This window comes from Streptomyces sp. NPDC092369 (assembly GCF_044755245.1).
Lineage (GTDB): Bacteria > Actinomycetota > Actinomycetes > Streptomycetales > Streptomycetaceae > Streptomyces.
Window position 1 is genome coordinate 364,325 of record NZ_JBIVQP010000002.1, and the last position, 56,338, is coordinate 420,662.

The 56,338-nt window shown below is 70.8% G+C and carries 55 protein-coding genes (1 of these 55 only partly in view); 17 read left to right on the top strand and 38 right to left on the bottom strand.

Features of this window, described 5'->3' with window-relative positions; all coding sequences use genetic code 11:
- The 5 genes in view from ACIQI8_RS11285 to ACIQI8_RS11305 are tightly spaced (at most 26 nt apart) and all read left to right on the top strand, a layout consistent with a single transcriptional unit that may run on beyond the window.
- A protein-coding gene (locus tag ACIQI8_RS11285) for an ADP-ribosylglycohydrolase family protein (RefSeq protein WP_402347463.1) crosses the window boundary here: on the top strand, window positions 1-1,114 show its 3' portion. Its footprint begins 62 nt before the window's first position; 1,114 of the gene's 1,176 nt are visible here — the last part of the coding sequence; its start codon lies off the left edge, out of view; it ends in the stop codon at window positions 1,112-1,114.
- A complete protein-coding gene (locus ACIQI8_RS11290) occupies window positions 1,102-2,475 on the top strand; it encodes an ADP-ribosylglycohydrolase family protein (RefSeq protein WP_402347465.1) in 1,374 nt (457 codons plus the stop codon). Before ACIQI8_RS11285 ends, ACIQI8_RS11290 begins: the two co-directional genes overlap by 13 nt.
- The gene (gene rbsK, locus ACIQI8_RS11295) at window positions 2,472-3,377 is read left to right on the top strand and encodes a ribokinase (RefSeq protein ID WP_402347468.1); all 906 of its coding nucleotides are present in this window, start codon (window positions 2,472-2,474) and stop codon (window positions 3,375-3,377) included. Before ACIQI8_RS11290 ends, rbsK begins: the two co-directional genes overlap by 4 nt.
- On the top strand, window positions 3,374-4,618 hold the full coding sequence (locus ACIQI8_RS11300; protein ID WP_402347471.1) for a CaiB/BaiF CoA transferase family protein: 1,245 nt from the start codon (window positions 3,374-3,376) through the stop codon (window positions 4,616-4,618). Before rbsK ends, ACIQI8_RS11300 begins: the two co-directional genes overlap by 4 nt.
- A gap of 26 nt (window positions 4,619-4,644) precedes the next feature.
- Window positions 4,645-5,523, top strand: a complete 879-nt coding sequence (locus ACIQI8_RS11305; protein ID WP_402347474.1) for an HpcH/HpaI aldolase/citrate lyase family protein — start codon at window positions 4,645-4,647, stop codon at window positions 5,521-5,523.
- Window positions 5,524-5,528: 5 nt separating this feature from the next.
- Here ACIQI8_RS11305 and lgt read toward each other — a convergent pair whose 3' ends face one another.
- The 11 genes from lgt to hisI form a co-directional block, all read right to left on the bottom strand.
- Window positions 5,529-6,575, bottom strand: a complete 1,047-nt coding sequence (gene lgt, locus ACIQI8_RS11310) for a prolipoprotein diacylglyceryl transferase (protein ID WP_402347477.1) — start codon at window positions 6,573-6,575, stop codon at window positions 5,529-5,531.
- 142 nt (window positions 6,576-6,717) lie between these two features.
- Window positions 6,718-7,494 carry a DsbA family protein gene (locus ACIQI8_RS11315; RefSeq protein ID WP_402347480.1) on the bottom strand — a complete coding sequence of 259 codons (777 nt, stop codon included), beginning with the start codon at window positions 7,492-7,494 and terminating at the stop codon, window positions 6,718-6,720.
- Window positions 7,495-7,570: 76 nt separating this feature from the next.
- Window positions 7,571-8,389 carry a tryptophan synthase subunit alpha gene (trpA, locus tag ACIQI8_RS11320; protein ID WP_402347483.1) on the bottom strand — a complete coding sequence of 273 codons (819 nt, stop codon included), beginning with the start codon at window positions 8,387-8,389 and terminating at the stop codon, window positions 7,571-7,573.
- A complete protein-coding gene (gene trpB, locus ACIQI8_RS11325; RefSeq protein ID WP_402347486.1) occupies window positions 8,386-9,669 on the bottom strand; it encodes a tryptophan synthase subunit beta in 1,284 nt (427 codons plus the stop codon). The genes trpA and trpB overlap by 4 nt, the downstream gene beginning before the upstream one ends.
- 106 nt (window positions 9,670-9,775) lie before the next feature.
- Entirely contained in the window at window positions 9,776-9,940 is a 165-nt protein-coding gene (gene trpM, locus ACIQI8_RS11330; RefSeq protein WP_402347488.1) for a tryptophan biosynthesis modulator TrpM, read from the bottom strand.
- 22 nt (window positions 9,941-9,962) lie between these two features.
- Entirely contained in the window at window positions 9,963-10,772 is an 810-nt protein-coding gene (gene trpC, locus ACIQI8_RS11335) for an indole-3-glycerol phosphate synthase TrpC (protein WP_124004310.1), read from the bottom strand.
- Between the two features lie 145 nt (window positions 10,773-10,917).
- Window positions 10,918-11,364, bottom strand: coding sequence for a DUF2752 domain-containing protein (locus ACIQI8_RS11340; RefSeq protein ID WP_402347492.1), 447 nt, complete (start codon window positions 11,362-11,364; stop codon window positions 10,918-10,920).
- An 80-nt stretch (window positions 11,365-11,444) separates the two neighbouring features.
- Window positions 11,445-11,705 (bottom strand): HGxxPAAW family protein, encoded by a 261-nt coding sequence (locus ACIQI8_RS11345; RefSeq protein WP_402347495.1) that lies wholly within the window; start codon window positions 11,703-11,705, stop codon window positions 11,445-11,447.
- 103 nt (window positions 11,706-11,808) lie between these two features.
- Window positions 11,809-12,450 carry a TIGR02234 family membrane protein gene (locus ACIQI8_RS11350; RefSeq protein WP_402350366.1) on the bottom strand — a complete coding sequence of 214 codons (642 nt, stop codon included), beginning with the start codon at window positions 12,448-12,450 and terminating at the stop codon, window positions 11,809-11,811.
- Window positions 12,451-12,546: 96 nt separating this feature from the next.
- A complete protein-coding gene (locus ACIQI8_RS11355; protein WP_402347498.1) occupies window positions 12,547-14,025 on the bottom strand; it encodes an anthranilate synthase component I in 1,479 nt (492 codons plus the stop codon).
- 11 nt (window positions 14,026-14,036) lie between these two features.
- Window positions 14,037-14,456: a phosphoribosyl-AMP cyclohydrolase gene (gene hisI, locus ACIQI8_RS11360; RefSeq protein WP_402347501.1), complete on the bottom strand. Its 420-nt coding sequence runs from the start codon at window positions 14,454-14,456 to the stop codon at window positions 14,037-14,039.
- An 82-nt stretch (window positions 14,457-14,538) separates the two neighbouring features.
- Here hisI and ACIQI8_RS11365 point away from each other — a divergent pair, with 82 nt between their 5' ends.
- Window positions 14,539-15,174, top strand: coding sequence for a TIGR03085 family metal-binding protein (locus tag ACIQI8_RS11365; protein ID WP_402347504.1), 636 nt, complete (start codon window positions 14,539-14,541; stop codon window positions 15,172-15,174).
- Between the two features lie 115 nt (window positions 15,175-15,289).
- Here ACIQI8_RS11365 and hisF read toward each other — a convergent pair whose 3' ends face one another.
- Genes hisF through hisD form a run of 8 tightly spaced genes read right to left on the bottom strand, consistent with a single transcriptional unit; the run spans window position 15,290 to window position 20,998 of the window.
- Window positions 15,290-16,045 carry an imidazole glycerol phosphate synthase subunit HisF gene (hisF, locus tag ACIQI8_RS11370; RefSeq protein WP_402347507.1) on the bottom strand — a complete coding sequence of 252 codons (756 nt, stop codon included), beginning with the start codon at window positions 16,043-16,045 and terminating at the stop codon, window positions 15,290-15,292.
- A complete protein-coding gene (locus tag ACIQI8_RS11375) occupies window positions 16,042-16,455 on the bottom strand; it encodes a RidA family protein (RefSeq protein ID WP_402347510.1) in 414 nt (137 codons plus the stop codon). Before ACIQI8_RS11375 ends, hisF begins: the two co-directional genes overlap by 4 nt.
- Entirely contained in the window at window positions 16,452-17,177 is a 726-nt protein-coding gene (gene priA / locus ACIQI8_RS11380; RefSeq protein WP_402347513.1) for a bifunctional 1-(5-phosphoribosyl)-5-((5-phosphoribosylamino)methylideneamino)imidazole-4-carboxamide isomerase/phosphoribosylanthranilate isomerase PriA, read from the bottom strand. Before priA ends, ACIQI8_RS11375 begins: the two co-directional genes overlap by 4 nt.
- A 3-nt stretch (window positions 17,178-17,180) precedes the next feature.
- The gene (gene hisH / locus ACIQI8_RS11385; protein ID WP_402347517.1) at window positions 17,181-17,828 is read right to left on the bottom strand and encodes an imidazole glycerol phosphate synthase subunit HisH; all 648 of its coding nucleotides are present in this window, start codon (window positions 17,826-17,828) and stop codon (window positions 17,181-17,183) included.
- Window positions 17,819-17,983 carry a hypothetical protein gene (locus ACIQI8_RS11390; protein WP_280877318.1) on the bottom strand — a complete coding sequence of 55 codons (165 nt, stop codon included), beginning with the start codon at window positions 17,981-17,983 and terminating at the stop codon, window positions 17,819-17,821. Before ACIQI8_RS11390 ends, hisH begins: the two co-directional genes overlap by 10 nt.
- Window positions 17,980-18,573, bottom strand: a complete 594-nt coding sequence (gene hisB / locus ACIQI8_RS11395; protein WP_033284488.1) for an imidazoleglycerol-phosphate dehydratase HisB — start codon at window positions 18,571-18,573, stop codon at window positions 17,980-17,982. The genes ACIQI8_RS11390 and hisB overlap by 4 nt, the downstream gene beginning before the upstream one ends.
- Complete coding sequence (locus ACIQI8_RS11400; RefSeq protein WP_402347520.1) at window positions 18,570-19,679, bottom strand: histidinol-phosphate transaminase; 1,110 nt, start codon at window positions 19,677-19,679, stop codon at window positions 18,570-18,572. The genes hisB and ACIQI8_RS11400 overlap by 4 nt, the downstream gene beginning before the upstream one ends.
- Window positions 19,676-20,998 (bottom strand): histidinol dehydrogenase, encoded by a 1,323-nt coding sequence (hisD, locus tag ACIQI8_RS11405; RefSeq protein WP_402347523.1) that lies wholly within the window; start codon window positions 20,996-20,998, stop codon window positions 19,676-19,678. Before hisD ends, ACIQI8_RS11400 begins: the two co-directional genes overlap by 4 nt.
- A gap of 172 nt (window positions 20,999-21,170) precedes the next feature.
- On the opposite strand from hisD, the gene ACIQI8_RS11410 reads away from it, so the two are divergent.
- The 4 genes from ACIQI8_RS11410 to ybaK all read left to right on the top strand — a co-directional run bounded on the left by ACIQI8_RS11410 (window position 21,171) and on the right by ybaK (window position 25,238).
- Complete coding sequence (locus ACIQI8_RS11410) at window positions 21,171-22,748, top strand: oxidoreductase (RefSeq protein WP_402347526.1); 1,578 nt, start codon at window positions 21,171-21,173, stop codon at window positions 22,746-22,748.
- A 187-nt stretch (window positions 22,749-22,935) separates the two neighbouring features.
- Window positions 22,936-23,967 (top strand): hypothetical protein, encoded by a 1,032-nt coding sequence (locus tag ACIQI8_RS11415; RefSeq protein ID WP_402347529.1) that lies wholly within the window; start codon window positions 22,936-22,938, stop codon window positions 23,965-23,967.
- An 11-nt stretch (window positions 23,968-23,978) separates the two neighbouring features.
- Entirely contained in the window at window positions 23,979-24,719 is a 741-nt protein-coding gene (locus ACIQI8_RS11420) for an LON peptidase substrate-binding domain-containing protein (protein WP_402347532.1), read from the top strand.
- Between the two features lie 12 nt (window positions 24,720-24,731).
- Window positions 24,732-25,238, top strand: coding sequence for a Cys-tRNA(Pro) deacylase (gene ybaK, locus ACIQI8_RS11425; RefSeq protein WP_402347535.1), 507 nt, complete (start codon window positions 24,732-24,734; stop codon window positions 25,236-25,238).
- A gap of 281 nt (window positions 25,239-25,519) precedes the next feature.
- On the opposite strand, the gene ACIQI8_RS11430 is transcribed toward ybaK, so the two are convergent.
- The 4 genes from ACIQI8_RS11430 to ACIQI8_RS11445 all read right to left on the bottom strand — a co-directional run bounded on the left by ACIQI8_RS11430 (window position 25,520) and on the right by ACIQI8_RS11445 (window position 29,543).
- Window positions 25,520-26,248 (bottom strand): AAA family ATPase, encoded by a 729-nt coding sequence (locus ACIQI8_RS11430; protein ID WP_402347537.1) that lies wholly within the window; start codon window positions 26,246-26,248, stop codon window positions 25,520-25,522.
- A 34-nt stretch (window positions 26,249-26,282) separates the two neighbouring features.
- Window positions 26,283-27,107: an ABC transporter permease gene (locus tag ACIQI8_RS11435; RefSeq protein ID WP_402347540.1), complete on the bottom strand. Its 825-nt coding sequence runs from the start codon at window positions 27,105-27,107 to the stop codon at window positions 26,283-26,285.
- 124 nt (window positions 27,108-27,231) lie between these two features.
- Window positions 27,232-28,206 (bottom strand): ABC transporter ATP-binding protein, encoded by a 975-nt coding sequence (locus ACIQI8_RS11440; protein ID WP_402350369.1) that lies wholly within the window; start codon window positions 28,204-28,206, stop codon window positions 27,232-27,234.
- Between the two features lie 122 nt (window positions 28,207-28,328).
- Window positions 28,329-29,543 (bottom strand): NYN domain-containing protein, encoded by a 1,215-nt coding sequence (locus tag ACIQI8_RS11445; RefSeq protein ID WP_402347542.1) that lies wholly within the window; start codon window positions 29,541-29,543, stop codon window positions 28,329-28,331.
- 205 nt (window positions 29,544-29,748) lie between these two features.
- On the opposite strand from ACIQI8_RS11445, the gene ACIQI8_RS11450 reads away from it, so the two are divergent.
- Window positions 29,749-29,913, top strand: a complete 165-nt coding sequence (locus ACIQI8_RS11450; RefSeq protein WP_401727346.1) for a hypothetical protein — start codon at window positions 29,749-29,751, stop codon at window positions 29,911-29,913.
- Window positions 29,914-30,039: 126 nt separating this feature from the next.
- Here ACIQI8_RS11450 and dnaE read toward each other — a convergent pair whose 3' ends face one another.
- Window positions 30,040-33,573, bottom strand: coding sequence for a DNA polymerase III subunit alpha (gene dnaE, locus ACIQI8_RS11455; protein WP_402347545.1), 3,534 nt, complete (start codon window positions 33,571-33,573; stop codon window positions 30,040-30,042).
- A gap of 205 nt (window positions 33,574-33,778) precedes the next feature.
- Between dnaE and ACIQI8_RS11460 the strand changes: the two genes are divergently transcribed.
- The 4 genes from ACIQI8_RS11460 (at window position 33,779) to ACIQI8_RS11475 (ending at window position 38,555) form a co-directional block, all read left to right on the top strand.
- A complete protein-coding gene (locus ACIQI8_RS11460; protein ID WP_402347548.1) occupies window positions 33,779-35,104 on the top strand; it encodes a DUF2252 domain-containing protein in 1,326 nt (441 codons plus the stop codon).
- A 67-nt stretch (window positions 35,105-35,171) separates the two neighbouring features.
- Window positions 35,172-35,864, top strand: a complete 693-nt coding sequence (locus ACIQI8_RS11465; RefSeq protein WP_402347550.1) for a hypothetical protein — start codon at window positions 35,172-35,174, stop codon at window positions 35,862-35,864.
- A 105-nt stretch (window positions 35,865-35,969) separates the two neighbouring features.
- Window positions 35,970-36,785: a thioredoxin domain-containing protein gene (locus ACIQI8_RS11470; protein ID WP_402347552.1), complete on the top strand. Its 816-nt coding sequence runs from the start codon at window positions 35,970-35,972 to the stop codon at window positions 36,783-36,785.
- A gap of 87 nt (window positions 36,786-36,872) precedes the next feature.
- Window positions 36,873-38,555 (top strand): alkaline phosphatase D family protein, encoded by a 1,683-nt coding sequence (locus tag ACIQI8_RS11475; RefSeq protein WP_402347555.1) that lies wholly within the window; start codon window positions 36,873-36,875, stop codon window positions 38,553-38,555.
- Here the strand turns inward: ACIQI8_RS11475 and ACIQI8_RS11480 are convergent, their stop codons facing one another.
- A complete protein-coding gene (locus tag ACIQI8_RS11480) occupies window positions 38,556-39,125 on the bottom strand; it encodes a dienelactone hydrolase family protein (protein WP_124004285.1) in 570 nt (189 codons plus the stop codon).
- Between the two features lie 44 nt (window positions 39,126-39,169).
- Between ACIQI8_RS11480 and ACIQI8_RS11485 the strand changes: the two genes are divergently transcribed.
- Window positions 39,170-40,312 (top strand): mechanosensitive ion channel family protein, encoded by a 1,143-nt coding sequence (locus ACIQI8_RS11485; RefSeq protein WP_402347559.1) that lies wholly within the window; start codon window positions 39,170-39,172, stop codon window positions 40,310-40,312.
- Window positions 40,313-40,315: 3 nt separating this feature from the next.
- On the opposite strand, the gene ACIQI8_RS11490 is transcribed toward ACIQI8_RS11485, so the two are convergent.
- The 6 genes from ACIQI8_RS11490 to ACIQI8_RS11515 all read right to left on the bottom strand — a co-directional run bounded on the left by ACIQI8_RS11490 (window position 40,316) and on the right by ACIQI8_RS11515 (window position 46,116).
- Window positions 40,316-41,056, bottom strand: a complete 741-nt coding sequence (locus ACIQI8_RS11490; protein WP_402347562.1) for an SDR family NAD(P)-dependent oxidoreductase — start codon at window positions 41,054-41,056, stop codon at window positions 40,316-40,318.
- 117 nt (window positions 41,057-41,173) lie between these two features.
- Entirely contained in the window at window positions 41,174-42,760 is a 1,587-nt protein-coding gene (locus tag ACIQI8_RS11495) for a Na+/H+ antiporter (RefSeq protein ID WP_402347565.1), read from the bottom strand.
- A 98-nt stretch (window positions 42,761-42,858) separates the two neighbouring features.
- Window positions 42,859-43,329: a GNAT family N-acetyltransferase gene (locus ACIQI8_RS11500; protein ID WP_402347567.1), complete on the bottom strand. Its 471-nt coding sequence runs from the start codon at window positions 43,327-43,329 to the stop codon at window positions 42,859-42,861.
- Window positions 43,326-44,270 carry an RluA family pseudouridine synthase gene (locus tag ACIQI8_RS11505; RefSeq protein ID WP_402347569.1) on the bottom strand — a complete coding sequence of 315 codons (945 nt, stop codon included), beginning with the start codon at window positions 44,268-44,270 and terminating at the stop codon, window positions 43,326-43,328. The genes ACIQI8_RS11500 and ACIQI8_RS11505 overlap by 4 nt, the downstream gene beginning before the upstream one ends.
- A 73-nt stretch (window positions 44,271-44,343) precedes the next feature.
- Window positions 44,344-44,946, bottom strand: coding sequence for a signal peptidase II (gene lspA / locus ACIQI8_RS11510; protein ID WP_402347572.1), 603 nt, complete (start codon window positions 44,944-44,946; stop codon window positions 44,344-44,346).
- Between the two features lie 60 nt (window positions 44,947-45,006).
- A complete protein-coding gene (locus tag ACIQI8_RS11515) occupies window positions 45,007-46,116 on the bottom strand; it encodes a TraR/DksA C4-type zinc finger protein (protein WP_402347575.1) in 1,110 nt (369 codons plus the stop codon).
- Window positions 46,117-46,714: 598 nt separating this feature from the next.
- Between ACIQI8_RS11515 and ileS the strand changes: the two genes are divergently transcribed.
- Window positions 46,715-49,852 carry an isoleucine--tRNA ligase gene (ileS, locus tag ACIQI8_RS11520; protein ID WP_402347578.1) on the top strand — a complete coding sequence of 1,046 codons (3,138 nt, stop codon included), beginning with the start codon at window positions 46,715-46,717 and terminating at the stop codon, window positions 49,850-49,852.
- A 224-nt stretch (window positions 49,853-50,076) separates the two neighbouring features.
- Here ileS and ACIQI8_RS11525 read toward each other — a convergent pair whose 3' ends face one another.
- The 7 genes from ACIQI8_RS11525 to ACIQI8_RS11555 all read right to left on the bottom strand — a co-directional run bounded on the left by ACIQI8_RS11525 (window position 50,077) and on the right by ACIQI8_RS11555 (window position 56,239).
- Window positions 50,077-51,303, bottom strand: a complete 1,227-nt coding sequence (locus ACIQI8_RS11525) for a DivIVA domain-containing protein (protein ID WP_402347581.1) — start codon at window positions 51,301-51,303, stop codon at window positions 50,077-50,079.
- Window positions 51,304-51,356: 53 nt separating this feature from the next.
- The gene (locus tag ACIQI8_RS11530) at window positions 51,357-51,641 is read right to left on the bottom strand and encodes a YggT family protein (protein WP_007448661.1); all 285 of its coding nucleotides are present in this window, start codon (window positions 51,639-51,641) and stop codon (window positions 51,357-51,359) included.
- 69 nt (window positions 51,642-51,710) lie between these two features.
- Window positions 51,711-52,352, bottom strand: coding sequence for a cell division protein SepF (locus ACIQI8_RS11535; RefSeq protein WP_402347584.1), 642 nt, complete (start codon window positions 52,350-52,352; stop codon window positions 51,711-51,713).
- Between the two features lie 129 nt (window positions 52,353-52,481).
- Window positions 52,482-53,201 carry a YggS family pyridoxal phosphate-dependent enzyme gene (locus ACIQI8_RS11540; RefSeq protein ID WP_402347587.1) on the bottom strand — a complete coding sequence of 240 codons (720 nt, stop codon included), beginning with the start codon at window positions 53,199-53,201 and terminating at the stop codon, window positions 52,482-52,484.
- 6 nt (window positions 53,202-53,207) lie between these two features.
- Window positions 53,208-53,945, bottom strand: coding sequence for a peptidoglycan editing factor PgeF (gene pgeF, locus ACIQI8_RS11545; protein WP_402350372.1), 738 nt, complete (start codon window positions 53,943-53,945; stop codon window positions 53,208-53,210).
- 13 nt (window positions 53,946-53,958) lie between these two features.
- A complete protein-coding gene (ftsZ, locus tag ACIQI8_RS11550) occupies window positions 53,959-55,164 on the bottom strand; it encodes a cell division protein FtsZ (RefSeq protein ID WP_401727363.1) in 1,206 nt (401 codons plus the stop codon).
- A gap of 277 nt (window positions 55,165-55,441) precedes the next feature.
- On the bottom strand, window positions 55,442-56,239 hold the full coding sequence (locus ACIQI8_RS11555) for a cell division protein FtsQ/DivIB (protein ID WP_402347590.1): 798 nt from the start codon (window positions 56,237-56,239) through the stop codon (window positions 55,442-55,444).
- Window positions 56,240-56,338 lie beyond the last annotated feature (99 nt).

Sequence of the window (56,338 nt, forward strand, 5' to 3'; positions counted from 1 at the left end):
GGTCGGCGCGGCGGTGGGCGACGCCCTCGGCGGCCCCGTCGAGGGCTACTCCCCCGACCAGATCCTCGAACGCCACGGCGGCCGCGTCCACGGCATCGTCGGCCCCTGGAACGGCGACGACTGGCGCACGGCCCGCCCGATCGCCCCGTACCACAAGGGCGACGGCCACGTCACCGACGACACCTTGATGACGCACGCGCTGATCCGCGTCTACGCGACGGTCCGCGACCACCTGGACGCGTACGCGATCGCCGACCACCTGGTCCCCGACCTGATGACGAACCCGCGCTGGATCCCGGAGTTGGAGGCCGAGGCGCTCCCCCTGCACCGCGTCTTCCTGGCGGAGAAGTGGCTGGTGACCCGCCTCCACTACGGCCACGTGGACCCACGCGAGGCAGGCATCGGCAACATCGTCAACTGCGGTGCCGCGATGTACATGGCCCCGGTCGGCCTGGTCAACGCGGCCGACCCGAGGGGTGCTTACACCGAAGCCCTGGACATCGCGGCGGCCCACCAATCCTCGTACGGCCGTGAGGCGGCGGCCGTCTTCGCGGCGGCGGTGGCCGCGGCCTGCGTGCCGGGCGCGACCCCCGACTCGGTGGTGGCCGCCTGCCTCACCTTGGCGAAGGACGGCACCCGCACCGCCATCGAGCAGGTCTGCGAAGTGGCCTCCCGCTACTCGGACTTCGAGTCGGCGCTGACTCCCCTACGGGAGGCGGTGGCGCCCTATGACACGGTGGGCCCCGACTACCGCGCCCCCTCCCTGGACGCCCGTCGCCCCTCCCGCACCCGGGCGATCGAGGAACTCCCCATCGCCCTGGGCATGTTGGTCGTCTCCGGCGGCGACTTCCGCCACGCGGTGCTGGGTTCGGTGAACTACGGCCGGGACTGCGACTCGATCGCGACGATGGCAGGCGCGATGGCCGGCGCCCTCGGCTCACCGGTCCCCCAGGACTGGTCGAAGACGGTAGCGGAGGCCAGCCGTCTGGACCTCTGGGAACCGGCGGCCACCCTCACCGCCGTAACCCGCGAACTCTTCGAACGAGACGTCCGCCGACGCCGAGCCCACGAGGCCGCGTTCACGCAGATCGCAGGCCCCAGATGCTCCGACTGACCTGGGTCCAACCAGAAGACCTGATCGGCCACGAACTCCACCAGGCAACCCTGGACGGCCGCGAACCATCGACGATCGCCGCCCGCTGGCGAGCGGCGGGTGGCCAGGAGGCCCCCCTGAGAGCGGGCGCGTCCCCGAATCCGGCATCCCGCTACCTACGCCAGCTGGCAGAGGACTTGCTGGACGAACTGGCAGACCTGCCCAGCAGGTTGACCGAGGACGAGCCCACCGACCTGGCGAAGATCAGGGCCAGTTGCCCCGACTGGCCCTCCTCAGCCCACATCCCACCCCCGGCGCCAACCCCCACCCCGCTCAGCCTGGAAGCAGCCTGGCTGGGCAGAGCCATCGGCTGTCTCCTGGGCAAACCAGTGGAGAAACTCCCCCTCGAAGCCATCCGCCGGCTAGCCAGATCCACCAACAACTGGCCCCTGAACACCTACTTCACCGCCAAGGGCGTCCCCACCGAACTCCTCTCCGCCCACCCCTGGAACCGCCGCTCCGCCCCCACCTCCCTGGCCGAGAACATCGACGGCATGCCGGAGGACGACGACCTCAACTACCCCCTCCTGAACCTCCTGTTGCTACAACGCCACGGCAGACACTTCACCCCCACCGACCTGGCCACCCTCTGGCTGAACGAACTCCCGGCCGGCCGTACCTTCACCGCGGAACGCATCGCCTACCGCAACCTCCTCACCGGCATCGAACCCCCACAGACCGCCCGCCACCGCAACCCCTTCCGAGAATGGATCGGCGCCCTCATCCGCGCCGACGTCCACGGCTGGACCAACCCCGCCGCCCCCGCCGCCGCGGCCGAACAGGCGCACCGAGACGCCACCCTCACCCACACCGCCAACGGCGTCTACGCGGCGATGTTCATCGCGGCCACCATCGCCCAGGCCACCCCCGGCACCCACGACATCCACACCTGTCTCCGCATCGGCCTCACGGTGATCCCACCCCGGTCCCGCCTGGCCAAAGCCATCCACCACGCGATCCAACTCGCCCAGGAACACGACGACTTCGACACGGTCGTCGACGAACTCCACGCCACCTACGCCCCCACCCACCACTGGGTCCACGCCATCCCCAACACCGCCCTGATCACCGCCGCCCTCACCCACGCGAACGGCGACTTCACCGGCTCCATCTCCCGTGCGGTGGGCGGCGGTTGGGACACCGACTCCAACGGCGCCACCGCGGGCAGCATCGCCGGACTCCTCGCCGGTACCCCCGCCGCCCTCCCCGACCACTGGACGACCCCGCTGAAGAACCGACTCGCCACCTCCGTCGGCGACTTCGACGGCACCGGCTTCGACACCCTGGCCCACCTCACCCACCGGGAGGCTTCCCGCCCATGACCCACATCGTCGTGCTGGGCAGCACGAACATGGACCTGGTCGCCTACGTCGACAAGGCACCCGCGCGCGGAGAGACCGTCACGGGACGGGAGTTCCGTACGATCCCCGGCGGCAAGGGCGCCAACCAGGCGATCGCCGCCGCCCGCGCCGGCGCCGGCGCCGGCGCCGGCGTGACGATGATCGGCGCCGTCGGCAACGACGTGTACGGCCCTCAACTCCGCGCCGCCCTGGAACACTCCGGCGTCGACACCGACCTCCTGCGCACGATCGACACCCCTTCCGGCACCGCCCACATCGTCGTGGACGACGAGGGCGGCAACGCGATCGTGGTGATCCCCGGCGCCAACGGCACCGTCGACCACCTCGCCCCCGGCGACGAGGCCCTCATCGCCTCCGCCGACGTCCTGCTGCTGCAGCTGGAGATCCCGCTCGCGGCGGTGGTCGCGGGCGCGCGGGCGGCCCGCGCCCACGGCGTCCGCACGATCCTCACCCCCGCCCCCGCCCAGCCCCTTCCACCCGAACTCCTCGCCGCCGTCGACCTGTTGGTCCCCAACGAGCACGAGGCGACCACCCTCACCGGCCTCGCCGACCCGATCGCCGCGGCCACCGCCCTGCTCGACAGCGTGCCGGCGGCCGTCGTCACGCTCGGGCCGGCCGGCTGCCTCTATGTCAGCCGCGGCGCCGAACCCCTCGCCGTCCCCGCACCCGAAGTGGCCGCCGTCGACTCGACCGGCGCCGGCGACACCTTCGTAGGCGCCCTGGCGGTGGCCCTCGCCGAGGAGCGGCCGATCCGGGAGGCGCTCAAGTGGGCAGCGGCTGCAGCCGCGTTGTCGGTCCAGCGGCCGGGCGCATCGGCGTCGATGCCGTACCGCTCCGAGATCGAGACGGAGTACGCCTCATGAACACCGAGCCCACCAAGGCCACCCCCGCCGCCACGACCACGCCCCCCGGCCCGACCTCTTCCCCGCTGACCGGCCTGCGCGTCCTCGACCTCGCCACCCTCTTCGCCGGCCCGCTCGCCGCCACCCTGCTCGGCGACTTCGGTGCCGAGGTCGTCAAGATCGAGCACCCCACGAAACCCGACCCCTCCCGTGGCCACGGCCCCTCCAAGGACGGCGTCGGCCTGTGGTGGAAGCTGCTGGGCCGCAACAAACGCACGATCACCCTGGACCTGTCCAAGCCCGGCGGCCGGGACACCCTCCTGCGCCTCGCCGCCACCGCCGACGTGATCATCGAGAACTTCCGCCCCGGCACCCTGGAGAAATGGGACCTCGGCTGGGCCGAACTCTGCGCCGTCAACCCCGGGTTGGTTCTCGCCCGGGTCACCGGTTTCGGACAGTTCGGCCCGTACGCGCACCGCCCCGGCTTCGGCACCCTCGCCGAGGCGCTCAGCGGCTTCGCCGCGATCACCGGCGAACCGGACGCGCCCCCGACCCTTCCGCCGTTCGGCCTCGCCGACTCGATCGCGGGCCTGGCGACGGCGTACGCCGTGATGACCGCGCTCGCCGCCCGCGACCGCACCGGCGAGGGCCAGGTCGTCGACATGGCGATCATCGAACCGATCCTCACCGTGCTCGGCCCGCAGCCCCTCTGGTACGACCAGCTCGGCCACGTCCAGCCCCGCACCGGCAACCGGTCCGTCAACAACGCCCCACGCGGCACCTACCGCACCGCCGACGGCAGTTGGGTCGCCGTCTCCACGTCCGCCCAGTCGATCGCCGAGCGGGTGCTGCGCCTGGTGGGACGCCCGGAGCTGATCGACGAACCGTGGTTCGCGACGGGCGAGGGACGGGCCCGCCACGCCGGCCTGCTCGACGAGGCCGTCGGCGGCTGGATCGCCCAGCGCCCCCGCGACGAGGTGCTCGCGGCCTTCGACAAGGCGGAGGCGGCGGTCGCCCCGATCCAGGACGTACGGGATGTGATGGAGGACCCGCAGTACGCGGCCCTCGACACGATCACCACCGTCGACGACCCCGAACTGGGCCCCCTGCGCATGCAGAACGTCCTCTTCCGCCTCTCCGCCACCCCCGGCGCGATCCGCTGGGCGGGCCGCCCGCACGGCGCGGACACCGACGAGGTCCTCACCGACCTGGGCCTGACCCCGGCCGAACTGACCGCCCTGCGCGCGGCGGGCGCCGTATGAACACCACCCCGATGAACACAACCCCGATGAACACAGCCGCGACGAGCGCGACCCCCCTGCCTATGACCCCGCTGACCTGGCTCTACGCCCCCGGCGACCGTCCGCACGTGGTGGCCAAGGCGCTCGCGTCCGGCGCCGATGTGGTGGTGGTCGACCTGGAGGACGCGGTCGCCCCGGACCGCAAGGAGTACGCCCGCGCGGCCACCGCCGAACTCCTCACCGCACCCCAGCCCGTCCCGGTCCACGTCCGCGTGAACGCCCTCGACGGCCCGTTGGCGACCCGGGACTTGGCGGCGCTCGCCGCCCTCCCCGGCCTCTCCGGTCTCCGCCTCCCGAAGGTGACGTCCGCGGCACAGGTGATCGCCATCGCGGAGGCGACGGCCCCCGTCGAGGCCACGGCCACTGCCGAGACAGCCGCGCCCCCGCTCCACGCCCTCCTGGAATCGGCCCTCGGCATCGAACACGCCCACGCCATCGCCACCGCCCACCCCGCGCTGCGCGGAATCGCGCTGGGAGAGGCGGATCTACGGGCCGACCTGGGCGTACGCGAGGACGCGGGCCTCGACTGGTGCCGGTCCCGCGTGGTGGTGGCCGCACGGGCGGCGGCCCTGCCCCCGCCGCCCCAGTCGGTCCACCCGGACATCCGTGACCTGGAGGGCCTGGCCGCGTCCTGCGCGCACGGCCGCACCCTGGGTTTCCTGGGCCGGACCGCCATCCATCCCCGTCAGCTCCCGATCATCGAACGGGCCTATCTCCCCACGGAACGGGAGATCGAGGAGGCGGAGACCGTCGTGAAGGCGGCGACGAGAGAACGGGGCGCCCAAGCACTGGCGGACGGGAGGTTCATCGACGCGGCGGTGGTGACAGCGGCGCACCGCACCCTGTCACTCGCCCGCCGCCGCTGACCCGGTCAGCCCTTCTTGGCCGACTCGGCCCCGGCCTCGTCCTTCACGTCCTCGTCGCCCGAGTTCTCGTCGGCCGCGCTCTTCTCACCGGTGGTGTCGTCCTCGGCGGCTTCCTTCGCCTCCGAGGACGCCTCCTTGTCACCGGCGTCCGCCTTGGCCGAGACGTCGGTCTTGGCGGAGACGTCAGTCTTCTTCTCGTCCCCGTCCCCGTCCCCGTCGGCCTCGCCGTCCTCCGCGGCACCCGGCTCCACGACCTCCTCGCGCCCGGGCCGCTTCTTCGCCGAGATCACGAAGTACACGACCGCGAGCAGGAACACGACCATCGCGGTCCAGTCGTTCAGCCGCAGGCCCAGGATGTGGTGGGCGTCGTCGACGCGCAGGTACTCGATCCACGCCCGGCCCACGCAGTACGAGGCGACGTACAGCGCGAACGCGCGCCCGTGTCCGAGCTTGAAGCGCCGGTCGGCCCAGATGACCAGGAAGGCGACGCCGACGCACCACAGGGACTCGTAGAGGAAGGTCGGCTGGTAGGTGCCGGGCACCCGCCCGTCCGTCGAGGACGTGATCTTCACGGCCCAGGGCAGATCCGTCGCCTTGCCGTAGAGCTCCTGGTTGAACCAGTTGCCCCAGCGGCCGATCGCCTGCGCGAGGGCGATACCGGGCGCGAGGGCGTCGGCCCACGCCGGCAGCGGGATGCCCCGGCGCCGGCAGCCGATCCAGGCGCCCACCGCACCGAGGGCGATCGCGCCCCAGATGCCGAGGCCGCCCTGCCACACCTTGAAGGCGTCCACCCAGTCACGGCCCTCGCTGAAGTACAGCTCGTAGTCCGTGATCACGTGGTAGAGGCGGCCGCCGACCAGGCCGAACGGCACGGCCCAGACCGCGATGTCGGCCACCGTGCCGGCCCGGCCGCCGCGGGCGATCCAGCGTTTGTTGCCGAGCCAGACCGCGACGAAGACGCCGATGATGATGCAGAACGCGTAGCCGCGCAGCGGAATGTGGAAGAGGTGCACCACACTGCGCGACGGGCTGGGAATGTAGGCAAGTTCCATGGCAGGGTCGACGCTACCGTGCCGGACCGGGCGCACGAGGGGCGGCCCGGCTACGGGTCCATAACAGGGTTGTGAGAATCGCTTACCTCTTGATCGCCTGTCCCTTGAGCGCTTGTCCCTTGAGCGCTTGTCCCTTGAGCGCTTATCCCTTGTTCGCCTCCTGCACCTGCTGCTTCAGCTTCGCCGGGGTCATCGACTGGTCCGCGTAGATGTTCTTGCCGTTCAGCAGGACGGTCGGCGTGCCCGTGAAGCCGCCGCTGGAGAAGGCCTGCGCGGACTTCGCGACCCAGCTGTTGTGCGTACCGTCCTCGACACACGTGCGGAACGTGGCCGTGTCGAGTCCGTCGACCTTGCCCGCCAGCTCGATCAGCTTGCTGTTCTTGGCGTAGGCGTCGTCGGTCTCCGTCGGCTGGTTCTGGTACAGCGTGTCGTGGTAGTCGCGGAACTTTCCGGCGTCCTGGGCGCAGGCCGCCGCGTTGGCCGCGTTGCGCGAACCGGTGCCGCCCAGATTGCCGTCGATGATCGTGACCAGGTGGTACTCGACCCGCAGCTCGCCGGAGTCGGTCAGCTCGTGGAGGGTCGAGCGGTACGCCGACTCGAAGGCCTTGCAGGCCGGGCAGCGGAAGTCCTCCCAGACCGTGAGCGTCGTCTTCGCCCCGTCCTTGCCGACCGGGATCGCGAGGCTGTCCTTGCCCTGCGCTCCGGAGGGGGCCACGACCGGGCCTGCGGACTTGCTGCCGTCGTCCTTGCCGGAGTTGGCGGCGACCACGCCGATCACCGCCGCCAGACCCAGGACGCAGACCACGCTCGCGCCCACGATCAGCGTCCGCCGTCGCCTCTCCCCGGCCTTCTGCTTCTCACGCTCGACCGCCAGCCGCTCGCGAGCGGTGCGCTTTCCGTCACGGTTCTTCTCACTCACACCCCCAGAACGAACCGGGGAGGCGCAGCGCGCCTCCCCGGTCCCAGCTCCACCCATACGAGGGACGGATGTTCTGTTACGCCTGTCCGCGCACGCCCTTCGCGAGCTCACCCGCGAGGGCGCGGACCGCCTCGACGCCGGCCGCGTCGTCCGGCGCGTCCAGCATGCGCTTGACGAAGGCCGAGCCGACGATCACACCGTCGGCGAAGCCGGCCACCTCGGCGGCCTGCTTGGCGTCGGAGACCCCGAGCCCGACGCAGACGGGCAGGTCGGTCCCCGTGGCGCGGGTGCGCTCCACCAGGTCCTGGGCCTGCGCGCCCACGGAGGCGCGGGTGCCGGTGACGCCCATCAGCGAGGCCGCGTAGACGAAGCCGCTGCCCGCCGCGGTGATCCGGGCGAGCCGCTCGTCCTTGCTGCTGGGCGCGACCACGAAGACCGTGGCGAGCCCGTGCTTCTCGGCGTGCTCCCTCCACAGCCCCGCCTCCTGCACCGGCAGGTCAGGCAGGATGCAGCCCGCCCCGCCGGCCTCGGCGAGCTCAGCGGTGAAGCGCTCCACGCCGTAGCGGTCGATGGGGTTCCAGTACGTCATCACGAGTACGGGCTTCCCGCTGGCCGCGTGCGCCTCGCGGACCGTACGCATGACGTCCGCGATCTTGACTCCGCCGCGCAGGGCGATGTCGTCGGCGGTCTGGATGACGGGACCGTCGAGGACCGGGTCGCTGTGCGGCAGCCCCACCTCGACGACGTCCGCGCCACCCTCGAACGCGGCCTTGACCGCCTCGATGCCGCCGTCCACGGTCGGGAACCCGGCCGGGAGGTAGGCGATGAGCGCGGAGCGCCCCTCGGCCCTGGCGCCGGCGAGGGTGTCGGACAGCAGCTGAATGTTCCCGCTCACTTGGCGTCCCCCTCGATCTCGGCGGTGTCGGCGGCGTCTGCCGCGACCTCGGCGTCGGTGTCGTACAGGCCGAAGTAGCGCGCGGCCGTGTCCATGTCCTTGTCGCCGCGGCCGGACAGGTTGATGACGATCAGCCCGTCCTTGCCCAGCTCCTTGCCGACCTCCAGGGCGCCGGCCAGTGCGTGGGCGCTCTCGATGGCCGGGATGATCCCCTCGGTGCGCGAGAGCAGGCGCAGGGCCTGCATCGCCGCGTCGTCGGTGACCGCGCGGTACTCGCCGCGGCCGCTGTCCTTGAGGTAGGAGTGCTCGGGGCCGATGCCCGGGTAGTCCAGACCGGCCGAGATGGAGTAGGGCTCGGTGATCTGGCCCTCCTCGTCCTGGAGGACGTAGGAGCGGGAGCCGTGCAGGATGCCGGGCTCGCCCGCGGTGAGGGTCGCCGCGTGCTCGCCGGTCTCCACGCCGTGCCCCGCGGGCTCGCAGCCGATGAGGCGTACGCCGGCGTCCGGGATGAAGGCGTGGAACAGGCCGATGGCGTTCGAACCGCCGCCGACACAGGCGACGGCCGCGTCGGGCAGGCGTCCGGCGCGCTCCAGGATCTGCCGGCGGGTCTCGACGCCGATCACACGGTGGAAGTCGCGGACCATGGCCGGGAAGGGGTGCGGGCCCGCGACCGTGCCGAACAGGTAGTGCGTGTGGTCGACGTTGGCGACCCAGTCGCGGAAGGCCTCGTTGATCGCGTCCTTCAGCGTGCGGCTGCCGGACTTCACGGCGACGACCTCGGCGCCGAGCATGCGCATGCGGGCCACGTTCAGGGCCTGGCGCTCGGTGTCGATCTCGCCCATGTAGATGGTGCATTCGAGGCCGAACAGCGCGCAGGCGGTGGCGGTGGCGACGCCGTGCTGCCCTGCTCCGGTCTCCGCGATCACCCGGGTCTTGCCCATGCGCTTGGTGAGCAGGGCCTGGCCGAGGACGTTGTTGATCTTGTGCGAGCCGGTGTGGTTGAGGTCCTCGCGCTTGAGGAACACCCGCGCGCCACCGGCGTGTTCGGCGAACCTGGGTACCTCGGTCAGCGCGCTGGGCCTGCCGGTGTAGTTGACGAGGAGGTCGTCCAGTTCGCGGGCGAACTCCTCGTCGTGCTTGGCCTTCTCGTACTCGACGGCGACCTCGTCCACGGCGGCGACGAGGGCCTCCGGGATGAACTTGCCGCCGAACGCGCCGAAGTAGCCTTCGGCGCTGGGGATGTGACCCTCGGGGTCGGGGATGAAGAACTCGCTGGGCATGCGGAAACCTCACGGTGAGTGCGGAAAAGACACTGATCGCCGTGGGGCGGGGGGTTGTTGGTCGGCTGCGGGCCCGTGGGGGCTTGTCGCGCAGTTCCCCGCGCCCCTAAGGGGCGCGCTGCCATCGGCGGCCGTTTACCTGCCCGGGCTCGTCTCCGATGACGTAACGGACCCTGCGGCCGTGCACACGGCGGGCCGGCGCCCGGCAACCCCGAGGGCGGCAGCCGCGCGCGAGGCGGGCGTGCCGGTCGGGGGTCAGGGTCAGCGTCATCGGAGGTAACTCTAGCGGCCGATCAGCCGCGGCCGTGGCGGAGTGCGGGGTGTTCGCCCGCGGCCACCAGGTCCGCGACGGCGGTCTTCGGGTCCTTGCCCGTCACCAGGGACTCGCCGACCAGGACCGCGTCGGCGCCGGCGTTGGCGTAGGCGATGAGGTCGTGCGGGCCGCGGACGCCGGACTCGGCGATCTTGACGAGGCCGGCGGGGATCTCGGGCGCGACGCGGTCGAAGGTGCCGCGGTCGACCTCGAGGGTCTTGAGGTTGCGCGCGTTGACGCCGATGACCTTGGCGCCGGCGTCCACCGCCCGCTCGACCTCGTCCTCGTCGTGCACCTCGACCAGCGGGGTCAGTCCGATGGAGACGGCACGCTCGATCAGCGACTCCAGGGCCGGCTGCTCCAGGGCGGCCACGATCAGCAGCGCGAGGTCGGCGCCGTACGCGCGGGCCTCCCACAGCTGGTACGACGTGACGATGAAGTCCTTGCGCAGGACCGGGATGTCCACGCGGGCGCGGACGGCCTCCAGGTCGGCCAGCGAGCCGCCGAAGCGGCGCTGCTCGGTCAGCACGGAGATGACGGCCGCGCCGCCCGCCTCGTAGTCCGCGGCGAGTCCGGCCGGGTCGGCGATCGCGGCCAGCGCGCCCTTGGAGGGGCTGGAGCGCTTGACCTCACAGATGACCTTGACGCCGTCGCCCTTGAGGGCGGCCAGTCCGTCCTTGGCCGCGGGAGCCTTCGCCGCGCGCTCCTTGAGCTCGTCGAGGCTGACGCGCGCCTGCCGCTCCGCGAGGTCGGCACGGACTCCGTCGATGATCTCGTCGAGCACACTCACGCGAGCGGCCCCCTTCCAGACGGTTGACTGTTGAAGCGGTTGCCCCGGGGATAAAACCGGTGGTCACGTCGATGGTATCCGGAGCGGGGCGTAGGCCTCGCATCCGGTTGACGCCGGTCCCACTACCTGGACATTCGGCAATTGATCAAGGGTGCAGCCAGCCACCGAGGGGCAGGTTCCGGACAACCGTGAAGACCAGCAGCAATGTCCCCAGCGACCACAGGTGCACCGGACCGAGATCGATCCGCAGCGGGCGTCCGCGCGCCGCGCGCACCACCCATACGGTCCACACCACGGCGAAGCCCAGATAGGCGACCACGGCCAGCGCGTTGTCCTGGAGCGCCGCCGGGAAGTCCCCGTGGGCGAAGGCGTGCGCACTGCGCAGGCCGCCGCAGCCGGGACAGTAGATGCCGGTGAGGCTGTACAGGGGGCAGGCGGGGTAGTGGCCGGGTTCGTTCGGGTCCACCGTGCCCACGTAGGCGAAGGCCCCGACGACCGCCGCGAGGATCCCCGCGGGGACCGCGATCCGGCTGAGTGCCGACCCGGACTCGGACGGCGTCACCCTCTGGCTGTCGGCATTCACGACTCGCATTCTGCCCCCTCGCACACGAATGAGACACGACTGAGGGGCGACCCGGCACCGGATCGCCCCTCACAGAAGCTGTACGCGCGTCAGCTCTTGACGCCCGCAGGGCTGCTCGCCGCAGCGGCGGCGGCCCGCGCCTCCGCGTGCGCGTCCTCCTTCGACTGGCCGAGGCCCATCGCCCGCATGATGAGGCCGACGACCCCACCGAGGACCACGACGACCATGCCGGCCCAGAAGCCCACGGGCTCAGCCATCACCATAAAGACACCCGAAACGCAGAACCCGATGAAGGCGATCGTGACACCGGTCCAGGCGGCCGGGGTGTGACCGTGGCTGCTGCCCGCCATGACTTGCTCCTCGTTGCTGTGTGTAAGTCTCCGAGCCGGAACGCTCAGATCCCATTCTTCCGCATACGCCGGTGCAACCTATCCCGGGGTCGCACCGGAACGGCTAAGCGCCTGTCGGATCCTCGCCCCTGTCGAGCGCCTTCCAGATCTCCTCCGGCCGATCCGGATCCACCGGCGCGGCCCGCCGACGAACCCTCGGCGCCCCATTGCGCTCGTACCGACCGGACATCGCGGGCCACAACCGCCCGTAGCGAATGGCGAGAAGACCGGCCAGCAGGAGCAGGGCCCCGCCCACCGCCGCAACGTAGGGCCAGGCGGTGTGCGAGAGCGCGTCAACGGTCGCCGACGTATCGCCCGCCGCCTTCGCCGCCTGCTCGTCCAACGCAGAGCTGTCGGACACGCCGAGCAGCGCAGCGGCGACGGTCCCCGCGCCCGAGAGCGCGAGCAGCACCGAGACCAGCAACCGGCCGGCCTTTCGGACGGCGAACACGGCGACGAGCGCGGCAAGGCCGACTATCGCCAGCGCCGCGGGCACCCCCGTGACGTCGCTTCCCCTGGCGGTCAGCGGGAACGCCCCACCGGCCACCGTCGCCGTGCCCTCCGACCAGCGTTGTCGGGTCGACAGCAGCGCCACGGCCGCGCCGAGCGCGCCGGACGTCAGGGCCACGGCAAGACTCCGGCGGGCGGCCCTGGCGGGTCCCGCGGCTTCGGATCGGGGGTGAGGAACAGCAGTCACGTACCCCACTATCGCCTGAACCACGGGCGAACCGTCACCCGGGGCTCACGTGATACGCGCCCCACTGCCCGGAAAGGGTCCGGTTTGCGGCCTTAACGACCCGCCTCAGCCGCCCAGCCGGTTCGCCGTGTGGACCGCGCGCAGCACCGCCGCCGCCTTGTTGCGGCACTCCTCGTCCTCGGCGACCGGGTCGGAGTCGGCGACGATGCCGGCGCCCGCCTGGACGTACGCCGTGCCGTCGCGCAGCAGGGCCGTGCGGATGGCGATGGCGGTGTCGGAGTCACCCGCGAAGTCGAGGTAGCCGACGCAGCCGCCGTACAACCCCCGCCTGGACGGCTCCAGTTCGTCGATGATCTGCATCGCCCGGGGCTTGGGCGCGCCGGAGAGGGTGCCGGCCGGGAAGCAGGCCGTCAGGACGTCGTAGGCGGTACGGCCCGGGGCCACCCGGCCCGTCACCGTGGAGACGATGTGCATCACGTGCGAGTAGCGCTCGATGGACATGAAGTCGACGACCTCGACCGAGCCCGGCTCGCAGACCCGCCCCAGATCGTTACGTCCGAGGTCGACCAGCATGAGGTGCTCGGCGCGCTCCTTGGGGTCGGCGAGCAGTTCGTCGGCGAGGGCCTGGTCCTCCTGCGGGGTGGCCCCGCGCGGGCGGGTGCCGGCGATGGGGTGGACCATGGCCCGCCCGTCCTCGACCTTCACCAGCGCCTCCGGGCTGGAGCCGACCACGTCGAAGCCCTCGAAGCGGAAGAGGTACATGTACGGCGACGGGTTGGTCGCCCGCAGGACCCGGTAGACGTCCAACGCGCTTGCCGTGCACGGCGTTTCGAAGCGCTGGGAGGGCACGACCTGGAAGGCCTCGCCGGCCCGGATGCGCTCCTTGACGTCCTCGACGGCGGCCCGGAAGTCGGGGCCGCCCCACAGCGCGGTGTACTCGGGCAGTTCGGACGGCGGGAGTATGGCCGGCGGCTGGGCGACCGCGCGGGAGAGGTCCGCCTCCATGGCGTCGAGGCGGGCGACCGCGTCCGCGTGCGCCTCGTCGACGCCCGTGTCGAGGTCGTTGTGGTTGATCGCGTTGGCGATCAGCAGGACCGAGCCCTCCCAGTGGTCCATCACGGCGAGGTCGCTGGTCAGGAGCATGGTCAGCTCGGGGAGCTTGAGGTCGTCCCGCTCGCCGGGGCCGATCTTCTCCAGGCGGCGCACGATGTCGTAGCCCAGATAGCCGACCATGCCGCCGGTGAAGGGCGGCAGGTCCTCCTGGTGCGGGGTGTGCAGGGCCTCGATGGTGGCGCGCAGGGCGGCCAGCGGGTCGCCGTCGACCGGGACGCCGACGGGCGGGGTGCCCATCCAGTGCGCCTGGCCGTCGCGGGCCGTGAGCGTGGCGGCGCTGCGGACTCCCACGAAGGAGTACCGGGACCAGGAGCGGCCGTTCTCCGCGGACTCCAGCAGGAAGGTGCCGGGGCGCTCGGCGGCGAGCTTGCGGTAGAGCGCGACCGGGGTGTCGCCGTCGGCGAGGAGCTTGCGGGTGACCGGGATGACCCGACGGTCGGTGGCCAGCTTGCGGAAGGTCTCGAGGTCCATGGCGGCTGACCCTACTGATTCGGGGCGGCGGTGCCGGAATCGGCGCCGTCCTTGAGGAGCGCTTCGGCGCCGTCCTTGAGGAGCACGTCCGCGTCGAAGCAGGTGCGCGCGCCGGTGTGGCAGGCGGCGCCGACCTGGTCGACCTTCACGAGGACCGTGTCCGCGTCGCAGTCCAGGGCGACGGACCTGACGTGCTGGACGTGCCCCGAGGTGTCGCCCTTGACCCAGTACTCCCGGCGGCTGCGCGACCAGTACGTGCAGCGGCCGGTGGTCAGGGTGCGGTGCAGCGCCTCGTCGTCCATCCAGCCCAGCATCAGCACCTCTCCGGTGTCGTACTGCTGGGCGATGGCGGGCACGAGCCCGTCGGGGCTGCGCTTGAGGCGGGCGGCGATCTCGGGGTCGAGACCGCTGGACTGGGGCTTGCTGGTCATGCGTGCCATTGTGCCGCGCCGCACTGACAGTCCCGGTCGGCGTCCACTGTGCGGACCCTCCCCGCGGTCGTAGGCTGACGGTATGTCGACCTTCGCCAAGCGTGAACGACTCCTCCTCGCCGATCTCCTGGAGACCGCGGGCCCGGACGCCCCGACCCTCTGCGAGGGCTGGCGGGCCCGGGACCTCGCCGCACACGTGGTGGTGCGCGAGCGCCGCGCCGACGCGGCCGGCGGCATCATGATCAAGCAGCTCGCGCCGCGCCTGGACCGGGTGATGGCCGAGTTCGCGGCGAAGCCGTACGAGGAGCTGATCCAGCTCATCCGGACGGGCCCGCCGCGCTTCTCGCCGTTCCAGCTCAAGCAGCTGGACGAGGCGTCCAACACGGTCGAGTTCTACGTCCACACCGAGGACGTACGCCGTGCGCAGCCGGAGTGGACACCCCGCGAACTGGACCCGGTGTTCCAGGACGCCCTGTGGTCCCGCCTGGAGCGCATGGCCCGTCTGATGGGCCGTAGCGCGCCCACCGGCCTGGTGCTGCGCCGCCCCGACGGCCAGACCGCGGTCGCCCACAAGGGCGCACCGGTCGTGACGGTGACGGGTGAGCCCTCGGAGCTGCTGCTGTTCGTCCACGGCCGGCAGAACGTGGCCAAGGTGGAGCTGGACGGCGACGAGAACGCGATCGCCAAGCTGCAGGAGGCCAAGCAGCTGGGGCTCTGAGGCATCCGAGAAGGCGCCCGACGGCATCCGAGAAGGCGCCCGACCTGTCGGAAAAGGCGCTCACGGCTTCTCCGGAAGGGCGCCCTCGGTTTCTCCCCAAGGGCGCCCCGGTTGCCTAGCGAACGGGATGTCCCGCTTCCCTGAGCGCCCGCTTCACTTCCCCGATCCGCAGATCCCCGAAGTGGAAGACGGACGCGGCGAGCACGGCGTCCGCGCCCGCGCCGACGGCCGGCGGGAAGTCGGTGAGCCGGCCGGCGCCGCCGGAGGCGATCAGCGGGACCGTGACGTGCTTGCGGACGGCCTCGATCATCTCGATGTCGTAGCCGTCCTTCGTGCCGTCCGCGTCCATCGAGTTGAGCAAAATCTCGCCCGCGCCCAGTTCCGCGGCCCGGTGGGCCCACTCGACGGCGTCGATGCCGGTGCCCTTGCGGCCGCCGTGCGTGGTGACCTCGAAGGATCCGCTCCCGGTCCGTCGCGCGTCCACCGAGAGGACCAGCACCTGGCTGCCGAAGCGCTCGGCGATCTCCTTGATCAGCTCGGGACGGGCGATCGCCGCGGTGTTGACGCCGACCTTGTCGGCGCCGGCCCGCAGCAGCTTGTCCACGTCCTCGGCGGCGCGGACTCCGCCGCCGACCGTGAGCGGGATGAACACCTGCTCGGCGGTGCGGCGCACCACGTCGTAGGTGGTCTCGCGGTTGCCCGAGGACGCGGTGATGTCCAGGAAGGTCAGCTCGTCGGCGCCCTCGGCGTCGTAGACCTTCGCCATCTCGACGGGGTCGCCCGCGTCGCGCAGGTTCTGGAAGTTGACGCCCTTGACGACCCGGCCGTTGTCGACGTCCAGGCAGGGGATCACGCGTACGGCGAGGGTCATGACGAGCCCTCCCCCCGGTGCGTCTCCGCTCGGTACGCCTCCACCTCGACCTCGACGACCAGGCTGGGGTCCACGAAGCCGGAGACGATGATCATGGACGCGGCGGGCCGGACGGTGTCGAACAGCTCCTTGTGCGCGCGCCCGACGTCGTCCACGTCCCGGGCGTGCGTGATGTACATGCGCGTGCGCACCACGTCGTCCCGGCCCAGGCCCAGCTGTCCGAGCGCCGCGATCGCCACGTTGAAGGCGTTGACCGTCTGCTCGTAGGGACCGCCCCCGGCGATCTCGCCGTCCACTATCGATGTGCAGCCGGCGACCAGCACCAGTCCGTTCGGCAGTTCCACCGCGCGGGAGTAGCCGAACTGCTCCTCCCAGGGCGCTCCGCTCGACAGGCGTCGTACGTCGCTCACTTGGCTACCGCCTCCAGAGCCTCTTCCAGGGTGAACGCCTTCGCGTACAGGGCCTTCCCGACGATGGAGCCCTCGACACCGAGGGGTACCAGCTCGGAGATGGCGCGCAGGTCGTCGAGCGAGGACACGCCGCCGGATGCCACGACCGGGCGGTCGGTGGCCGCGCACACGGTGCGCAGCAGCTCCAGGTTCGGGCCCTGGAGGGTGCCGTCCTTGGCGATGTCGGTGACGACGTACCGCGCGCAGCCCTCCTTGTTCAGGCGCTCCAGCGTCTCGTAGAGGTCGCCGCCGTCACGGGTCCAGCCGCGACCGCGCAGGGTCGTCCCGCGTACGTCGAGACCGACCGCGATCTTCTCGCCGTGCTCGGCGATGACCTTGGCGACCCACTCGGGGGTCTCCAGGGCGGCCGTGCCGAGGTTCACCCGGGTGCAGCCGGTGGCGAGGGCGGCGGCGAGGGTGTCGTCGTCGCGGATGCCGCCGGACAGCTCCACCTTGATGTCCATGGCGCCGGTGACCTCGGCGATCAGCGCGCGGTTGTCGCCGGTCCCGAACGCGGCGTCCAGGTCGACCAGGTGCAGCCACTCGGCGCCCGACCGCTGCCAGGCGAGGGCGGCCTCCAGCGGGGAGCCGTACGAGGTCTCCGAGCCGGACTCGCCGTGCACGAGGCGGACGGCCTGGCCGTCACGGACGTCGACGGCGGGGAGGAGTTCGAGCTTGGCCATGGTCTAGAGGGTTCCGATCCAGTTGGTGAGCAGCTGTGCGCCGGCGTCGCCGGACTTCTCGGGGTGGAACTGGGTGGCCCACAGGGCGCCGTTCTCCACGGCCGCCACGAAGGGCTTGCCGTGCGTGGACCAGGCCACCTTGGGTGCGCGCAGCAGGCCGTTGTGCACTTCGAGGGACCAGTCGTGGACGGCGTAGGAGTGCACGAAGTAGAAGCGCGCGTCCGCGTCCAGGCCGGCGAAGAGCTGGGAGCCGGCCGGTGTCTCGACGGTGTTCCAGCCCATGTGGGGCACGATGTCGGCCTGCAGCGGTCCGACCGTGCCGGGCCACTCGTCGAGACCCTCGGTCTCCACGCCGTGCTCGATGCCCCGCGCGAACAGGATCTGCATGCCGACGCAGATGCCCATCACCGGGCGCCCGCCGGCCAGCCTGCGGCCGACGATCCAGTCACCGCGCGCGTCCTTGAGACCGCGCATGCAGGCGGCGAAGGCGCCGACGCCCGGCACCAGCAGTCCGTCCGCGTTCATGGCCTTGTCGAAGTCGCCCGTTATCTCGACCTCGGCGCCCACGCGCGCGAGGGCGCGTTCCGCGGAACGGACGTTCCCGAAGCCGTAGTCGAAGACGACGACCTTCCTGGCCGCGCTCAATTCCACACCTCCAGCCGGACGACACCCGCCACCAGGCACATCGCGGCGGCGATGGACAGCAGCACGATCAGGCTCTTGGGCATCTCCTGCTTGACGAAGGAGATGATGCCGCCGACCAGGAAGAGGCCGACGACGATCAGGATGGTCGACAGGCCGGTCACAGCGCGCCCTTCGTGGAGGGGAGGATGCCGGCCGCGCGCGGGTCGCGCTCGGAGGCGTAGCGCAGGGCCCGGGCCAGCGCCTTGAACTGGCACTCCACGATGTGGTGCGCGTTGCGCCCGTACGGCACGTGCACGTGCAGCGCGATCTGGGCCTGGGCGACGAAGGACTCCAGGATGTGCCGGGTCATCGTCGTGTCGTACTCGCCGATCATCGGCGCCATGTTCTCGGGCTCGGTGTGCACGAGGTAGGGGCGGCCGGAGAGGTCGACGGTCACCTGGGCGAGGGACTCGTCCAGCGGGACCGTGCAGTTCCCGAACCGGTAGATCCCCACCTTGTCGCCGAGCGCCTGCTTGAAGGCGGCGCCGAGGGCGAGGGCGGTGTCCTCGATGGTGTGGTGCGAGTCGATGTGCAGGTCGCCCTCGGTCTTCACGGTCAGGTCGAACAGACCGTGCCGGCCGAGCTGGTCGAGCATGTGGTCGTAGAAGCCGACCCCGGTCGACACGTCGACCTTGCCGGCGCCGTCGAGATCGATCTCGACGACGACCGAGGTCTCCTTGGTCACCCGCTCCACACGTCCTACGCGGTTCATGCGCTCTGCTCCTTCTTCAGCTGACGGACCGCGTCGAGGAACGCGTCGTTCTCTTCGGGGGTTCCGGCGGAGACCCGCAGCCACCCCGGGATGCCGTTGTCCCGGACCAGGACACCCCGGTCGAGGATCGCCTGCCAGCCGGTGCGGGAATCCGCGAACCGCCCGAACTGCACGAAGTTGGCGTCGGACTCGACGACTTCGTAGCCGATGGCCCGCAACTCGGCCACCAGCCGGTCCCGTTCACCCTTCAGCTGCTCCACGTACCCGAGCAGGGTGTCGGTGTGCTCCAGGGCGGCCAGCGCGGTCGCCTGGGTGATCGCCGACAAGTGATAGGGCAGGCGTACGAGTTGGACGGCGTCGACGACCGCCGGGTGGGCGGCGAGGTAGCCGAGCCGCAGGCCCGCCGCGCCGAACGCCTTCGACATCGTCCGCGAGACGACGAGATTCGGCCGACCTTCGAGCAGCGGCAGCAGCGAGTCGCCGTGGCTGAACTCGACGTAGGCCTCGTCGACGATCACCATCGACGGCTTGGCGGCCTGCGCGGCCTCGTACAGCGCGAGGACCGTCTCGGGCGGAACGGCGTTGCCCGTGGGGTTGTTGGGGGTCGTGACGAACACGACGTCGGGCCTGTTCTCGGCGATCCACCGCTCGGCGGCGGCGAGATCGATCGTGAAGTCCTCGTTGCGGGGACCCGCGATCCAGCCCGTCCCGGTGCCGCGCGCGATGAGTCCGTGCATCGAGTACGACGGCTCGAAGCCGATCGCGGTGCGGCCGGGCCCGCCGAAGGTCTGGAGCAGCTGCTGGATGACCTCGTTGGAGCCGTTGGCGGCCCAGACGTTGGCCAGGCCGACCTCGTAACCCGCCGTGTCCGTCAGGTACTTGGCGAGCTGCGTGCGCAGCTCGACCGCGTCCCGGTCGGGGTAGCGGTTGAGGTCACGGGCGGCCTCACGGACGCGCTCGGCGATGCGCTCGACCAGGGCCTCGGGCAGCGGGTAGGGGTTCTCGTTGGTGTTCAGCCGGACGGGCACGTCCAACTGGGGCGCACCGTAAGGGGACTTGCCGCGCAGCTCGTCCCGTACGGGCAGATCGTCGATTCCGAAGCTCACTTGCCGGGCACCTTCCAACCGAACCGTGCCTTGACCGCCGCGCCGTGGGCGGGCAGGTCCTCCGCCTCCGCCAGCGTGACCACGTGCTGCGCCACGTCGGCGAGGGCGTCCTTGGTGTAGTCGACGATGTGGATGCCCCGGAGGAAGGACTGCACCGAGAGGCCGGAGGAGTGGCAGGCACAACCCCCGGTCGGCAGCACGTGGTTGGAGCCGGCCGCGTAGTCGCCGAGGGAGACCGGCGCCCAGGGTCCGACGAAGATCGCGCCGGCGTTCCTGACCCGGTCGGCCACCGCCGCCGCGTCCGCCGTCTGGATCTCCAGGTGCTCGGCGCCGTACGCGTCGACCACCCGCAGCCCCTCGTCGACGCCGTCGACGAGGACGATCGCGGACTGCCTGCCCCGCAGCGCGGGGACGATCCGGTCCTCGATGTGCTTGGTGGCCGCGACCTGCGGCTCCAGTTCCTTCTCGACCGCGTCGGCGAGCGTGACGGAGTCGGTGACCAGGACGGCGGCGGCCAGCGGGTCGTGCTCGGCCTGGCTGATCAGGTCGGAGGCGACGTGCACGGGGTCGGCACTCTCGTCCGCGAGGATGGCGATCTCGGTGGGACCGGCCTCCGTGTCGATGCCGATCTTGCCCGCGAAGTAGCGCTTGGCGGCGGCGACCCAGATGTTGCCCGGGCCCATGACCATGTTCGTGGGGGCGCAGGACTCGGTGCCGTACGCGAACATCGCGACGGCGGTCGCGCCACCCGCCGCGTACACCTCGTCGACGCCGAGCAGCGCACAGGCCGCGAGGATCGTCGGGTGCGGCAGACCGCCGAAATCGGCCTGCGCCGGGGAAGCGAGGGCGATCGACTGGACGCCCGCCTCCTGCGCCGGGACCACGTTCATGACCACGGTCGAGGGGTAGACGGACCGGCCGCCGGGCGCGTAGAGCCCCACCCGGTCGACGGGCACCCACTTCTCGGTGACGGAACCGCCCGGCACGACCTGGGTCGTGCGGGTCGTACGGCGCTGCTCGCGGTGGACGAGACGGGCGCGCCGGATGGACTCCTCCAGGGCCGCGCGCACGGCCGGATCGAGCTGCTCCAGCGCGTCGCCGAGCGCCTGGGCCGGCACCCGCACGTGCTCCAGCCGCACCCCGTCGAACTTCTCGGCGAAGTCGATCAGCGCCGCGTCGCCCCGATGATGCACGGCCTCGCAGATCGGACGCACCTTCTCCAGGGCGGCCGAGACGTCGAAGTCGGCTCGGGGCAGCAGGTCGCGCAGGGCGGGCCCTTCGGGGAGGGCGTCACCGCGCAGATCGATTCGGGAGATCACGGTCCCAATTCTCTCAGACGGCGATCGGGCACCGTCCGCGCGTATCAATGGCTGATACAGAACGTGGCCGGAACCCGGAAGATCGTCGTCGCGTCTAGTGTTCCGGGCGTTACGCAGCGGGCATCACCGGCTGTGCGAAACCCGTCGGTGGACGGGGAGGAAGGACATCGCAGTGACCGAGGGCGCCGGCATCCGCGCGGGGGATCTGCCGGACGATCTGACCGCCGCCGAGGCCGGCATGTGGCAGGCCTTCCGCAACGGCAGCGTGTACGACCTGAGCACCGGGGACACCGTCGTCGACGATCCGCACGGCGGCCATCCCTGGGGCCCCGAGCGCACGGTACGCGCGCGGATCGTGTGCTGGCTGCTGCTGGACGGCCCGCCCGCGCTCTCCGGCCGGGTGGCGTCGCTGAAGCTGCGCGGGGTGCGGATCAGCGGCGTCCTGGACCTCGCCGGCGGCACGGTGACGCCGTACATGGAGCTGCGCGGCTGCCGTTTCGAGCGGGAGGTGCTGCTGCCCGAGGCGCGGTTCCAGACCGCGCGGATGGTGGACTGCTCGGTGCCCCGCCTGGAGGCGGCCCGGGTGCACACCGAGGGTGACCTGCATCTGCCCCGCTGCCGGTTCCACAACGGCGTACGGCTGACCGACGCGCACATCGGCACCGATCTGCTGCTCAACCAGGCGATCGTCTACCGCGACCGCAGCGGCCGTTCGATCGCGGCCGACGGCATGACCGTGGGCCAGGACCTCCAGGCCGAGCTCCTGGAGTCGCACGGTGAGCTGAGCCTGCGCAGCGCCAAGGTCGGTGTCTCGCTGAGCCTGCGCGGGGCACGCCTCGCCAACCCGTACACGCGGCTCGCGCTGAACGCGCCCCAGCTGACCGTCGGGCGGACCCTGTACCTGACCCCGGCGGGCGTCGGCTCGCCCGCGCTGAGCGGTTCGACGCCCGCGCGCGGGACCCGCATCCAGCGGTTCGAGTGCCAGGGCGGGGTGCGCCTGGACGACGGACGGTTCGGGGACTCGGTCGACCTGGAGCGGGCCCGGTTCACCTTCACCGACGACCAGGAGCTGTCGCTGCGCCGGGTGCAGACGCCCGAGCTGCGCTTCCTGGGCGAGCGGCCGCAGCGCGGGGCGGTCGTGCTGTCGGGCGCGAAGGTGATCAACCTGGTCGACCGGTCGAGCGCCTGGCCGACGCCCGGCAACCTGCAGATGGGCGGCTTTGCGTACGAGAACCTGGTGCCGATGGGCCGGTTCCCGCTGGAGGAGCGGCTGGGCTGGGTGGCCGCGGCGACCGCCGAGTACAACCCGGAGCCGTACGAGCGGCTGGCCGCCGTGCTGCGGGCCGGCGGCGAGGACGAGGACGCGCGCGAGGTACTGCTCGCCAAGCAGCGCCGGCGCCGCGAGACGCTGCCGCCGGCGGCCAAGCTCTGGGGGTACGTGCAGGACTGGGCGGTGGCCTACGGGTACCGGCCGGGGCGGGCCGCGGTGTGGATGGCGGTGCTGTGGGCGGCGGGCTCGGTGGCGTTCGCGCACGCGAGCCATCCGCCGATGCAGGCCGGCGGCCATCCGGCGTGGAACCCGGCCCTGTTCGCCCTCGACCTGCTGCTCCCGGTGATCGACCTGGGCCAGGTCGGCGTCTGGCAGCTGAGGGGCGGCTGGCAGTGGCTGGCGGCGACGATGATCATCCTGGGCTGGATCCTGGCGACGACGGTGGCGGCGGGGGCGACCCGCCTGCTGCGGCGGAACTAGGGTCAACCACCCATTCGCCCCGCACACAAGATGCGCACCGAACGCACACGACCTCCCGAACTCGCGCCCGCCCCGACCGAACGGTTGTTGAACAGTCATCACCTTTTACTCTCCCTTTACCTTAGGGCGTACAACTTTCGATGAGTTGCCGGTTCCATCTGGCGCCGGGCTGACCTGCGGTCCTTCAATGGTCGACACCATGGCTCTGCTGCATCCCTTCAGCCGCGCGGCCCGCACACCCCGGGCCGAGCCGCGCCTCTCCCCCGGCTTCCCGGCCGACGACGAGGTGCTGCTCGACGTGCCCGACGACGGTCTCGGCGCCGCGCTGGTCGCGGCGGCCCGCGGCGAGCACCGGCCGGCGGCCGATCTCCTCGCCGCCACCCGCCGGGGCGCCGACTGGGAGGGCCGCGACCGCTGCGTACGCCGTCTCGCGGCCTTCGCGTGCTCCCGCGCGGAGTGGTTCGAGCAGTGGTACGCGGCCGACCCGCACGACCCCGACGCGCGCGTGGTCGCCGCCCAGCTCGCCGTCGACCGGGCCTGGCCCTCGCCGGCGCGCGCGGAGCTGCTGCGCGAGGTGAGCGCGCTGATCACGGCCGCGGCGCGCGGCGACGACCGCGACCCGGTGCCGTGGCGGATCGCGCTGGACCACGCGCGCGGGGCGAACGCCGGGCACAAGTACTTCGAGGAGCTGTGGGAGGCCGCGGTCCGCCGCGCCCCGCACCACTACGGCTGCCATGTGGCCGCCCTGAACTACCTCGCCGCCTTCTGGCACGGCTCGCACCGCGAGTGCCTGGACTTCGCCGACCGGGCCGCACAGGACGCCCCCGAGGACTCCCTGGTCCAGGGGCTGCCGGCCCGCGCGGTGCTGGCCTATCTGACCGACGACTGCGGCCCTGAGGTGCCCCGGCACCGGCTGGACGCGGCGGCCGACCGGGCGATCGCGCTCTCCGCCCGCTTCCCCGCGGCCCGCCCCTGGCCGGCCGAGCTGCGCAACAAACTGATGTACGTCCTCGTACGCCTGGAGCGCTGGGACGACGCCTACGCGCAGCTGCGGCTGATCGGCCCGTACGCCACGTCCTTCCCGTGGGACCGGCAGTCGGACGACCCGCTGGCGCAGTTCCTGAGGACCCGCGACGAGATCTGTTCGGCGGTGCTGTCGTCGCCGCCCCGGCATCCACGGAGTGAGCGGGGCGGACGCGCCCGCTCCGGAGACCATTAGGCTTCTGCGCCGTGACCACCGTCCAGCTCCCGCTCTTCCCCCTGAACTCGGTGTTGTTCCCGGGGCTGGTGCTGCCTCTGAACATTTTCGAGGAGCGCTATCGCGCCATGATGCGCGAACTGCTCAAGACACCCGAGGACGAACCGCGCCGGTTCGCCGTCGTGGCGATCCGTGACGGCCACGAGGTGGCCCCGACCGCGCCCGGCATGCCCGACCCGACGGCGCCGCGCGACGTGGGGCCCGCGGCCGGCTTCGGCCCCGACCCGCTCAAGTCCTTCCACGGCACGGGCTGCGTCGCCGACGCGGCGACGATCCGGGAACGCGCGGACGGCACCTTCGAGGTGCTCGCGACGGGCACGGCGAGGGCGCGGCTGCTGTCGGTCGACACGTCAGGCCCGTTCCTGACGGCCGAGATCGAGGAGCTGCCGGAGGAACAGGGCGAGGAGGCCGGGGCGCTGGCGGAGGGGGTGCTGCGGGCCTTTCGCCAGTACCAGAAGCGGCTGGCGGGGGCGCGGGAGCGCTCGCTGTCCACGGGCGCGGACCTCCCCGACGACCCGTCCGTGGTCTCGTACCTCGTGGCCGCCGCGATCATGCTCGACACGCCGACGAAGCAACGTCTGCTGCAAGCCCCGGACATCGCGTCCCGTCTCCGCGAGGAACTGAAACTCCTTCGCACCGAGACGGCGATCATCCGTAACCTGCCGTCCCTGCCGGCGTCGGAACTGACGCGCAGCCCGACGAGCCTGAACTGAGGCACGGCACTCATGGCGAAGAAGTCCAAGAAGCAGCAGAACTCCGCCGGCGGCACCCCGGCGACGGTGGCCCTGACCACCGCCGGGGTGTCGCACACGGTCCACTCCTACGACCACGACCCCTCCCACCCGTCCTACGGCGAGGAGGCGGCGGAGGCGATGGGCGTGTCCCCGGAGCGGGTCTTCAAGACCTTGGTGGCGGACGTGGACGGCACGCTGACGGTGGCGGTGGTCCCGGTGGCGGGATCGCTGGACCTGAAGGCGCTGGCGGCGGCGGTGGGCGGCAAACGGGCCGCGATGGCGGACCCGACACTGGCGGAACGCACCACGGGTTACGTGCGCGGCGGCATCTCCCCCCTCGGCCAGCGCAAGAAGCTCCCCACGGTCCTGGACGAGTCGGCGACGTCCCACCCCACGATCTGCGTCTCGGCGGGCCGCCGGGGCCTGGAGGTGGAGCTCTCCCCGGAGTCCCTGGCCGCCCTCACGGACGCGGTACTGGCCCCGATCGGCCGCGCCTGACCCCTCGACGCGGGCCGGATCCTCGATTAGACCCACACCCATGTCGAAGAAAACCCGCAAACGCAAGTGGCGCACCAGAAAGGCCAACCACGGCCACCGCCCGTCCTGACGGGCCAGCTCCTCAAACGCCGGACGGGCTTGATCTTTTCAGCCCGTCCGGCGTTTGAGGACGAGGCCGTCCAGGCCGAAGCGGGGTCTGGGGGCGCAGCCCCCAGCGGGGTCGAAGGGGCAGAGCCCCTGGAGATGGGACGGGTAGGGGCGGCGGGGGCGAGAACAACTCCCTACGACAGCGGCGCCCCGTAAGAATCCTTCGGCGCAGGCCCCGCCTGATACACGTCAGGATCCCGCGGCCCGAACAACGCCGTCAGGCCGAGGTGGACGAGCAACCCCGCGAACGGCCACGCCAGCAACGCCCCCTTCGCCCCCAACTTCAGCGGCGCCGAGAACGTCACCCCCTTGCCCACATCCTTCGCGCGGGCGATCACATCGTCCGTGGGCCCGAGCCACACCCCGACCCGCCACGCGAGCAACGCCCCCAGCAACCCCCCGACCCCCACCGCGACAACCAACGGCACACCCCCACGCCGCCGCCACGCGAACACTCCCACCGCACTCACGACCCCGAACGCCAACGCGAGCAGCGCGAACGTCCCGTCGACCCCGATCGCCTGCTCCCCCTCGCTGTCCGCGAGATAGACGATCCACCGCTTCTCCACCACGTCCCCCACGAGCGGCACGTGCGGCGCCAGCCACCACCACAGCACCCCCAGCAGCACACCCGAGAGCGCGACCGCCACGGCGACGATGCCGGCCTCCCGCAGCTCGGCCTTCATACCGGGCCCGTCCTGCCCGTACGTGCCGTCCCACAGGGAGTCACGCGGCACGGAAGCCCCGTACCCGGCACCGGGACCGGCACCCGGATCTGCACCGGGCGCGGCCCCCGGAGGCTGCCACGCGTCGTGCGAGGAGTGTTCGTGCGGCGGCGGAGGCGGAGTCAACGGTGCGGTCACCCTGACATCGTGCCAGGCCCGCCTGTGCGGCGCGTCACCGGACGGCCGCCCGGCGGTACGCCCAGGTGGCGACGGCGAGCGAGAGGACCCCGACGACTCCGCAGACGGCCAGGTCACCGAGGACGAAGGCCCAGTCGGGATGCGGCCCGAAGGTACGCGCGAAGGCCTCGACGCCGTACGTGGACGGCAGCAGATCCCGCGTGAAGCGCACCGCGTCGGGCATCCGGTCGGCCGGCAGCACCCCGAGCAGCAGCGCCGCGGACATGCCCAACTGGCCGAGCAGTGTGGCCAGTTCGGGCCGCGGCGCGAGCAGCCCCAGCGCGGCCCCGAGACCGGCGAGCGCGGCCCCGGCCAGCGGGATGACCGCGACGAGCACCCACAGATGCGTCAGCGGCAGCCCGAACAGCACGCAGCCGAAGACCGCGGTCACCACGGTCCCGGGCACGGTGAAGGAGGCGTACGCCCCGGCCGCCCCGAGCACCACGGCGGCCGGCGGCACCGGCAGGGTGGCGTAGTGGTCGAGCCCGCCGCTGGCCCGCAGCTGCCCGAAGTACTGGGCGAGCAGGTTCAGCGCGACGAACGCCACGACGAGGACGGAGGACCCGGCGACCACCGACTCGGCCTCGCCGCCGCCGTCGACGACCCCGCGCATCAGGATCATGATCCCGATCGACTGGAAGGTCGCCACGAACAGCAGTGGGATCCGCGCGACCCGTGCCCGCGACAGCTGCGCCCGGTAGATCGCGCACAGGGACGGCCACAGCCGCGCCCGCGGCGCGAGTTCGGCCGCGCCCACGGAGGCGGCCTCCTCCACGGCCAGGGCACTGCCCGGCAGGACTTCGGCGGGTACGACACTCACGTCGCGCGGCTCCCCTTCTGCTCAGCGTCCGTTTTCTGCTCAGCGTCCGTCGCGGCCCAGGGGCCCGTCGCGAGAGTCTCGCCCGCCCTGTCCCCGTTCCATACGGATACGGCGGCTCGCGCGCTCATGCCTTCACCAACCCCTGCCGCGCGGCGCCGCCCAGCGCCAGGTACACGTCCTCCAGGGACGGCGTGGTCAGGGTGAAGTCGTCCAGCGCGGCGAACGCGCTGCCGCCGGTGACCGTGGCGACCACGGTACGCGCCTCCTCGGGGGCGAGGCGAAGGGTCCAGCGGCGGCCGGACTCGACGGCCCGTTCCCGCAGAGCGGCGACCTCGGGCACCTGCAGCGGCGCCTTCTCCCGCCACACCAGGTCGACCCGGACCTCCCCGGCGACCTGCTCCTTGAGCCCGCTCGGGGTGTCGCAGGCGATGACCCGGCCCTGGTCGAGGACGGCGACCCGGTCAAGAACGGTCTCGGCCTCGATGACGTTGTGGGTGACGAGCAGGACGGTCGTCCCGCGCTCGGCCCGGCGCCGGTCGACGGCCGCCCACACGGCCCGCCGGGCCACCGGGTCCATCCCGGTGGTCGGTTCGTCGAGCACCAGCAGCGGCCGCTCCCCCACCAGCGCGGCGGCGAGACAGGCGAGCCTGCGCTGTCCGCCGGAGAGCTTCTTCAGCGGTCGCCCGGCGAGCGCGGTGAGCCCCAGTTCGTCGAGTACGTCGTCCCGCTCGGCCCGCGCGTCGCGCGCTTCCAGGCCGCGCAGCCGTCCGGTGGTCTCGGCGGCGAGGGACACCGTCAGCTCGTCCAGCGCGGTCGATTCCTGGCCGAGGTAGGCGAGGATCCGCGCGGCCCGCTCGGGGTGGCGCACGATGTCGTGCCCGAGGATCTCGACGCGGCCGGCGTCGGGCCGCATGAGCCCGGTCAGCTGTCGTACGAGGGTGGTCTTGCCGGCCCCGTTCGGCCCGAGCAGCCCGAAGATCTCACCGCCGCGGATGTCGAGGCGTACGTCGTCGGTGGCCCGTACCGCGGGCGTCGCGGGCGTGCCGCGCCGTCCCCGTACCGCCGGATAGGTCTTGGTCAGTCCGCGCACCGCGCACACGACATCGCCATCGTGCCGATGTGCCTGTGCCGCGCGCGTACTCACAAAGGACGAGAGTACGGGGTCGACCGGCCCCGTCCCCTCCCGGGTCGGCCCATAACGGCACATCCACCGGTAAGGAACTACTCGCCGGCGGGGGCGTGCTCGGCCGCCGTGCGGACGTCGATCTCCCGCCAGAACCCGGCCCGGATGGCGTACCGGTCGTGCTCGTCGATCTGGTCGTCCTTGTGCGCGAGCAGGCCGAACCGGGCCGCGTAGCGCAGCAGCTCTCCGTCGATCCGGTGCGGGACCCGCGGGTACATCCCGGACAGCTTCTGCAGCTGGCTCTGTTCGCCGAGGCGTCCCATCCACCGCCGGGCGAACACCTGTCCGACCTCGTAGGGGTCGCCGCCGACCGTGGTGATGTCCTCCTCCCGGTCGGCCCACCGCTGCTCCGCCGTGGTCAGCTGGGCCAGCGTCGGCATCGAGGCCGCGTCGGGCGCCTCGGCGACGGGCCGGTCGACCCAGCCTTTGTCGGAGGACCAGCGCAGGGTCGCGCTCGCCGGATGCCGGTCAGGCTGCGCACCGGGGGCGCGCAGCGCGGCGAGGTCCTTGGGGGTCGGCACCCCCTTGGGCGCGGGCACCCGCTCCTGCGCGCCGTTCTCCGAGCCGGCCGCGGCCGGTGCGTGCTCGGTCTCCTCCTCGGGACGCTCGGCCGCCGGGGCGAGCGGGGCGTCCGGCAGCGGCGCGGAGAGGATCGCGGCGATCTCGGGCCGCGGCACGGGCGGCGGCGCGCACACCCCGCCGAGGTCCTTGGCCCGTACGGCCTTGACGATCCACGCCCGGTCGAGCACGCGCCGCTCGTCGGCCTCGGCGACCAGGTCCTCGGACTGGTTGTAGTCACCGTCGGCGGCCTGCACGGCCCACAGGTGTACGGCGACCCCGTGCTCCTTGGCGGCCATCATGCCCGGCAGCAGATCGCCGTCACCGGTGACCAGGACGACGTCGGAGCAGGCGCGGTTGCGGGCCAGTTCGGTCAGCTCTGCGTGCATCGCGGCGTCCACGCCCTTCTGCGCCCAGCGGCCGTCGCTGCGGGTCAGGGCGCCGAGCCGGACGGTGACCCGGGGCATCACACGCAGTCTGCGGTGCTCGGGCTGGGGCACGCGGTCGGGGGCGCCGTCGAACCAGTAGATGCGCAGCAGCGGGCGCTCGGTGTCGGACTCGGCGCGCTCGCGCAGCCCCTGGATGAGGGCGGCGTGGTCGACGGTGATGCGGGAGCGTGAGGGTTCCCCGGCGAGCAGACTCGCGGCGGCCCCCAGCAGATACCCGGCGTCCACCAGGACGATGCAGCGGTCCACGCGATCCACCCTCTTTCCGGGAGGTTTGCTTCGGGCTTCCTTCGAGTCTGCCCGACAGCGCGGAGGTTAACGGCCCGAACTCGATCTTCGGCGTGGCGTTGCCCCATGTCACAGACGGTAATTATCCGAAATGCGTTCTTTGTCAGGCTATGTGAATCTGGTCCCGGCTCTGGCCCCTCAGATCCCCCTCAGGAGGTAGATCACCATGGCCAAGAACAAGAAACAGGACCGTAAGCAGCCGCAGGCGGAGCGTGGTCAGCAGCAGGCCGAACGCTCTTCGATGGAGGCACAGGCCGAGCAGCGTATATCCCAGGTGACCCCCGCGGACGTCGCGCGCAAGGGCCGGCAGAAGCGCTTCGGTCACAACTGACGTCTGGCAGCGGGTTGTTGAGACCCGGGCACAGCAGCACAGGCACGACAAGCAGTGCAGGCATGACGAAGGGGCGCACCCGGTACCGGGTGCGCCCCTCACGCGTGTTCACGTGACGCGGCGTGCTCAGCCGGCCAGGCAGGACGGTCCGAGCAGCACCTTCAGGTCGCCGAAGAGCGCCGGGTCCGGCTTCACCCGGTGCCGGTCCAGGCGCAGCACCGTCGTCTTCGTCGGGCCCTGGAGCTTGATCCGGACCTCGCTGTCGCCCTTGTGGTGACTGAGGATCTCACCGAGGCGGCTGACCATCGGCGGGGTGACACGGGTGGCCGGGATGGTGAGGATCACCGGCGCGTTGGTGCCCGCGTTCGACAGGTCGGGGACCTGGAGCTCCATCGCGACCAGGCGCGGCACGTCCTCGCGCTTGTCGAGGCGGCCCTTGACGAACACGACCGCGTCCTCGACGAGTTGGGTCGACACCAGCTGGTAGGTCGCGGGGAAGAACATGCACTCGATGGAGCCGGCGAGGTCCTCGACGGTGGCGATCGCCCAGGCGTTGCCCTGCTTGGTCATCTTGCGCTGCAGGCCCGAGATGATGCCGCCGATGGTGACGACCGCGCCGTCCGCGTGCTCACCCCCGGTGAGCTGGGCGATGCCCGCGTCGGCCTTGTCGGACAGCACGTGCTCCAGGCCGAAGAGCGGGTGGTCGGAGACGTACAGGCCGAGCATCTCCCGCTCCTGGGCGAGCAGATAGCCCTTCTCCCACTCGTCGGTGGTGAACTCCACGTCGAGCCCGAAGCCCGGCTCGCTGCTCTCCTCGCCGCCCCCGAAGAGGTCGAACTGGCCCTCGGCCTCCTTGCGCTTGACCGCGACCACGTTGTCGATCATCGAGTCGAAGTGCGCGGTGAGGCCCTTGCGGGTGTGTCCCATGGTGTCGAAGGCGCCGGCCTTGATCAGCGACTCGGTGGTCCGCTTGTTGCACGCGACCGCCTCGACCTTGTCGAGGTAGTCGGGGAAGGAGGCGTACTTGCCCTTGGCCTTGCGGCTCCTGATGATCGACTCGACCACGTTCGTACCGACGTTGCGCACGGCTTCGAGGCCGAAGAGGATCACGTCGTCGCCCTGCGCGGCGAAGTTGTGCACCGACTCGTTGACGTTCGGCGGGAGCACCTTGATCTTCATGCGCCGGCACTCGTTCAGGTAGATCGCGGACTTGTCCTTGTCGTCCTTGACCGAGGTGAGCAGCCCGGCCATGTACTCGGCCGGGTAGTTGGCCTTGAGGTACGCGGTCCAGTACGAGACCAGGCCGTACGCGGCGGAGTGCGCCTTGTTGAACGCGTAGCCGGCGAAGGGGACCAGGACGTCCCACAGGGCCTGGATCGCCTCGTCGCTGTAGCCCTTGTCGCGGGCGCCCTTCTGGAACAGGACGAAGTTCTTCGCCAGTTCGTCGGGCTTCTTCTTGCCCATCACGCGGCGCAGGATGTCGGCCTCGCCGAGCGAGTAGCCGGCGATGATCTGGGCGGCCTTCTGCACCTGCTCCTGGTAGACGATCAGGCCGTAGGTGACCGCGAGGACCTCTTCGAGGGGCTCCTCCAGCTCCGGATGGATCGGGGTGATCTCCTGGAGCTTGTTCTTGCGCAGCGCGTAGTTGGTGTGCGAGTCCATGCCCATCGGGCCCGGACGGTAGAGCGCCGAGACGGCGGAGATGTCTTCGAAGTTGTCGGGCTTCATCAGGCGCAGCAGCGAGCGCATGGGGCCGCCGTCGAACTGGAAGACGCCCAGTGTCTCGCCGCGCTGGAGGAGTTCGAAGGTCTTGGGGTCGTCGAGCGGCAGGGCCAGCAGGTCGAGGTCGATGCCCTTGTTGGACTTCACCATCTTGACGGCGTCGTCCATGATCGTCAGGTTGCGCAGGCCCAGGAAGTCCATCTTCAGCAGGCCGAGCGACTCGCACTGCGGGTAGTCCCACTGCGTGATGGTGACGCCGTCGGTGTGCCGCACCCACACCGGGGCGTGGTCGACGATGGGCTCGCTGGACATGATGACGCCGGCCGCGTGCACGCCCATCTGCCGGACCAGGCCCTCGACGCCCTTGGCGGTGTCGATGACCTTCTTGACGTCCGGCTCGTTCTCGTACATCGCGCGGATCTCGCCCGCCTCGCTGTAGCGCGGGTGCGAGGGGTCGGTGATGCCGTTGAGGTCGATGCCCTTGCCGAGGACGTCGGCGGGCATCGCCTTGGTGAGGCGGTCGCCCATCGCGTACGGGTAACCCAGCACGCGCGCGGAGTCCTTGATGGCGTTCTTCGCCTTGATCTTGCCGTACGTGCCGATCATGGCGACCTTGTCGGCGCCGTACTTCTCCGTCACGTACCTGATCACCTCGACGCGCCTGCGCTCGTCGAAGTCGATGTCGACGTCGGGCATGGAGACGCGCTCAGGGTTGAGGAACCGCTCGAAGATCAGACCGTGCGGGATCGGGTCGAGGTCGGTGATGCCCATGGCGTACGCGACGATCGAACCGGCCGCCGAACCACGGCCCGGACCGACCGCGATGCCCTGCTTCTTGGCCCACATGATGAAGTCGGCGACGACGAGGAAGTACCCCGGGAACCCCATCTGGATGATGACGTCCATCTCGTAGTCGACCTGCTTCTGCCGGTCCTCGGGGACGCCGCCCGGGAAGCGGCGGTTCATGCCGCGGCGGACCTCCTCCTTGAACCAGGTGACCTCGGTGTAGCCCTCGGGGATGTCGAACTTCGGCATGAGGTTCTTGGCCTCGAACATGCCCGCGGTGTCGACCTGTTCGGCCACCAGGAGGGTGTTGCGGCAGCCCTCCTGCCAGGCGTCCGAGGAGTCGATGGCGTACATCTCGTCCGTGGTCTTCAGGTGGTAGCCGGTGCCGTCGAACTTGAAGCGGTCGGGGTCGGAGAGGTTCTTGCCGGTCTGGATGCACAGCAGGGCGTCGTGGGCGGTCGCCTCGTGCGCGTACGTGTAGTGCGAGTCGTTGGTGACCAGCGGCGGGATGCCGAGCTTCTTGCCGATGTCCAGCAGGCCGTCGCGGACCCGGTGTTCGATGTCGATGCCGTGGTCCATCAGCTCCAGGAAGTAGCGGTCCTTGCCGAAGATGTCCTGGTAGTCGGCGGCCGCCTTGAGGGCCTCGTCGTACTGACCGAGGCGGAGCCGGGTCTGCAGTTCGCCGGAGGGGCAGCCGGTGGAGGCGATGAGCCCCTCGGACCACTGGGAGATGGTCTCCTTGTCCATCCGGGGCCACTTCTGCAGCCAGCCCTCGGCGTACGCGTCCGAGGAAAGCCGGAAGAGGTTGTGCAGGCCCGTCGAGTTGGCCGCCCAGATCGTCTTGTGCGTGTAACCACCCGAACCGGACACGTCGTCGCGCTTCTGGTGCGGCTGGCCCCACTGGATCTTGCGCTTGTTGCGCCGCGACTCGGGGGCGACGTACGCCTCGATGCCGATGATCGGGGTGACCCCCGCCTTCTTCGCGGTGTGGAAGAAGTCGTACGCCCCGTGCAGGTTGCCGTGGTCGCTCATCGCGATGTGCGTCATGCCCATCTCGTTGCACGCGTCGAACATGTCCTTCAGCCGCGCGGCACCGTCCAGCAGCGAGTACTGGGTGTGGACGTGCAGGTGCGTGAACGGCGGCTTTGACACGGCGTGGCCTCCATGGGAAACGGTCGGCGACAGGCTGCGGGCAGTCTGGGGGGACAACGTCGGATCCTATGCCTCGGCACTGACACTCGCGGCCCTCCCCCGCGTACCTTCACAGCGAGGGTCGCGGGCACTTCCGCGACCCGTCGCCCGTTGGAAACGACAGAAACGCTGTCGTACACATCCATGCACCAGGAGGCACCCAGCGATGTCGGTCCCCAAGCTCAACGACGAGCAGCGCGGCGAGGAGATCCTCGCCGTCTTCGACACCGCCTTCGGCGAGCTCCTGGCCGCCGACCCGGCCGCGTTCCGCGTGAAGTTCCGCAAGATGGCGGCCTCCGCCTTCGCCTTCTACCGGGGCACGGCGGCCCTCTTCTACCACGACGTGGACAGCGACCGGCGGGGCGGCCCGTACCTGGACGAGCGCACCTCGCGCGTGTGGATCCACGGCGACCTGCACGCGGAGAACTTCGGCACGTACATGGACTCCAACGGCCGCCTGGTCTTCAACGTCAACGACTTCGACGAGGCCTACGTCGGCCCCTTCACCTGGGACCTCAAGCGCTTCTCCGCCTCCATCGCGCTGATCGGGTACGCGAAGGCGCTCAGCGACGAGCAGATCACCGAACTGGTCGAGGTGTACGCGGACGCGTACCGCGAGCGGATCCACGCCCTGGCGACCGGTGCCAAGAGCGACGAGGTGCCGCCCTTCACGCTGGACACCGCCGAGGGCCCGCTGCTGGGCGCGCTGCGTACCGCCCGCTCGCTGACCCGCTTCGAGCTGCTGGACTCGATGACGGAGATCCGTGACTTCGAGCGCCGCTTCGCGCCCGGCGGCGGCTCCATCGAGCTGGACGCGGCCACCCGCTACAAGGTCCTCGCGGCGTTCGACGGCTACCTGGAGACCCTGCCGGAGACCTCCCTGACCCGCCCGGACTCCTACCGGGTCAAGGACGTCGTCGGCCGGCGCGGCATCGGCATCGGGTCGGCCGGGCTGCCGTCGTACAACATCCTTCTGGAGGGCCACAGCGACGCCCTGGAGAACGATGTGGTGATCTACATCAAGCAGGCCCAGACCCCCGCTGTCTCCCGGCACATCACCGACCAGGCGATCCGGGACTACTTCCAGCACGAGGGCCACCGCACGGTGATCTCCCAGCGCGCCCTGCAGGCGCACGCGGACCCGTGGCTGGGCTGGACCGAGCTGGGCGGCGCGGGCCAGTTGGTCGCCGAGGTGTCGCCGTACGCGGTCGATCTGGACTGGAGCGACATCGACGACCCGGAGGAGGTCGCGGCCGTCGTCGCCGACCTGGGGCGGGCCACGGCCACCATGCACGCGGCGGCGGACGACACCTCGGGCGAGTCGCTGGTGCCGTTCTCCACGGAGCGGGCCATCGACGCGGCGATCGCGGCCGACGAGGACGGCTTCGCGGACATGCTGACGTCCTTCGCGCACGACTACGGCGCACGCGCGCGCTACGACCACCAGATCTTCGTCGACCTGTTCCGCAACGGCCGGATTCCGGGTCTCTAACGGTCTGTGGTCTCACAGGGATCCTTTAGGGGTCTCTTACCGGACCACGTGACACACTCTCTCCGCTATGGACATATCCGGGACCCAGCCACGAGCCGTACGCGCGGCGCTGTTCACGGCCTTCGTCGTGACGCTCAGCACCGCGTCGCACGTGCTGCTGTCGCGGGTCCCGCTGCCGCTGAACACGGTGGCCGCGGTCGCCGCCGCCGTGTTCGCGGTCGCCTACGCCCTGGCCGGCCGGGAGCGCGGCTTCGCCGGTATCGCCGCCCTGCTGATCCCGCTGGAGCTGGCCGCCGACACGGTGTTCACCACCGGTCAGCACGTCTGCTACGGCCCCGCGGGCGGCCCGGTCGCCGGCCCCCTGCGCTCCGTCGGCTGGGACGTGCTCTGCGGCAACGGCACCCAGGTCGGCGCCCCGCTGGCCCGCGTGACCGGCACCGACCCCGGCCACGTCACCGCGCTGCTCGCGCACGCCGACCCCGTCACCGCCTGGCTGCTGCTCGGCGCGCACATCGGCGTCGGGATGCTCGCGGCGGCCTGGCTGCGCCGCGGCGAGCGGGCGCTGGACCAGCTGCTGGCGGCGGTCGCCGCGACGACGTTCCGCCCGCTGCTGCTGGCGGTCGCCGCGGTCACCGTGCGCCGGGCCCCGCGCACCCGCCTGCCCCGGCCCCCCGTACGCCGTACGGCCTCCGCACTCGACCGGATCCTCGTGCACTCCCTGGGACGGCGTGGACCGCCGTGCTCGGTCGCTGTCGCCTGAGTCGCCTGAGTCGCCGGTTCGGCACGCACAGCATCTGAGCACCACCCGTCCCCATGACGTATTCCGCACACGACGTGTGCGCCTCCCCAGACGGAGAACATCACCATGAGCAAGCGCAACAGCGCCGCAGCGAAGTCGCAGGCCCGCGAGCGGCTGCGGCAGGAACGCGAGCGCCAGGCCAAGCGCGCCAAGATCAAGCGGCAGGTCATCGTGGCCTGCTCGATCGTCGGCGTCCTCGCGATAGCCGGCGGCATCAGCTACGCGGTCGTGCAGGGCAACAAGCCCGGCTACTGGGAGGCCGCGAAGGACGACAAGCTCGTCAAGCCGGCCAACACCACGGGCACGAACGGCACGGTCATCACCCTCGGCAAGAGCACCGCCAAAAAGACCCTGGTCATGTACGAGGACCCGCGCTGCCCGGTGTGCGCCCAGTTCGAGCAGACCGTCGGCCCGACCGTCAAGAAGGACCTGGACGCCGGCAAGTTCAAGATCCAATACGTCGGTGCCACCTTCCTCGACGGCAACCTGGGCGGCGAGGGCTCCAAGAACGCGCTCAGCGCCCTGGGGGCGGCGCTCAACGTCAGCCCCGAGGCCTTCGAGGAGTACAAGACCGCGATGTACTCCACGAAGTGGCACCCCGAGGAGACCACGGACAAGTTCAAGGACGACGCCTACCTGATCAAGATCGCCGACACGGTCTCCGCCCTGAAGGGCAACGCGGCCTTCCAGAAGGCGGTGAAGGACGGCACCTACGACCGCTGGGCGATCGAGGAGTCGAAGATCTTCGACAAGGACGGCATCCAGGGCACCCCGACCCTGAAGATGGACGGCAAGACGCTGACCGGTTCCGACGGCCAGGGCAACGCGCCGATGACGGTGGCGGACTTCAACACGGCGATCACCGCCGCCCTGAAGGCCTAGTCACCGAACCGACTTCCAGTCAAAGAGCGGGCGAACTTTTGGCAGTTCGCCCGCTCTTCGTCGTACCGGTCAGTAACCTGATCGCCCGTGACCAGTCGACACAGATCATCCGATCCCGCGGACTCCACCACCGAGCGCCCCGACCGGCGCTCCCCGCGCCGCCGTTCGGTCGTCAAGGCCGCGGCCGCCACCGCCGTCCTGGCAGGACCGCTCGCCGCCGCCCTCCCGGCCCGCGCGGCCACCGAGGCCCCGGCCTTCCTGCACGGCCTTGCCTCCGGCGACCCGCTGCCCGACGGCATCCTCCTGTGGACCCGCGTGACGCCCACCGCCGAGGCGACCCCCGGCTCCGGCCTCGGCCCGGACACCGAGGTCAGCTGGACCGTCGCCACCGACAAGGGGCTGACGAACGTCGTCGCCAAGGGCTCCCTCACCGCGAGTGCCGCCTCCGACCACACCGTCAAGGCGGACATCCGCGGTCTCGCGCCCGCCACCGACTACTGGTTCCGCTTCTCCGCCGGCGGCACCGACTCCCCCGTCGCCCGCACCCGGACCGCGCCCGCGGCCGACGCGAGCGTGTCCGGTCTGCGCTTCGGCGTGGTCTCCTGCGCCAACTGGGAGGCCGGCTACTTCTCCTCGTACCGCCATCTCGCGGCCCGTGGCGACCTGGACGCCTGGCTGCACCTGGGGGACTACCTCTACGAGTACAAGACCGGGGAGTACGGGACCCGCGGTACCGTCGTGCGGCCGCACGCGCCGGCGAACGAGATCATCACGCTCGCCGACTACCGCACCCGGCACGGCAAGTACAAGACCGACCCGGATCTGCGGGCCCTGCACGCGAAGGCGCCGGTCATCGCGATCTGGGACGACCACGAGTTCGCCAACGACGCCTGGTCGGGCGGCGCAGAGAACCACACCGAGGGCGCCGAGGGCACCTGGTCGGCCCGGCAGGCGGCCGCCAAGCAGGCCTACTTCGAGTGGATGCCGGTCCGCCCGGCGATCGCCGGCACCACCTACCGCCGGCTGCGCTTCGGCAGGCTCGCCGACCTCTCGCTGCTGGACCTGCGCTCGTTCCGCTCGCAGCAGGCGTCCACCGCGAGCGGGGCGGTGGACGACCCGGACCGGACACTCACGGGCCGGGCCCAACTCGACTGGCTGAAGGCCGGGTTGAAGGCCTCCGACACCACCTGGCGGCTGGTCGGCAACTCGGTGATGATCTCGCCGTTCGCCATCGGCTCGCTCTCCGCCGACCTGCTCAAACCGCTCGCCAAGCTGCTCGGCCTGCCGCAGGAGGGCATCGCCCTCAACACCGACCAGTGGGACGGCTACACCGACGACCGGCGCGAACTCCTGGCGCACCTGCGCGCCAACGCGATCCGCAACACCGTCTTCCTGACCGGTGACATCCACATGGCGTGGGCCAACGACGTGCCGGTGGACGCCGGCACGTACCCGCTGTCCGCCTCCGCCGCCACCGAGTTCGTGGTCACCTCGGTGACCTCCGACAACCTCGACGACATGGTGAAGGTCCCCGAGGGCACGGTCTCCGCGATAGCCGCGCCGGTCATCCAGCTGGCCAACCGGCACGTCCACTGGGTCGACACCGACCGCCACGGCTACGGCGTCCTGGACATCACCGCCGACCGCGCGCAGATGGACTACTACGTCCTGTCCGACCGCACCACCACGACGGCGACCTCGTCCTGGGCACGCTCGTACCGCACGCGCAGCGGCACCCAGAAGGTCGAGCGGACCTACGACCCGGTGTAGCTACAGGCTGTCGAGGAAGCCGAGGGCCACCCGCCAGGTGGCCTCGGCGGCCTCCTCGTCGTAGTCCGGCAGGTCGGGGTCGGTGTAGAGGTGGCCGGCCCCGGCGTACCGGTAGATCTCCACGTCGGCGCCCGCGCGGCCCATCTGCAGGTACCAGGCGCTCAGCCAGTCGTCCGTCTCGAACGGGTCCGGCTCGGCCACGTGCAGCTGGACCGGCAGGCCGTCGACGGTGACGCCCGGCGCGAGGTCCGAGGTGCCGTGCAGGAGCAGCAGCCCGCGCGCCTTCTCGTCACCGAGCGCCAGGGTCTGCGCGACGGAGGCGCCGAGCGAGAACCCGGCGTACACAAGACCCCGCTCCGAGTAGGGCGCGGCGGCCAGCACGGCCCGCTTGAGCAACTCGTCCTTGCCGATCTCCTCGTTGAAGGCCATGCCCTCCTCGACGGTTTCGAATGTACGTTCCCCGAAGAGATCCGGCGTCCAGACCACATGGCCCGCTGCCCGCAGCCGGTCGGCCGCCGCGCGCACGGCCGGCCTGAGCCCGTACGTGGAGTGAAAGAGCACGATGTTCATGGGGTCATGGTGTCAGCCGCGCGCAGCCGGTTAGGTTCCCAGGCATGGAGAACGTACTGCGTCCGTTGATCGTCATCGGCGGCTCGGTCGTGCTGACCCTGCTCATCGGCTGGGTCACCGACCTGCTGCTGCGCAAGGCGGACGAACAGTTTGAGCACACCTCGTTGTGGGGCCTGCTGCGCCGCGGCCGGGTGCCCTACCAGCTCGTGCTGTGCGCCGCGATGCTCAGAGGCTCCTACGACCAGGCACGGCTGCTGGAGAAGCACCGGGCCGGCATCGGCCAGACGCTGACCCTGGTGCTGATCGGCGCGACGGCGTGGCTGATGGTCCGGATCGCGGCGGCGATCGTGGAGTCGTCGTACGCGCGGTACGCACGCGTGCACCGCGATCCGGCCCGGGTCCGGCGGGTGCGGACCCAGGTGACGTTGATCACGCGGGTGGTGGCCGCGATCGTCGGTGTGGTGGCGGTGGCCGCGATGCTGCTGACGTTCCCGGCGATGCGCGCGGCGGGTGCCTCCCTGCTGGCCTCGGCCGGCATCCTCGGCATCGTCGCCGGTGTCGCCGCCCAGTCCACGCTCGCCAACCTCTTCGCCGGGCTGCAGATCGCCTTCGGCGACATGGTGCGCATCGGGGACACCGTCGTCGTCGACGGCGAGTGGGGCACGGTCGAGGAGATCACGCTGACGTTCCTGGCGGTGCGGACCTGGGACGAGCGCCGGATCACCATGCCGGTCTCGTACTTCACGTCGAAGCCGTTCGAGAACTGGTCGCGCGGCGGCACCCAGATGACCGGCATCGTCTACTGGCACCTCGACCACTCGGCGCCGGTGGAGCTGATGCGGGAGAAGCTGCGGGACATCCTGCGCGAGTGCGCGGCCTGGGACGGCCGCGACTACGGCGTCGCCGTCACCGACGCCACGCCGAACACCCTTCAGGTGAGGGCCCTGGTGACCGCCAAGGACGCCGACGACATCTGGACGGTCCGGGTCACGGTCCGCGAGCAGATGATCCGCTGGCTGAGCGAGAAGCACCCCTACGCACTGCCCCGGGTCAACACGGCCGACGCGGTCCTGCCACCGGGCAGCGCCGCTTCCCCGAACGGTTCGGGCGACGGGGCCCGTGACGGCGCCGAGGGTGTCGCGGCCACCCGCCGCGCCCACGAACCGCCGCGCACGGGCCGCGGCTGAGGCTCACTGCCCGCGCTCGGCCCCGCCGTTGACCTGGACGACTTGCGAGGTGACGTGCCCGGCGCCCGTGGAGGCGAGCCAGTGCAGGGTCACGGCGACATCGCCCGGCGTACCGGCCCGCTTGTTCAGCGTGTCCCCGATGAGCCGCTCGCGCCGGGCCGGGTCGATCTGCGCGCCGAAGAACTCGGTGTCCTCGATGTAGCCCGGCGCGACCACGTTCGCGGTGATCCCGCGCGGCCCGAGCTCCCGGGCCAGGTCATGCGCGTACGGGTGCAGCGCGGCCTTGGCGCCCGCGTACGCCCCGCTGCCGGACCCCCGGTAGGCGGCGATGGAGCTGACGAACAGGACCCGTCCGCCCGGTGAGGCGAGCCGGTCCTTGAGGGCCTCGGTGAGCAGGGCCGCGGTCAGGGTGTTGATCCGGAAGTTGACGGTCCAGTTGTGCGCGACCCGGTCGAGCGGATCCTCGCTGTCGGCGGCCGGCTCCAACTGCCCGGTGCCTCCGGCACTGTGGATCAGTACGTCCACGGTCCCGAGCTCCCGCTCCACGAAGGCGGCGACCCGCCGCACCTCGGCCGGCTCGGCGAGATCGGCGGCGAAGGCCAACGCCCCCGGCACGCCCGCCTTCTCCAGCACCTCGGCCCGCCGCCCGAGCAGCAGCACCTGATCCCCGTCCGCCGCGAACGCCCGCGCCGCCGCGAGCCCGATCCCCGTGCCTCCGCCGCTGATCACCACATTGCGCGTCATGATCCGATCGTACGAACCTCCGAGCGCCGTCGGTGCGGAACGGCGAAGTCCGCTCGGCGGCGCACGTACGGGATCGCGTCGGTCGGCCCGGACGGCGCACGTACGGAAGGGCGAACGTCAGCGCAGGCTGCGCACGTCGAGATGGCGCAACACCCGGTCCACGATCTCCGGATCCGCGCCCGGCTCGCTGCGCGCCGCGAGCACCTCGTGGCGCGCGGCGCTCAACATCTCCCCCTGGATGCGCCGCGCCCGCTTGAGCCGCCGCACCCGCTGCTCGTGCGCCTCCCGCCGCTCCTCGTCCCCCATGTCGGGGCTGATCCGCACGCCGATCTCGAAGGCCCGCCGCAGCATCTGCTCGGACAGCTCCTCCGGCAGCTCCTCGTCCTTCTCGATCTCCTTCAACCGCGCCTTGGCCGCCTTGGCCGCCCGCACGGCGAGTGCCCGCTCGAAGTCCTTCTCCCGCTCCGTGTCGGCCTTCACCCCCAGCCGCTTCACGAGCCAGGGCAGGGTCAGGCCCTGGAGCACCAGGGTGACCATGATCACGCCGAACGCGATGAAGACCATCTCGTCGCGGTCCGGGAAGGGCGAGCCGTCCTCGGTCTTGAGCGGGATCGCCAGCGCCAGCGCGACCGAGGCCACGCCCCGCATCCCCGACCACCACATGACGACGGTCTCCCGCCAGGTGGTCGGGATGTCCTCGTCCTGGTCGCGCTTGGCATGCAGCCGTTTGGTGAGCCAGGTCGCGGGCAACAGCCAGGCCAGCCGTACGAATACCACCACGCCGACGATCGCCGCGGCCCAGCCCAGCATCTCGCCCCACCGGCCGGACGCGGTCCGGATCGCGTTGTGCAGTTCGAGGCCGATCAGCCCGAACGCGACGCCCGTGACGAGCGTGTCGACGACGTTCCAGAAGGTGTGTCCGGCGAGCCGGGTCATCACGTCGTCGGCGTCGGTCGCGTACTCGGCGAGGAACAGCGCGGTGGTGAGCACCGCGAGCACCCCCGAGCCGTGCAGCTCCTCCGCGAGCACGTAGGAGGCGTACGGCACGAGCAGGGTCATGCCGATCTGCAGGGTCGGGTCGTCCAGCAGGTCCATCAGCTTGTTCGCGCCCCAGCCGAGCACGAGCCCGACGGCGAGCGCGACCACGGCGGACAGGACGAGGTCGAGCCCGGCCCGCCAGGGCGAGAAGCTGCCGCTCACGGCGGCGGCGATCGCCACGTGGTAGAGCACGATCGCCGTCACGTCGTTGAAGAGGCCCTCGCCCTCCAGGATCGACACCAGGCGCCGGGGCAGCCCGAGTTGACCGGCCACGGCGGTGGCGGCGACGGGGTCGGGCGGGGCGACCAGCGCGCCCAGGGCCACGGCGGCGGCGATCGGCAGCCCGGGCACGATCGCGCTCGCCACGGCGGCCACGACGGCGGTCGTGACGAACACCAGGGCGACCGCCAGCAGGAAGATCGGCCGGATGTTGGCCGTGAACTGCCGCCAGGAAGTGCGCCGCACGGCCGCGTACAGCAGGGGCGGCAGCAGCCCGGGCAGGATCAGCTCGGGCGGGATGTTCACGTTCGGGACGAAGTCGGCGATCGCGAGCACGATCCCGAACAACGTCATCAGCACGGGCGCCGGCAGCCCGAACCGGTCCCCCACCGGGACGCTCACCAGGGCCCCGAGCAACAGCACGAACAGCAGGGCCAACTGATCCACGGTCAGCGCTCCGAACAGGTAGGAACAGGTGGACGGACGGACAGCAGGCCCCAAGCGTGCCACGCCACCGCCCTCACCAGCGCGTTCGGCGCTCTCCGCTACAGAGTGCGCCGCATCGCCCGGTGCGGGATGCCCGCCTCCGGGTACTCCGGCCCGTACGCCTCGTACCCCAACCGTTCGTAAAATCCCAGCGCGTGCGTCTGCGCGTGCAGGTCCACCGCCGCGAGCCCCCGCGCGCGTGCCGCGTCCTCGATGGCCCGCACCAGCGCGACCCCTACGCCGAGACCGCGTGCGTCCTTGGTCACCGCGAGCCGTCCCAGGGACCCCAGCGACAGGTCTCCGCCGGTCTTCTCCGCGGCCTGCTCGCCGTGCAGCAGCCGTCCGGTGCCGAGCGGCACCCCGTCCTCACGCACGGCCAGCACATGCACGGCCACGGCGTCGTACTCGTCGTACTCCAGGTCCTCGGGCACGCCCTGCTCGCCTACGAAGACGTCCTTGCGGACCCGGAAGCAGGCCTCCCGGTCGGCGGGATCCTCGGCAACCCGCACCTCGTACGCGCGCGTGCTCATCCGTACGTCTCCTCGCGGACCTGGTCGAGAGCCTGCTGGAGGTCGGCCGGGTACTCGCTGGCGAACTCCACCCACTCGCCGTCCCCGGGGTGCTCGAAGCCAAGACGCACGGCGTGCAGCCACTGGCGGGTCAGGCCGAGGCGCTTGGCGAGCGTCGGGTCGGCGCCGTAGGTGAGGTCGCCGACGCAGGGGTGGCGGTGGGCGGCCATGTGGACGCGGATCTGGTGGGTGCGGCCGGTCTCCAGCTTCACGTCGAGGAGGGAGGCCGCGCGGAACGCCTCGATGAGGTCGTAGTGCGTGACGGAGGGCTTGCCCTCGGCGGTGACCGCCCACTTGTAGTCGTGGTTGGGGTGCCGGCCGATGGGCGCGTCGATCGTGCCGCTGGTCGGGTCCGGGTGGCCCTGCACGAGCGTGTGGTAGCGCTTGTCGACCGTGCGCTCCTTGAACTGACGCTTGAGCGAGGTGTACGCGCGCTCCGACTTGGCGACCGCCATCAGACCGGAGGTGCCCACGTCGAGGCGGTGCACGATGCCCTGGCGCTCGGCGGCGCCGGAGGTGGAGATCCGGTAGCCGGCCGCGGCGAGCCCGCCGATGACCGTCGTCCCGGTCCAGCCGGGCGACGGATGCGCGGCGACACCGACCGGCTTGTCGATCACGACGACGTCGTCGTCGTCGTACACGATCTCCATGCCCTCGACCGGCTCGGCGACGATCTGCACCGGCGCGGGCGCCTGCGGCATCTCGACCTCGAGCCAGGCCCCGCCGTGCACCCGCTCGGACTTCCCGACCACCGAGCCGTCGACCGTGACCTTCCCCGCCGCGGCCAGCTCGGCGGCCTTCGTACGGGAGAAGCCGAACATGCGGGAGATGGCGGCGTCGACACGCTCGCCCTCCAGGCCGTCGGGCACGGGCAGGGTACGGATATCGGGAACGGTGCTCACCCGTCGAGTATGCCGGACACCACCGACAGCCCCGTCCACACGGGCCCTCGGCCGCCCGGAACCCTCGGGCCCCTCAGCCCTTGTGGACGGTCCCGTCCGGGTCGAGGCCCTTGAAGGACAGCAGCACGATCAGGATGCCGCCGCACACGATCGCCGAGTCGGCCAGGTTGAAGACGGCGAAGCCCTTGGGCGCGATGAAGTCGACGACCGCGCCCTCGAAGATGCCCGGCGAGCGGAAGATGCGGTCGGTGAGGTTGCCGAGGGCGCCGCCGAGCAGGAGGCCCAGCGCGATCGCCCAGGGCAGGCTGTAGAGCTTGCGGGCGAGCCGGGCGATCACCACGATCACGGCCGCCGCGATCACCGTGAAGATCACGGTGAAGGCCTCACCGAAGCCGAAGGCCGCGCCCGCGTTGCGGATCGCCTCGAACTTCAGCCAGTCCCCGATGATCTCGATCGGCGCGTGGTGCTCCAGCTTGGCGACCACCAGCAGCTTGCTGCCCAGGTCCAGCAGGTACGCGAAGGTGGCGACCGCGAACAGCACGGCGATACGGCGCTTGCCCCTGGGTCGCGTGGCCTCGCTCTGCCCCGGCCGGTCCGACTGCTCCGGCCGGCCCGGTTCGGCCCCCGCCGCCTCTGGGGTATCCGGCGTACCGATGATGCGCTCCGCCTCTGCCACGTGAGTCCCTCAACCTAGGTACCTGACTGAGGAGAGGGTACGACACGCCTCCCGGCACCCTCAGTACCGGCGTTCCTGCTTCTGCTTGCACTCCACGCACAGGGTGGCCCGCGGGAACGCCTGCATGCGGGCCTTGCCGATGGGGTTGCCGCAGTTCTCGCACAGGCCGTACGTGCCCGCGTCGAGCTTCTCCAATGCGTGATCGGTCTGGATCAGCATCTCGCGCGCGTTGGCGGCCAGCGCCATCTCGCTCTCGCGCGTGATGTTCTTGGTGCCGGTGTCCGCCTGGTCGTCGCCCGCGCCGTCCCCGGAGTCCCGCATCAGACGGGCGACGGCGCTCTCGGAGGACGCGATCTCCTCGCGCAGCCGCTGCGCCTCGGACAGCAGTTCGGCCCGCGCCTCGGCGACCTCCTCCGGCGTCCAGGGGTCCTCGCCCGGGCGTACCGCCAGTTCGCCCGGCTCCGCCGCCGCGGCGAGGCGTGCCTTGGGGACTGCGGTCTTCGCCGCCGTGGCCGTGCCAGGGGTCTTCTTCGCAACCACCGTCGTGGCTCCCGTCTCCTTCGCGGCCCGCGCCGCGCCCACCTTCTTGGCCGTGCTCTTGCGCTTGGTTCCTGCGGACTGCGTGCCGTCGGTCCTGGTGACCGCCGGCTTCGTACCCGCCTTCTTGGTGACCGTCTTCTTCGCGGCTGCCTTCTTGGTGGCCGTTTTCTTGGCGGCGCCCTTCTTGGCGACCACCTTCTTCGGGACCGCCTCCTTGGTCGCCGCGGTCTTCGTCGCCGCGGCTTTCGTCTTCGCGGTCTTCGCGACGCCCTTCTTGGCCGCCGCTTTCTTGGTGACGGCCTCCTTGGTAACGGCCTCCTTGGTGACGGACTGCCTGGTGACGGCCTTCTTCGCGACGGCCTTCTTCGGGACAACCTTCTTCGGGACGGCCTTCCGGGCCACCGTCTTCTCGCCGACCGCCGTCTTCGCCCTGCCCGAAGCCCCCGATGTGGCCCCGGGTCTCTCCGGCCCCTCCCCCTCGCCCGCCTTCTTGGCCGCCCTCGCGACCGTCTTCGTCGCCGCCTTCTTGGCCGTGCTCTTCTTGCCGTTCACATCCTTGGCCGCGCCACCGGAGACATGCGTGGATTTTCCGGACGCCGACTGCTGTACGGCGGTCTTCTTCGCCACCATGGCCGCGGCCCCTTCACATATTGTGATCTTGCACGCGAATCGTGCTGGGACGATAAATCGACTTCAGCCCCGCAGCAACGGGACGCACCGCCCGATTCGCCGGCTCGCGCGCGCCGCTCCGCAAGCCTTCATGCGTTGTGCCCAGCTCCCGGCGGGGTAACCCGTCCGATCGCGCATCCCAGGATGCGAACACGCGTACCGCGCCATTCGGGTCACACCAGGGCGTTCCCCGAGCTCGCGGCATGCCCGCCCGCGGAGCGCGAAATCCGGTCGGCCGCTGTCCGTGCGGCGCCGTACACTGGGCGGAGCGAAAAGCGTGGATGGGGACGAGTAGCGACGTACGCAGCCCAGAGCGACCCGGGGACGGTGGAAGCCCGGGGGCGAGCGCGACGTGAAGATCACCCCGGAGCCGCCGGAGGAACGCCCGTGAGGGGCCAGTAGAACCGGCATCGCGACCCCAATGAGGGGGTCCGCCGAAGCGCAGGGTGCGCCGGGGGACCAAGGAGGGTGGTACCGCGGGAGCGCGCCGAGGACGGCGTACGACATCAGCTCTCGTCCCTCCGGACGGAACGGAAAGTCCGCCGGAGGAAGCTCGCTGATGACAACGCCGACGTACCGCCAGGTGCCCGCCCAGGTCGACCTGCCCGCGCTGGAGCACGCCGTGCTCGATTTCTGGCGTGAGCAGAAGATCTTCGCCAAGACCCTGGAGCAGTCCGAGGGCCGCCCCGAGTGGGTGTTCTACGAGGGCCCGCCCACCGCCAACGGCATGCCGGGTGCCCACCACATCGAGGCCCGCGTCTTCAAGGACGTCTTCCCCCGCTTCCGCACGATGCGCGGCTACCACGTGGCCCGCAAGGCCGGCTGGGACTGCCACGGCCTCCCGGTCGAGCTCGCCGTCGAGAAGGAGCTCGGCTTCAGCGGCAAGCAGGACATCGAGACGTACGGAATCGCCGCGTTCAACGACAAGTGCCGCGAGTCGGTGACCCGGCACACGGACGCCTTCGCCGAGCTCACGACCCGCATGGGCTACTGGACCGACCTCGACGACCCGTACCGCACGATGGACCCCGAGTACATCGAGTCGGTCTGGTGGTCGCTGAAGCAGATCTTCGACAAGGGCCTGCTGGTCCAGGACTACCGCGTCGCCCCGTGGTGCCCGCGCGACGAGACGGGTCTGTCGGACCACGAACTGGCGCAGGGCTACGAGACGATCGTGGACCCGTCGGTCTATGTCCGTTTCCCGCTCACCTCCGGTCCGCTGGCCGGCCGCGCCGCGCTCCTGGTGTGGACGACGACCCCCTGGACGCTGGTCTCCAACACCGCGGTCGCCGCCCACCCCGACGTCACCTACGTCGTCGCGACCAACGGCGAGGAGCAACTCGTCGTCGCCGCCCCGCTCTTCGAGAAGGCCCTCGGCGAGGGCTGGGAGACCACCGGCGAGACCTTCACCGGCGCCGAGATGGAGCGCTGGACGTATCAACGTCCGTTCGACCTGGTGGAGTTCCCGGAGCCCGCCCACTACGTGGTCAACGCCGAGTACGTGACGACCGAGGACGGTACGGGTCTGGTCCACCAGTCCCCCGCCTTCGGTGAGGAGGACCTCAAGGTCTGCCGCGCCTACGGCCTCCCGGTCGTGAACCCGATCCGCCCGAACGGCACCTTCGCCGAGGACGTCCCGCTGGTCGGCGGCGTCTTCTTCAAGAAGGCGGACGAAAGGCTCACCGAGGACCTCAAGGACCGCGGGCTGCTGTTCAAGCACGTGCCGTACGAGCACAGTTACCCGCACTGCTGGCGCTGCCACACCGCGCTCCTGTACTACGCGCAGCCCTCCTGGTACATCCGCACGACGGCCGTCAAGGACCGCCTCCTCCAGGAGAACGAGAACACCAACTGGTTCCCGGAGACCGTCAAGCACGGCCGGTACGGCGACTGGCTGGACAACAACATCGACTGGGCGCTGTCCCGCAGCCGCTACTGGGGCACCCCGCTGCCGATCTGGCGCTGCGAGGACGACCACCTCACGGTCATCGGCTCCCTCGCGGAGCTCACCGAGCTGACCGGCACCGACCAGTCGGACCTCGACCCGCACCGCCCGTTCATCGACGAGGTCACCTTCGGCTGCCCCAAGTGCGCCAAGACGGCCGTGCGCGTGCCGGAGGTCATCGACGCCTGGTACGACTCGGGTTCGATGCCGTTCGCGCAGTGGGGCTACCCGTACAAGAACAAGGATCTGTTCGAGTCGCGCTATCCGGCGCAGTTCATCTCCGAGGCCATCGACCAGACCCGCGGCTGGTTCTACACGCTGATGGCGGTCGGCACCCTGGTCTTCGACAAGTCCTCGTACGAGAACGTGGTCTGTCTGGGCCACATCCTCGCCGAGGACGGCCGCAAGATGTCCAAGCACCTGGGCAACACCCTGGAGCCGATCCCGCTGATGGACCAGCACGGCGCCGACGCGGTGCGCTGGTTCATGGCGGCAGGCGGTTCGCCGTGGGCGGCACGCCGCGTGGGTCACGGCACCATCCAGGAGGTCGTCCGCAAGACGCTCCTGACGTACTGGAACACGGTCGCCTTCCAGGCCCTGTACGCCCGCACGGCCGGCTGGGCGCCCAGCGAGGCCGACCCGGCCCCGGCGGACCGCCCCGTCCTGGACCGCTGGCTGCTGTCCGAACTCCACGCGCTCACCGACCAGGTGACCCAGGCTCTGGAGTCCTACGACACCCAGCGCGCCGGCCGGCTCCTGTCGGCGTTCGTCGACGACCTGTCCAACTGGTACGTCCGCCGCTCCCGTCGCCGCTTCTGGCAGGGCGACAAGGCCGCGCTGCGCACCCTGCACGAGGTCGTCGGGACGGTCACCCAACTGATGGCCCCGCTCACCCCGTTCATCACCGAGCGGGTCTGGCAGGACCTGGTCGTCCCGGTCACGCCGGGCGCCCCGGAGTCCGTCCACCTGACCAGCTGGCCGCAGGCGGACCTGGACGCGATCGACCCGGAGCTGTCGCGGCAGATGGTCCTGGTGCGCCGGCTCGTCGAGCTGGGCCGCGCCACGCGCGCGGAGTCGGGCGTGAAGACCCGTCAGCCGCTGTCCCGCGCACTGGTGGCCGCGACCGGCTTCGACGCCCTCGACCGCGAACTGCACGCGCAGATCACCGAGGAGCTGAACGTGAGCTCGCTCGCGTCCCTCAGCGAGGTCGGCGGCTCCCTGGTCGACACCACCGCGAAGGCCAACTTCCGCGCCCTGGGCAAGCGGTTCGGCAAGCGCGTCCAGGACGTCGCCAAGGCCGTCGCGAACGCGGACGCGGCCGCGCTGTCCCTGGCGCTGCGCGAGGGCACGGCCTCGGTGGAGGTGGACGGCGAGACGATCACCCTCGCCCCGGACGAGGTCATCATCACGGAGACCCCGCGCGAGGGCTGGTCGGTGGCCTCCGACTCGGGCGCCACGGTCGCCCTGGACCTGGAGATCACCGAGGAGCTGCGCCAGGCGGGCCTGGCCCGTGACGCGATCCGGCTGATCCAGGAGGCCCGCAAGAACAGCGGCCTGGACGTGGCGGACCGGATCGCCCTGCGCTGGACGTCGACCGACCCCGCGGTGATCGCGGCCCTGTCCGAGCACGCGGCCCTGATCGCCGACGAGGTGCTGGCGACGGACTTCGCCCAGGGCGAGGCCGACGGCGGCTACGGCGAGCCGTTCACCGACGAGGGCCTGTCCCTCACCTTCCGCCTGCGCAAGGCGTAGTCGGCCGGCCTGAGCGAGCAGGAAGGGCCCGGTCCCCACTCGGGGGCCGGGCCCTTCTCCGTACGGTCAACACGGCCGGCACGGTCAACCGGACGACCAACCGCACGGCCAACCGGACGATCAACCCCCAACGCGCGTAAAAGGGCGGGGCCCCGGATCGAAATCCGGGGCCCCGCCCTGTTGAACGCTACCGCCGACTACGGCGTACTACTGGCCATGGCCGGTCAGTTGTCGTCCTCGTCGATCAGGAAGCCGCGCATCGGCGAGGGCGCCTGGCCCATCGGACCGGGGCCCTGCGGGCGGACCGGCGCCATCGGCTGGGTCATGGCCGGGGACATCTGCTGCTGGCCGCCGTAGGACGGACCGGCCGGGCCGGGGCCCATGCCCTGGTTGCCGCCGTAGGACGGGGCACTCGCGCCAGCCGGGGCCATCGAAGGCGCCGGGGACGGCGGCAGGGAGGCCGTGGCCGGAGTACGCGGCGGGGCGAGGGAGTCGTCGGCCTGGGTCTCCAACTGACGCAGCTGGGACTCCAGGTAGGACTTCAGACGCGTGCGGTACTCGCGCTCGAAGCCGCGCAGGTCCTCGACCTTGCGCTCCAGCGTGGCGCGGGCGGACTCCAGGGAGCCCATCGCGACGCGGTGCTTCTCCTGCGCGTCCCGCTCCAGGGCGTCGGCCTTGGCACGGGCGTCACGCTCGAGACCCTCGGCACGCGAACGCGCCTCACCGACGATCTTGTTGGCCTCGGAACGGGCCTCGGCGATCGCCTGGTCGGCGGTCTGCTGGGCCAGCGAGAGAACACGGGCGGCGCTGTCGCCACCGGGACCCTGACCGGGGCCGCCCATCGGGCCGCCCATGCCCTGACCGGGGCCGCCCATCGGACCGCCCATGGGGCCACCCATCGGGCCGCCCATCTGCTGCTGCATGGGCTGGCCGCCCATCGTGCCCTGGCCCATGGGGCCTTGGCCCATCGGACCCTGGCCCATCGGACCGGGACCCTGCGGGCCGCCCTGTCCACCGGGACCGGCGGGCAGCTGCGGCGCACCGCTGGGCAGCTGGGGCGGACCGCCCATGGGGCCGCCCATCTGCTGCTGCGGCGGGCCCGATATGCCGGCCGGCACCGGGCCGCCCGGGCCTCGCATCCCCTGCTGAGGCATGCCCTGTTGGGGCATTCCCTGCGGGGGCATGCCCTGCTGCGGCATTCCCTGCTGCATGCCCTGGTCCTGCGGACCGCCGGGACCCTCCGGGGGCTTGCGCATGTTCTGCTGGTTCTGGGCAGCAGCGCGCGTGGCGGCGGCCAGCTTGGCGCGCAGGTCCTCGTTCTCGCGCAGCAGGCGGGTCAGTTCGGCTTCGACCTCGTCGAGGAAGGCATCGACCTCGTCCTCGTCATAGCCTTCTCGGAGGCGGACGGTCGTGAACTGCTTGTTCCGCACGTCCTCGGGGGTCAACGGCATCTCTTCACCTCAACGTAGTCGTCGGCATTCGGCAAGACGGTAGGTCACATCGCTCACAGCCGGCTCACGATTGAGATCAGGATGTAGACGATGATCATCAGTACGAAGAAGGACAGGTCGAGCGCCACGCCCCCGAGACGCAGCGGCGGAATGAACCGCCGCAGAAGCTTGAGCGGTGGATCAGTGACAGTGTAGGTGGCCTCCAGAACGACCACCATCGCCTTGCCGGGTTGCCATGAGCGGGCGAACTGGAAGACGTAGTCCATGACCAACCGGAAGATGAGCACGATGAGGAAGCACATCAGCGCGATGTAGACGACATCCAGAACCACGCTCATGACCCGCGCTTCCCTCTCCCCTGTTTCCGTGCTGCACGTACTGCTTACTGCTTTTTCCGGTGGTGTGTCTCAGCTCTGGTTGAAGAACCCGCCCTCTGCGATGCGAGCCTTGTCCTCCGCCGTGACATCGACGTTAGCAGGCGACAACAGGAACACCTTCTGCGTCACCCGCTCGATGCTGCCGTGAAGACCAAACACCAAACCGGCCGCAAAGTCGACAAGTCGCTTTGCGTCTGTGTCATCCATCTCAGTCAGATTCATGATCACCGGGGTGCCCTCACGGAAGTGTTCCCCGATGGTACGGGCCTCGTTGTAGGTCCGCGGGTGAAGCGTGGTGATCCGGTAAGGCTCTCGTTCCGACACGACCTTGGGCATGATCACCGGTGCGTTCTTCTCCAGGCTGGCGCGCTCTTGTGTGATGGACGCCACGGGCGCGATGCGCGCCGGACGCCCGGATTCCGCGGGTAGCGAAGCGGAACGTGCCACCGGCTCGCGAGGCGAGGGCGATTGCACGATTCGTACCTCTTCGTCCCGTTGGGACTGATGTGCGACGTGCGACTGGTGGGACGGCTCATGCCGTCGATGGTCCCGCTCGGGCTCTGGGTCGAGTTCGGGTTCGAAGTCGTCATCGGGGTCGAAGCCCCGGCCGTCGTACCCATCGTCCTCCACGAGGCCGAGGTAGACCGCCATCTTGCGCATCGCGCCGGCCATGCTCTGAGTCCTCCGCTCTGTGGTGGATCGGCTGACGACTGCCAAGTGCCCGCGATCCACGAGGTCGTTACGCCCGCCTTTCGGCGGTAATGACCATATTTTCTACTGTGGTCCGACTTCCTGGCGACGTTACCCGAGCCCAGCACGGACTCCGAGTACCGCCGTACCGACGCGCACATGTGTCGCTCCGGCCGCCACGGCCTCATCGAGGTCCGCACTCATTCCTGCCGAGACCATGTTCGCAGCCGGATGGCTCCGGCGCAGCGCGGTCGACAAATCCATCAACCGCTCGAACGCCGCCTGTTCGCGTCCCGCGTAGGGGCCGGTCAGCGGTGCGACGGTCATCAGACCGTCCAGCCGCAACCCCTCCGATCGCGAGACGATGTCGCCCAACTCCTCGATCCCGTCGGGCCCGACGCCCCCGCGCTGCCCGCGACCCCCTTCGTCCGCGTCGAGTGCGACCTGGATCAGACAGCCCAGTTCGCGCTCCCGCCGCACCGCCTCCTTCGACAGCGCACCGACTAGCCGAGCACGGTCGACGGACTGCACGACATCGGCGTAACCGAGCACGGAACGCACCTTGTTGGTCTGCAACTGCCCCACGAAGTGCCAGGTGAGCGGGAGATCAGCGCACTCGGCGGCCTTGGGCGCCGCGTCCTGGTCCCGGTTCTCCGCCACGTGCCGGACGCCCAGTTCGGAGAGGATCCGCACATCGCTCGCCGGGTAGGTCTTGGTGACCACGATCAGGGTCACCTCCTCCCGCTTGCGCCCCGCCGCGGCACACGCGGCGACGATACGTTCCTCCACCTTCGCCAGATTCCCGGCGAGTTCGTGCTTACGGTCCGTCATGTCCCATCAGTCCAGCCAGACATATCCCGCGAGTCGCCCCGTGGTGCGATCGCGGCGATATGAGAAGTGGTCGCCCGACTCGATCGTGCACACCGGCGACTGCTCCCGGTCGTGCACCCCGAGCCGGTCGAGCTGCGCGTGCACCCCGGCGGTCACGTCGACCGCGGAAGTGCCCCAGCTCGTCTCGGCGTACGCCGCCGGTTCGACCGCGGCGACATCGGCGCGCATCTCCTCGGGGACTTCGTAGCACCGGCCGCAGACGGCGGGTCCGGTGCGGGCGACGATCCGGGCGGGATCGGCGCCGAGTTCGGTCATGGCCCGTACGGCGGCGGGGACGACCCCGGCGACCATGCCGGGCCGGCCCGCGTGGACCGCGGCGGCGATCCCGGCGACCGGGTCGGCCAGCAGGACGGGCGTGCAGTCCGCGGTCAGCACGGCGAGGGCGAGTCCGCGGCGGGCGGTGACGATCGCGTCGACCGAGGGGATCTCGGCGGCGGAACCCCAGGGTCCGTCGACCACCGCCACGTCCGCCCCGTGCACCTGGTTCATCCAGACCACCAGAGCGGGGTCGAGGCCGAGCGACTTGGCCGCCAACTCCCGGTTGGTGCGTACGGCTTCGGGGTCGTCGCCGACCGCTCCACCTAGGTTGAGCTGCTCGTACGGAACGGCGCTCACCCCGCCCCACCTGTCGGTGAAGGCGAAATGCGCGCCGTTCACGGTGCTCGTTCCCGAGCGTTGCTGCATCACGTCAGAAGGATCACTTGAGGAAGTCCGGTACGTCCAGCTCCTCGGCCGCGCTGTCCGAGTAGGAGCGCGACGGCGGGACCGGCGGGGCGACCGGGAGGTCGGCGACCGGCTCCGGCTCGGGCTCCTCCTTCGGCGTGACGCTGCCGAGCGAGCCGAAGGACGGGCGGCTCTCGGACTGCCGTACCGGAGTGGGCTCGTCGCGGCGCGCCGACGACGAGGAGGACGAGGTCGAGGACGAGCCGAGGACGGTGTCCCGGCGGGTCGGCGGCTGGCCTCCGTCGAAGCCGGCCGCGATGACCGTGACCCGGACCTCGTCGCCGAGGGCGTCGTCGATGACCGCGCCGAAGATGATGTTGGCCTCGGGGTGGGCGGCCTCGCTGACCAGCTGGGCGGCCTCGTTGATCTCGAACAGGCCGAGGTCGGAGCCACCGGAGATGGAGAGCAGGACACCGCGGGCGCCGTCGATGGAGGCTTCGAGCAGCGGCGAGGAGATCGCCATCTCGGCGGCGGCCACCGCGCGGTCGTCGCCGCGGGCCGAGCCGATGCCCATGAGGGCCGAACCGGCCTCGGACATCACGGACTTGACGTCGGCGAAGTCGAGGTTGATCAGGCCGGGCGTGGTGATGAGGTCGGTGATGCCCTGCACACCGGAGAGCAGCACCTGGTCGGCGGACTTGAAGGCGTCGAGCACCGAGACCTGGCGGTCCGAGATGGACAGCAGCCGGTCGTTCGGGATGACGATGAGGGTGTCGACCTCTTCGCGGAGTTCGGCGATGCCGTCCTCGGCCTGGTTGGCGCGGCGCCGGCCCTCGAAGGTGAACGGGCGGGTGACCACGCCGATGGTGAGGGCGCCGAGCGAGCGGGCGATGTTGGCCACGACGGGTGCGCCGCCGGTGCCGGTGCCGCCGCCCTCGCCGGCCGTCACGAAGACCATGTCGGCCCCCTTGAGGACCTCCTCGATCTCCTCGCGGTGGTCCTCGGCGGCCTTGCGGCCGACGGCCGGGTTGGCTCCGGCGCCGAGTCCGCGGGTGAGTTCGCGGCCGACGTCGAGCTTGACGTCGGCGTCGCTCATCAACAGCGCCTGCGCGTCGGTGTTGATGGCGATGAACTCGACGCCCTTGAGACCGACCTCGATCATCCGGTTGATGGCATTGACACCACCGCCGCCGACACCGATGACTTTGATGACTGCGAGGTAGTTCTGCGGTGCTGCCACGTCGAAGGCCTCTCGCCTCGAGTTACGTGTCGTCGCTTCGCAGGGGATGCGATCCGACGACTGATGCCGAATGGGACGGTCCGTATCGCCGACCCGAACCCTAACGTTGAAGTTTAGGGTTACCAGTGTGACTGTTCGCTGGACTCTTCCGAACAGGACACTAAGTCGACAAGTGGCGCACGTTCAACGAACACGCCGAACCTCCCGTTTTTCTTTTCACCCTATGTGATCAGCCATAGCGATGCCCAGCCAGGGTGCTGGCCTGCGCGGATGTGCGTCAACTCCCCGCTGACGCAGGGGCGGTGGGAACGCTGACGTCGAAGTGCCGCGCACCGGGCGCCGCTTTCATCAGAGCGGTGAGCGTACGCGCCTTCGCCGCGCCCTTGTCGCCACTTCCCCAAGCGACGGTCCGACCACCGCTCAACTCCAGCGAGATCTCGTCGTAGGAACGCACCTTGACGGTCCGGGTCTCGTGCGCGACGGCGGCGGGAATGGCACCGGCCACCGCGACCGCCTCGCGCACCAGCCGGTCCTCGCCGAATCGCCGCAGGCTCGCCGCGGACGAACCCGTGCGGGAGAGGCTCAATTCGAGTGCGGGAACGCCTTTCGGTGCTCGGGAAACCGTGGCGAAACGGACACCTTCACCGTCCACTTCGATGAAGTTTCCGCCCTTTTGGACAATCAGAACCGCCGTGCGCTCGGCCACTTTCAGCCCGATTCCATGCGGCCAGGAACGCACCACGTCGACCGCGCCGATTCGCGGCAATTTCCGCAGCAGACGTGACTCGATCGCGTCGGTGTCGACCGAGATCAACGGTGACCCGACCGGCACATCGGCGGCCTCGCGCACCTGTTCCGGCGTCAGAACCGAGGTGCCGGACACCGATACGCGTTCAACGCGCAGCCAGTGGGACCCGTACAACACCCAGACGCCCGCGGCCGACAGGAGGATCAGCGCGAGGGCGAGAACGATGATCGTACGAACTCGCCGTGGACCGCCGAGCCTTCGGACGAGGGGCGGGCCGGACGACTCCTGTTGGCGTTCACCGCGTTCGGCGGTGGTCGATCCGGCCACGCGCACTCCCTTTCCTGGCTCGGTTCACCTCCGGGGCGCCTCAGCCGGTGTCGAGAGCCCGACCGTGCTCAGCCCTTCGGGCCTTAGCGCGCTCGACCT

Excerpts from the sequence above, each read along its gene's own strand:
- ACIQI8_RS11450 (WP_401727346.1), top strand. The coding sequence starts at position 29,749 with ATGGCCAAGAACAAGAAACAGGACCGTAAGCAGCCGCAGGCGGAGCGT.
- ileS (WP_402347578.1), top strand. The coding sequence starts at position 46,715 with ATGACAACGCCGACGTACCGCCAGGTGCCCGCCCAGGTCGACCTGCCC.
- trpM (WP_402347488.1), bottom strand. The coding sequence starts at position 9,940 with ATGACGCTGACCCTGACCCCCGACCGGCACGCCCGCCTCGCGCGCGGC.
- ACIQI8_RS11530 (WP_007448661.1), bottom strand. The coding sequence starts at position 51,641 with ATGAGCGTGGTTCTGGATGTCGTCTACATCGCGCTGATGTGCTTCCTC.
- ACIQI8_RS11290 (WP_402347465.1), top strand. The coding sequence starts at position 1,102 with ATGCTCCGACTGACCTGGGTCCAACCAGAAGACCTGATCGGCCACGAA.
- trpB (WP_402347486.1), bottom strand. The coding sequence starts at position 9,669 with ATGCCCAGCGAGTTCTTCATCCCCGACCCCGAGGGTCACATCCCCAGC.
- ACIQI8_RS11345 (WP_402347495.1), bottom strand. The coding sequence starts at position 11,705 with ATGGCGGGCAGCAGCCACGGTCACACCCCGGCCGCCTGGACCGGTGTC.
- ACIQI8_RS11415 (WP_402347529.1), top strand. The coding sequence starts at position 22,936 with ATGGTCGACACCATGGCTCTGCTGCATCCCTTCAGCCGCGCGGCCCGC.
- ACIQI8_RS11300 (WP_402347471.1), top strand. The coding sequence starts at position 3,374 with ATGAACACCGAGCCCACCAAGGCCACCCCCGCCGCCACGACCACGCCC.
- ACIQI8_RS11355 (WP_402347498.1), bottom strand. The coding sequence starts at position 14,025 with ATGGACCTCGAGACCTTCCGCAAGCTGGCCACCGACCGTCGGGTCATC.
- ACIQI8_RS11460 (WP_402347548.1), top strand. The coding sequence starts at position 33,779 with ATGTCGGTCCCCAAGCTCAACGACGAGCAGCGCGGCGAGGAGATCCTC.
- ACIQI8_RS11515 (WP_402347575.1), bottom strand. The coding sequence starts at position 46,116 with ATGGTGGCGAAGAAGACCGCCGTACAGCAGTCGGCGTCCGGAAAATCC.
- pgeF (WP_402350372.1), bottom strand. The coding sequence starts at position 53,945 with ATGCAGCAACGCTCGGGAACGAGCACCGTGAACGGCGCGCATTTCGCC.
- ACIQI8_RS11525 (WP_402347581.1), bottom strand. The coding sequence starts at position 51,303 with ATGCCGTTGACCCCCGAGGACGTGCGGAACAAGCAGTTCACGACCGTC.
- ACIQI8_RS11340 (WP_402347492.1), bottom strand. The coding sequence starts at position 11,364 with ATGCGAGTCGTGAATGCCGACAGCCAGAGGGTGACGCCGTCCGAGTCC.
- ACIQI8_RS11365 (WP_402347504.1), top strand. The coding sequence starts at position 14,539 with ATGTCGACCTTCGCCAAGCGTGAACGACTCCTCCTCGCCGATCTCCTG.
- ybaK (WP_402347535.1), top strand. The coding sequence starts at position 24,732 with ATGGCGAAGAAGTCCAAGAAGCAGCAGAACTCCGCCGGCGGCACCCCG.
- hisI (WP_402347501.1), bottom strand. The coding sequence starts at position 14,456 with ATGACCAGCAAGCCCCAGTCCAGCGGTCTCGACCCCGAGATCGCCGCC.
- ACIQI8_RS11465 (WP_402347550.1), top strand. The coding sequence starts at position 35,172 with ATGGACATATCCGGGACCCAGCCACGAGCCGTACGCGCGGCGCTGTTC.
- ACIQI8_RS11535 (WP_402347584.1), bottom strand. The coding sequence starts at position 52,352 with ATGGCCGGCGCGATGCGCAAGATGGCGGTCTACCTCGGCCTCGTGGAG.
- priA (WP_402347513.1), bottom strand. The coding sequence starts at position 17,177 with ATGGCCAAGCTCGAACTCCTCCCCGCCGTCGACGTCCGTGACGGCCAG.
- ACIQI8_RS11500 (WP_402347567.1), bottom strand. The coding sequence starts at position 43,329 with ATGAGCACGCGCGCGTACGAGGTGCGGGTTGCCGAGGATCCCGCCGAC.
- ACIQI8_RS11540 (WP_402347587.1), bottom strand. The coding sequence starts at position 53,201 with ATGACGGACCGTAAGCACGAACTCGCCGGGAATCTGGCGAAGGTGGAG.
- ACIQI8_RS11485 (WP_402347559.1), top strand. The coding sequence starts at position 39,170 with ATGGAGAACGTACTGCGTCCGTTGATCGTCATCGGCGGCTCGGTCGTG.
- rbsK (WP_402347468.1), top strand. The coding sequence starts at position 2,472 with ATGACCCACATCGTCGTGCTGGGCAGCACGAACATGGACCTGGTCGCC.
- hisF (WP_402347507.1), bottom strand. The coding sequence starts at position 16,045 with ATGACCCTCGCCGTACGCGTGATCCCCTGCCTGGACGTCGACAACGGC.
- ACIQI8_RS11480 (WP_124004285.1), bottom strand. The coding sequence starts at position 39,125 with ATGAACATCGTGCTCTTTCACTCCACGTACGGGCTCAGGCCGGCCGTG.
- ACIQI8_RS11490 (WP_402347562.1), bottom strand. The coding sequence starts at position 41,056 with ATGACGCGCAATGTGGTGATCAGCGGCGGAGGCACGGGGATCGGGCTC.
- ACIQI8_RS11305 (WP_402347474.1), top strand. The coding sequence starts at position 4,645 with ATGAACACAGCCGCGACGAGCGCGACCCCCCTGCCTATGACCCCGCTG.
- hisB (WP_033284488.1), bottom strand. The coding sequence starts at position 18,573 with ATGAACCGCGTAGGACGTGTGGAGCGGGTGACCAAGGAGACCTCGGTC.
- lgt (WP_402347477.1), bottom strand. The coding sequence starts at position 6,575 with ATGGAACTTGCCTACATTCCCAGCCCGTCGCGCAGTGTGGTGCACCTC.
- ACIQI8_RS11470 (WP_402347552.1), top strand. The coding sequence starts at position 35,970 with ATGAGCAAGCGCAACAGCGCCGCAGCGAAGTCGCAGGCCCGCGAGCGG.